Origin of the sequence: Pseudomonas putida (assembly GCF_022627325.1) — a bacterium.
GTDB lineage: Bacteria > Pseudomonadota > Gammaproteobacteria > Pseudomonadales > Pseudomonadaceae > Aquipseudomonas > Aquipseudomonas putida_X.
Genome location: NZ_JAETZZ010000012.1, coordinates 1 through 57030, shown reverse-complemented (window position 1 = coordinate 57030; position 57030 = coordinate 1). Strand labels below are relative to the sequence as shown.

At 63.4% G+C, this 57030-nt stretch carries 48 protein-coding genes and 1 pseudogene (1 of these 49 only partly in view); 14 read left to right on the top strand and 35 right to left on the bottom strand.

What is annotated here, in order from left to right:
• The 13 genes from JNA92_RS19000 to JNA92_RS18940 all read right to left on the bottom strand — a co-directional run.
• On the bottom strand, positions 1 to 1161 hold the beginning of the coding sequence (locus JNA92_RS19000) for a hybrid sensor histidine kinase/response regulator (RefSeq protein ID WP_241806189.1). It extends 1611 nt beyond the left edge of the window; 1161 of the gene's 2772 nt are visible here — the first part of the coding sequence; its start codon is at positions 1159 to 1161; its stop codon lies beyond the left edge, outside the window.
• 135 nt (positions 1162 to 1296) lie between these two features.
• The gene (purD, locus tag JNA92_RS18995) at positions 1297 to 2592 is read right to left on the bottom strand and encodes a phosphoribosylamine--glycine ligase (RefSeq protein ID WP_039602987.1); all 1296 of its coding nucleotides are present in this window, start codon (positions 2590 to 2592) and stop codon (positions 1297 to 1299) included.
• A 167-nt stretch (positions 2593 to 2759) separates the two neighbouring features.
• On the bottom strand, positions 2760 to 4367 hold the full coding sequence (purH, locus tag JNA92_RS18990) for a bifunctional phosphoribosylaminoimidazolecarboxamide formyltransferase/IMP cyclohydrolase (RefSeq protein WP_241806188.1): 1608 nt from the start codon (positions 4365 to 4367) through the stop codon (positions 2760 to 2762).
• An 81-nt stretch (positions 4368 to 4448) separates the two neighbouring features.
• A complete protein-coding gene (fis, locus tag JNA92_RS18985) occupies positions 4449 to 4769 on the bottom strand; it encodes a DNA-binding transcriptional regulator Fis (protein WP_008093076.1) in 321 nt (106 codons plus the stop codon).
• Entirely contained in the window at positions 4766 to 5779 is a 1014-nt protein-coding gene (gene dusB / locus JNA92_RS18980) for a tRNA dihydrouridine synthase DusB (protein WP_241806187.1), read from the bottom strand. The genes fis and dusB overlap by 4 nt, the downstream gene beginning before the upstream one ends.
• Positions 5780 to 5985: 206 nt before the next feature.
• Positions 5986 to 7314: a DUF3426 domain-containing protein gene (locus tag JNA92_RS18975; protein WP_241806186.1), complete on the bottom strand. Its 1329-nt coding sequence runs from the start codon at positions 7312 to 7314 to the stop codon at positions 5986 to 5988.
• Positions 7315 to 7356: 42 nt separating this feature from the next.
• On the bottom strand, positions 7357 to 8235 hold the full coding sequence (gene prmA / locus JNA92_RS18970) for a 50S ribosomal protein L11 methyltransferase (protein WP_241806185.1): 879 nt from the start codon (positions 8233 to 8235) through the stop codon (positions 7357 to 7359).
• 293 nt (positions 8236 to 8528) lie between these two features.
• Positions 8529 to 9884 carry an acetyl-CoA carboxylase biotin carboxylase subunit gene (gene accC, locus JNA92_RS18965; RefSeq protein WP_241806184.1) on the bottom strand — a complete coding sequence of 452 codons (1356 nt, stop codon included), beginning with the start codon at positions 9882 to 9884 and terminating at the stop codon, positions 8529 to 8531.
• Positions 9885 to 9901: 17 nt separating this feature from the next.
• Positions 9902 to 10363, bottom strand: a complete 462-nt coding sequence (gene accB, locus JNA92_RS18960; protein ID WP_241806183.1) for an acetyl-CoA carboxylase biotin carboxyl carrier protein — start codon at positions 10361 to 10363, stop codon at positions 9902 to 9904.
• A 101-nt stretch (positions 10364 to 10464) separates the two neighbouring features.
• Entirely contained in the window at positions 10465 to 10917 is a 453-nt protein-coding gene (gene aroQ, locus JNA92_RS18955) for a type II 3-dehydroquinate dehydratase (RefSeq protein WP_241806182.1), read from the bottom strand.
• A 179-nt stretch (positions 10918 to 11096) separates the two neighbouring features.
• Positions 11097 to 12878 carry a protein-disulfide reductase DsbD gene (locus JNA92_RS18950; RefSeq protein WP_241806181.1) on the bottom strand — a complete coding sequence of 594 codons (1782 nt, stop codon included), beginning with the start codon at positions 12876 to 12878 and terminating at the stop codon, positions 11097 to 11099.
• A 76-nt stretch (positions 12879 to 12954) separates the two neighbouring features.
• Positions 12955 to 14802 (bottom strand): methyl-accepting chemotaxis protein, encoded by a 1848-nt coding sequence (locus JNA92_RS18945; protein WP_431312474.1) that lies wholly within the window; start codon positions 14800 to 14802, stop codon positions 12955 to 12957.
• A 227-nt stretch (positions 14803 to 15029) separates the two neighbouring features.
• The gene (locus JNA92_RS18940; RefSeq protein ID WP_241806179.1) at positions 15030 to 16409 is read right to left on the bottom strand and encodes a diguanylate cyclase; all 1380 of its coding nucleotides are present in this window, start codon (positions 16407 to 16409) and stop codon (positions 15030 to 15032) included.
• Between the two features lie 245 nt (positions 16410 to 16654).
• On the opposite strand from JNA92_RS18940, the gene JNA92_RS18935 reads away from it, so the two are divergent.
• Positions 16655 to 17722, top strand: a complete 1068-nt coding sequence (locus JNA92_RS18935) for a DUF2333 family protein (RefSeq protein WP_241806178.1) — start codon at positions 16655 to 16657, stop codon at positions 17720 to 17722.
• 2 nt (positions 17723 to 17724) lie between these two features.
• A complete protein-coding gene (locus tag JNA92_RS18930) occupies positions 17725 to 18261 on the top strand; it encodes an NUDIX hydrolase (RefSeq protein ID WP_241806177.1) in 537 nt (178 codons plus the stop codon).
• Here the strand turns inward: JNA92_RS18930 and JNA92_RS18925 are convergent.
• Positions 18252 to 18863 (bottom strand): transferase, encoded by a 612-nt coding sequence (locus JNA92_RS18925; protein WP_241806176.1) that lies wholly within the window; start codon positions 18861 to 18863, stop codon positions 18252 to 18254. The two genes, JNA92_RS18930 and JNA92_RS18925, sit on opposite strands and share 10 nt — an antisense overlap.
• Before the next feature lie 243 nt (positions 18864 to 19106).
• Here JNA92_RS18925 and JNA92_RS18920 point away from each other — a divergent pair, with 243 nt between their 5' ends.
• A complete protein-coding gene (locus JNA92_RS18920) occupies positions 19107 to 19478 on the top strand; it encodes a translation initiation factor Sui1 (protein ID WP_241806175.1) in 372 nt (123 codons plus the stop codon).
• 149 nt (positions 19479 to 19627) lie between these two features.
• On the top strand, positions 19628 to 21541 hold the full coding sequence (gene speA, locus JNA92_RS18915; protein WP_241806174.1) for an arginine decarboxylase: 1914 nt from the start codon (positions 19628 to 19630) through the stop codon (positions 21539 to 21541).
• Positions 21542 to 21584: 43 nt separating this feature from the next.
• Here speA and JNA92_RS18910 read toward each other — a convergent pair whose 3' ends face one another.
• Entirely contained in the window at positions 21585 to 22922 is a 1338-nt protein-coding gene (locus JNA92_RS18910; protein WP_241806173.1) for an MATE family efflux transporter, read from the bottom strand.
• A gap of 132 nt (positions 22923 to 23054) precedes the next feature.
• Here JNA92_RS18910 and JNA92_RS18905 point away from each other — a divergent pair, with 132 nt between their 5' ends.
• Positions 23055 to 27956 (top strand): alpha-2-macroglobulin family protein, encoded by a 4902-nt coding sequence (locus tag JNA92_RS18905; RefSeq protein ID WP_241806172.1) that lies wholly within the window; start codon positions 23055 to 23057, stop codon positions 27954 to 27956.
• Positions 27957 to 28071: 115 nt separating this feature from the next.
• Here the strand turns inward: JNA92_RS18905 and JNA92_RS18900 are convergent, their stop codons facing one another.
• Positions 28072 to 28365: a hypothetical protein gene (locus JNA92_RS18900; RefSeq protein ID WP_241806171.1), complete on the bottom strand. Its 294-nt coding sequence runs from the start codon at positions 28363 to 28365 to the stop codon at positions 28072 to 28074.
• A gap of 77 nt (positions 28366 to 28442) precedes the next feature.
• Between JNA92_RS18900 and pbpC the strand changes: the two genes are divergently transcribed.
• Both pbpC and JNA92_RS18890 read left to right on the top strand, forming a co-directional pair.
• The gene (gene pbpC, locus JNA92_RS18895; RefSeq protein ID WP_241806170.1) at positions 28443 to 30797 is read left to right on the top strand and encodes a peptidoglycan glycosyltransferase PbpC; all 2355 of its coding nucleotides are present in this window, start codon (positions 28443 to 28445) and stop codon (positions 30795 to 30797) included.
• Positions 30798 to 30889: 92 nt separating this feature from the next.
• Entirely contained in the window at positions 30890 to 32548 is a 1659-nt protein-coding gene (locus JNA92_RS18890; protein WP_241806169.1) for a ShlB/FhaC/HecB family hemolysin secretion/activation protein, read from the top strand.
• A gap of 62 nt (positions 32549 to 32610) precedes the next feature.
• On the opposite strand, the gene JNA92_RS18885 is transcribed toward JNA92_RS18890, so the two are convergent.
• The 8 genes from JNA92_RS18885 to JNA92_RS18850 all read right to left on the bottom strand — a co-directional run bounded on the left by JNA92_RS18885 (position 32611) and on the right by JNA92_RS18850 (position 38659).
• On the bottom strand, positions 32611 to 33393 hold the full coding sequence (locus JNA92_RS18885; protein ID WP_431312473.1) for a response regulator: 783 nt from the start codon (positions 33391 to 33393) through the stop codon (positions 32611 to 32613).
• A gap of 113 nt (positions 33394 to 33506) precedes the next feature.
• Positions 33507 to 33977 (bottom strand): A24 family peptidase, encoded by a 471-nt coding sequence (locus tag JNA92_RS18880; RefSeq protein WP_241806167.1) that lies wholly within the window; start codon positions 33975 to 33977, stop codon positions 33507 to 33509.
• A 94-nt stretch (positions 33978 to 34071) separates the two neighbouring features.
• Entirely contained in the window at positions 34072 to 34641 is a 570-nt protein-coding gene (locus JNA92_RS18875) for a DUF4136 domain-containing protein (RefSeq protein WP_241806166.1), read from the bottom strand.
• A gap of 19 nt (positions 34642 to 34660) precedes the next feature.
• Positions 34661 to 35296: a DUF4136 domain-containing protein gene (locus JNA92_RS18870; protein WP_241806165.1), complete on the bottom strand. Its 636-nt coding sequence runs from the start codon at positions 35294 to 35296 to the stop codon at positions 34661 to 34663.
• 21 nt (positions 35297 to 35317) lie between these two features.
• On the bottom strand, positions 35318 to 36067 hold the full coding sequence (locus JNA92_RS18865; RefSeq protein ID WP_241806164.1) for a methyltransferase: 750 nt from the start codon (positions 36065 to 36067) through the stop codon (positions 35318 to 35320).
• The gene (locus JNA92_RS18860; RefSeq protein ID WP_241806163.1) at positions 36064 to 36369 is read right to left on the bottom strand and encodes a MazG-like family protein; all 306 of its coding nucleotides are present in this window, start codon (positions 36367 to 36369) and stop codon (positions 36064 to 36066) included. Before JNA92_RS18860 ends, JNA92_RS18865 begins: the two co-directional genes overlap by 4 nt.
• Before the next feature lie 83 nt (positions 36370 to 36452).
• Entirely contained in the window at positions 36453 to 37304 is an 852-nt protein-coding gene (locus tag JNA92_RS18855; protein ID WP_241806162.1) for a MaoC family dehydratase, read from the bottom strand.
• Between the two features lie 2 nt (positions 37305 to 37306).
• Entirely contained in the window at positions 37307 to 38659 is a 1353-nt protein-coding gene (locus JNA92_RS18850) for a 3-oxoacyl-ACP reductase (RefSeq protein ID WP_241806161.1), read from the bottom strand.
• A 118-nt stretch (positions 38660 to 38777) separates the two neighbouring features.
• Here JNA92_RS18850 and JNA92_RS18845 point away from each other — a divergent pair, with 118 nt between their 5' ends.
• Positions 38778 to 40055, top strand: coding sequence for an acetyl-CoA C-acetyltransferase (locus JNA92_RS18845; protein ID WP_241806160.1), 1278 nt, complete (start codon positions 38778 to 38780; stop codon positions 40053 to 40055).
• Positions 40056 to 40125: 70 nt separating this feature from the next.
• Complete coding sequence (locus JNA92_RS18840) at positions 40126 to 40905, top strand: AraC family transcriptional regulator (protein WP_241806159.1); 780 nt, start codon at positions 40126 to 40128, stop codon at positions 40903 to 40905.
• 55 nt (positions 40906 to 40960) lie between these two features.
• Here the strand turns inward: JNA92_RS18840 and JNA92_RS26145 are convergent, their stop codons facing one another.
• The 5 genes and pseudogenes from JNA92_RS26145 to JNA92_RS18820 all read right to left on the bottom strand — a co-directional run bounded on the left by JNA92_RS26145 (position 40961) and on the right by JNA92_RS18820 (position 46308).
• Entirely contained in the window at positions 40961 to 41689 is a 729-nt protein-coding gene (locus JNA92_RS26145; protein ID WP_400629869.1) for a methyl-accepting chemotaxis protein, read from the bottom strand.
• Positions 41690 to 41818: 129 nt separating this feature from the next.
• A pseudogene (locus tag JNA92_RS26140) lies at positions 41819 to 42751 on the bottom strand (cache domain-containing sensor histidine kinase); the annotation flags it as partial.
• 317 nt (positions 42752 to 43068) lie between these two features.
• On the bottom strand, positions 43069 to 43473 hold the full coding sequence (gene cueR / locus JNA92_RS18830; protein ID WP_241806157.1) for a Cu(I)-responsive transcriptional regulator: 405 nt from the start codon (positions 43471 to 43473) through the stop codon (positions 43069 to 43071).
• Positions 43470 to 45869 carry a heavy metal translocating P-type ATPase gene (locus JNA92_RS18825; RefSeq protein ID WP_241806156.1) on the bottom strand — a complete coding sequence of 800 codons (2400 nt, stop codon included), beginning with the start codon at positions 45867 to 45869 and terminating at the stop codon, positions 43470 to 43472. Before JNA92_RS18825 ends, cueR begins: the two co-directional genes overlap by 4 nt.
• Positions 45870 to 45921: 52 nt before the next feature.
• A complete protein-coding gene (locus JNA92_RS18820; protein ID WP_241806155.1) occupies positions 45922 to 46308 on the bottom strand; it encodes a hypothetical protein in 387 nt (128 codons plus the stop codon).
• A gap of 144 nt (positions 46309 to 46452) precedes the next feature.
• Here JNA92_RS18820 and JNA92_RS18815 point away from each other — a divergent pair, with 144 nt between their 5' ends.
• Entirely contained in the window at positions 46453 to 46650 is a 198-nt protein-coding gene (locus JNA92_RS18815) for a heavy-metal-associated domain-containing protein (protein WP_241806154.1), read from the top strand.
• Positions 46651 to 46758: 108 nt separating this feature from the next.
• On the top strand, positions 46759 to 47940 hold the full coding sequence (locus JNA92_RS18810; protein ID WP_241806153.1) for a multidrug effflux MFS transporter: 1182 nt from the start codon (positions 46759 to 46761) through the stop codon (positions 47938 to 47940).
• Here JNA92_RS18810 and JNA92_RS18805 read toward each other — a convergent pair.
• Entirely contained in the window at positions 47891 to 48088 is a 198-nt protein-coding gene (locus JNA92_RS18805) for a hypothetical protein (RefSeq protein ID WP_241806152.1), read from the bottom strand. The two genes, JNA92_RS18810 and JNA92_RS18805, sit on opposite strands and share 50 nt — an antisense overlap.
• Positions 48089 to 48577: 489 nt before the next feature.
• On the opposite strand from JNA92_RS18805, the gene JNA92_RS18800 reads away from it, so the two are divergent.
• Entirely contained in the window at positions 48578 to 49285 is a 708-nt protein-coding gene (locus JNA92_RS18800) for an ArsR/SmtB family transcription factor (RefSeq protein ID WP_241806151.1), read from the top strand.
• 18 nt (positions 49286 to 49303) lie between these two features.
• Here the strand turns inward: JNA92_RS18800 and JNA92_RS18795 are convergent, their stop codons facing one another.
• The 5 genes from JNA92_RS18795 to JNA92_RS18775 form a co-directional block, all read right to left on the bottom strand.
• Positions 49304 to 50251 (bottom strand): adenosine deaminase, encoded by a 948-nt coding sequence (locus JNA92_RS18795; protein ID WP_241806150.1) that lies wholly within the window; start codon positions 50249 to 50251, stop codon positions 49304 to 49306.
• 106 nt (positions 50252 to 50357) lie between these two features.
• Positions 50358 to 51044: an SDR family oxidoreductase gene (locus JNA92_RS18790; protein ID WP_241806149.1), complete on the bottom strand. Its 687-nt coding sequence runs from the start codon at positions 51042 to 51044 to the stop codon at positions 50358 to 50360.
• Between the two features lie 362 nt (positions 51045 to 51406).
• Positions 51407 to 51991, bottom strand: a complete 585-nt coding sequence (locus JNA92_RS18785; protein ID WP_241806148.1) for an IMPACT family protein — start codon at positions 51989 to 51991, stop codon at positions 51407 to 51409.
• 9 nt (positions 51992 to 52000) lie between these two features.
• Positions 52001 to 52663 carry a TetR/AcrR family transcriptional regulator gene (locus JNA92_RS18780; RefSeq protein WP_241806147.1) on the bottom strand — a complete coding sequence of 221 codons (663 nt, stop codon included), beginning with the start codon at positions 52661 to 52663 and terminating at the stop codon, positions 52001 to 52003.
• A gap of 90 nt (positions 52664 to 52753) precedes the next feature.
• Positions 52754 to 53671, bottom strand: a complete 918-nt coding sequence (locus JNA92_RS18775; protein WP_241806146.1) for a LysR family transcriptional regulator — start codon at positions 53669 to 53671, stop codon at positions 52754 to 52756.
• Positions 53672 to 53789: 118 nt separating this feature from the next.
• Between JNA92_RS18775 and JNA92_RS18770 the strand changes: the two genes are divergently transcribed.
• Both JNA92_RS18770 and JNA92_RS18765 read left to right on the top strand, forming a co-directional pair.
• A complete protein-coding gene (locus tag JNA92_RS18770; RefSeq protein ID WP_241806145.1) occupies positions 53790 to 55136 on the top strand; it encodes an aspartate aminotransferase family protein in 1347 nt (448 codons plus the stop codon).
• A gap of 73 nt (positions 55137 to 55209) precedes the next feature.
• A complete protein-coding gene (locus tag JNA92_RS18765) occupies positions 55210 to 56703 on the top strand; it encodes a CoA-acylating methylmalonate-semialdehyde dehydrogenase (protein WP_241806144.1) in 1494 nt (497 codons plus the stop codon).
• Positions 56704 to 57030: the final 327 nt, after the last annotated feature.

Sequence of the window (57030 nt, the reverse complement as noted above, 5' to 3'; positions counted from 1 at the left end):
TGCGCGGCTGGCGCTGAAGCGCTCTTCGCTCATGCGCCGCAGGCGCTCGCTGACCGCCAGGTTGAGCAGCAGGCCGCTGGCCACGGTCAAGCCGAGCAGAATGCACAGCAGCCAGGGCGTCGAAGTGCGAGTCAGGCCGAGCAGGGCCGGCAGCAACACCAGCCCGCCCAGGTTGAACACGACCATGGCCAGGCTGAACAGGCGTGCCGGTGCATAACCTTTGTACCAGTGGTAGCTGCTGACCAGCAGCATGCTCACACTGCCCAAGGCCAGCAGGGCGTAGGTCATCAGGTTGAGCGGCAGGGTATCGACGAACAGCAGGATCAGGCCGCTGACCGCGGCCACCAGCATTTCGCCCTGCAGCAAGCGATTGAGCTGCGGTGAATTGCAGCGCGAGAAGAAGTGCTGGGTGAAATACAGCCCCGCGAGGCCCGCCAACACCAGGGTCAGGTAGGCGGCCGGGGTTTGCGCACTGTGCCACAGGTGCCACCAGGGGCCGCTGAGGTTGAGCAGGATCAGGCCGCTGAGCAGCATCAGCCCGTGGTACAACGCAAGGACCAGGGTGGTGCTGGAGCGGGTGTATAGAAAGCGGATCAGGTTGTGCAGGATGAGCATGGCCAGGCCGCCGAAGAGCATGCCGAACAGCAATGGCTGGCCCTGGTTTGAAGCGGCGACTGCCGCAGGCTCCAGGGTGATGGCCGGGCGCAGTTGATGCTCGGAGACCAGGCGCAGGTAGACGTCCACCGCGGTCGGGCTGTTCGGCAGGGGCAATACGTGGTCGCTGCCACGCAGGGTCGGGCTGGCGTTGCCGGCCTGGCGGCCGTGGTGCAGCTGGCGTAGCAGCCTGTCGCCCTCCAGGGCGTAGAGGTCCAGGCGTGAAAGGTCCGGGGCGAAGACCCGCAACAGTCGCTCCTGCTCACCCGGTTCGAGGCGATAGTGTAGCCACAGGGCCTGTTGCGACGGTGCTGCATCGAGGTCGCCCAGGGTCGTGGGGCTGAACTGGTTGCGATAGCGATCCGAGCGGACGTCGCTCAATTGCAGGTTGGCTTGTTCGTCGAGCAAAACGGACCAGCCTCCGCCTTGGTCGGCCGAAGCCGGGAGCAGGCAGAGCAGGGTCAGCAAGCTGACGATCAGAGCTGTGGCAATCCGAAGCCGACGCACTACGAGATCCCTTCCTAGCTGATGTGCCGTGGAGTAACTATGCGCGGCGCGCCAAGTCGAAGGCAAGGCCCCGATGGGGCCATGTCGACGAGCCGAAAGCCGCACGCGCAACACGCTGCGGCTATCCGGTCAAGGTTATTGCTGGTGTTCACCGCGCTCGCGGGCAATGGCCCGATAGCCGATGTCGGTACGGTAGAAGCTACCGTTCCAGGTGACTTCCTTGGCGAGGCGGTAAGCCTGCTGCTGGGCATCTGCGACCGTGCTGCCCATGGCCGTGGCGCAGAGCACGCGGCCACCGTTGGTCACGACCTGGCCGTCCTTGAGCGAAGTACCGGCATGGAACACCTTGCCTTCGATCTTGGCTGCGGCCTCCAGGCCACTGATCGCGTCGCCCTTGGCGTAGTCGCCCGGGTACCCGCCGGCAGCCAGCACCACACCCAGGCTCGGGCGCGGGTCCCACTGCGCTTCGACCTTGTCCAGCGCCTTGGCGAAAGCGGCTTCGATCAACAGCACCAGGCTCGATTCCAGGCGCAGCATGACTGGCTGGGTTTCCGGGTCGCCAAAGCGGCAGTTGAACTCGATGACCTTGGGGTTGCCCGCCTTGTCGATCATCAGGCCGGCATACAGGAAGCCGGTGTACACGTTGCCTTCTTCGGCCATGCCGCGCACGGTCGGCCAGATCACCTGGTCCATCACGCGCTGGTGGACATCGGCGGTAACGACTGGGGCAGGGGAGTAGGCACCCATGCCGCCCGTGTTCGGGCCGGTGTCCTGGTCACCCACGCGCTTGTGGTCCTGGCTGGTGGCCATTGGCAGCACGTTGTGGCCGTCGACCATCACGATGAAGCTGGCTTCCTCGCCGTCGAGGAACTCTTCGATCACCACGCGCGAACCGGCTTCGCCAAAGGCGTTGCCTGCGAGCATGTCGCGCACGGCGGCTTCGGCTTCTTCCAGGGTCATGGCGACGATCACGCCTTTGCCTGCAGCCAGGCCGTCGGCCTTGATCACGATCGGCGCGCCTTTTTCCTGCAGGTAGGCCAGGGCCGGCTCGATCTCGGTGAAGTTCTGGTAGTCGGCGGTCGGGATCTTGTGGCGAGCCAGGAAGTCCTTGGTGAATGCCTTGGAGCCTTCCAGCTGGGCCGCGCCCTTGGTCGGGCCGAAGCAGTCCAGGCCGCGGCTGCGGAACAGGTCCACCACACCGATGACCAGTGGCGCCTCGGGGCCCACGATGGTCAGGTCGACGTTCTTCTCGGCGAAGTCTGCCAGTTGCTCAAGGGCGGTCACGTCGATGGCAACGTTCTCGCACTTGGCTTCAATGGCGGTACCGGCGTTGCCAGGGGCAACGAATACTTTCTCGACGCGTGGATCCTGGGCGACTTTCCAGGCCAGGGCGTGCTCACGGCCGCCGCTGCCGATGATCAAAACTTTCATTACAGGCTCCTTCGGAGAAGCTGCAAGCTGCAAGCGTCAAAAGAAAGCGGTTGGCGCTGATCCTTTCACGTGCTCACAACTCAGGGATTCAAGGGGCTGTGGCTGCAAGCAGGAGCAATTTGCCCTGCTCTTGCTTGCAGCCTGCAGCGTAAAGCTTGCCGCTGCTATCAGTGGCGGAAGTGGCGCATACCGGTGAATACCATGGCGATGCCGGCTTCGTCAGCGGCAGCGATCACCTCGGCATCGCGCATCGAACCACCTGGCTGGATCACGGCGCTGATACCCACTTTAGCGGCATTGTCGATGCCATCACGGAACGGGAAGAACGCGTCCGACGCCATGACCGCACCTTGCACTTGCAGGCCGGCATGCTCTGCCTTGATGGCAGCGATGCGCGCGGAGTTGACGCGGCTCATCTGGCCAGCGCCGACGCCGATGGTCTGGCGCTGCTTGGCGTAGACGATGGCATTGGACTTGACGAACTTGGCCACCTTCCAGGCGAACACCAGATCGTGGATTTCCTGCTCGGTCGGTGCACGCTTGGTGACGATCTTCAGGTCTTCGGCGGTGATCATGCCGTTGTCGCGGCTCTGCACCAGCAGGCCACCGTTGACGCGCTTGAAGTCCCAACCGGCGGCACGCTCGGCTGGCCACTCGCCGCACTCCAGCAGACGTACGTTCTGCTTGGCAGCCACCACGTCGCGGGCAGCCTGGGAGATTTTCGGGGCGATGATCACTTCGACGAACTGGCGCTCGACGATGGCCTTGGCGGTTTCGCCGTCCAGTTCACGGTTGAAGGCGATGATGCCGCCGAAGGCCGACTCGCTGTCGGTGGCGTAGGCCAGGTCGTAGGCCTTGCGGATACCGCCCTCGTCCTCAGGCACCACGGCAACGCCGCAGGGGTTGGCGTGCTTGACAATGACGCAGGCCGGCTTGACGAAGCTCTTCACGCACTCCAGCGCGGCGTCGGTGTCGGCCACGTTGTTGAACGACAGCGCCTTGCCCTGCAGCTGGATGGCGGTGGAAACGCTGGCTTCGCCTTTGTTGGCTTCAACGTAGAACGCCGCGCTCTGGTGCGGGTTCTCGCCGTAGCGCATTTCCTGAGCCTTGACGAACTGGCTGTTGAAGGTGCGCGGGAACTCGCTGCGCGCTTCGGTGGACAGCGTGTCCTTGGCCTGGTCGATGGTGCCCATGTAGTTGGCGATCATGCCGTCGTACGCCGCCGTGTGCTCGAAGGCCTTGAGCATCAGGTCGAAACGTTGGGCGTAGGTCAGGCCGCCGGCCTTGAGGCCTTCGAGGACGCTGGCGTAGTCGCCGGCGTTGACCACGATGGCGACGTCCTTGTGGTTCTTGGCAGCCGAACGGACCATGGTCGGGCCGCCGATGTCGATGTTCTCGATGGCGGTCGGCAGGTCGCAGCCAGGCTTGGCAATGGTGGCTTCGAACGGGTACAGGTTGACGGCGACCAGGTCAATCGGCTTGATGCCGTGCTCGTTCATGATTGCGTCGTCGACACCGCGACGGCCGAGGATGCCGCCGTGGATCTTCGGGTGCAGGGTCTTGACCCGGCCGTCCATCATTTCGGCGAAGCCCGTGTAGTCGGCCACTTCCACCGCGTTCACGCCGTTGTCCTTGAGCAGCTTGTAGGTGCCGCCGGTGGACAGGATCTCGACACCGAGCTGCTGCAGCTCACGAGCGAATTCGAGGATACCGGTCTTGTCGGAGACGCTGATCAGGGCGCGGCGGACTGGCAGGCGGGTAGTCTGGTCGGTCATTTCGGATTCCAATAACGCGGTGGAGTCAGCAAAAAAGGCGCCTCTGTTCAGGGAGCCGCCTTTTCTGATTGGGATTCTGGCTTACAACAAGTCGTACTGCTTGAGTTTCTTGCGCAGGGTGCCTCGGTTGAGCCCGAGCATCTCGCTGGCCTTGGTCTGGTTGCCCTTGACGTAATTCATCACGCTTTCGAGCAGGGGCGCCTCTACTTCGGAGAGCACCAGGTTGTACACGTCAGTGACGGTAGCGCCTTCCAGGTGTGCGAAGTAGTTGTGCAGCGCCTTCTCGACGCTGTCACGAAGGGTCTGGCCCTCTTCGCTCGGCGTGTTGAGGTGCTGTTTGAGGTTGGCGTTGTCGCTCACGGGCGTTGTTCCACTCACTAATGTCTCGGTCATCATCGTCATGCGGCCACCCCTTGTCCGTCCTCTGTCTCAAGGCTCTGTCGACGTTCGCTGAAAAAAGCTCGAACGTTGGCGCACTGCGCTTGTGTGTCTTCCAAAGCGTTGAACCGGGAGCGAAACTCCTTGCCGCCGGGTCGTGTTGCCAGGTACCAGCCGACGTGCTTACGGGCGATACGTACGCCCATCACATCGCCATAGAAGGCGTGCAGCGCGGCAAGGTGCTCCAGCAGGATACGTTCCACTTCGTCCAGCTGCGGGGCCGGCAAATGCTGGCCCGTCCCCAGGTAATGCTCGATCTCGCGAAAGATCCAGGGCCGCCCTTGGGCGGCCCTGCCAATCAGCAGACCGTCGACGCCGGTGGCGTCCAGCACCGCCCGGGCCTTTTCTGGCGAAGTGATATCGCCGTTGGCAAAAACCGGAATGGACACCGCCTGCTTGATGGCAGCGATGGTGTCGTATTCGGCTTCGCCGGTGTACAGGTCGGCGCGTGTGCGGCCATGCACCGCCAGCGCCTGGATGCCAGCCTGCTCGGCGATTCTCGCCACGTTCAGGCCGTTCTTGTTCGCCCGGTCCCAACCGGTGCGGATCTTCAGGGTCACCGGGACGTCCACCGCGCCGACCACGGCGTGGAGAATCTCGCTGACCAGCGCTTCATCTCTCAATAAAGCAGAGCCTGCAGCTTTGTTGCAGACTTTTTTTGCCGGGCAACCCATGTTGATATCGATGATCTGGGCGCCAGCTTCGACGTTGGCCCTGGCAGCCGCTGCCATCATCTGCGCATCGCCACCGGCGATCTGTACCGAGCGTGGCTCGGGATCGCCTTCGTGAATGCGGCGCAGGCTGGACTTGCGGCTGTTCCACAGGCTCATGTCGCTGCTGACCATCTCCGACACCACCATGCCCGCGCCCAGGCGCTTGCAAAGTGTACGGAAAGGCTGGTCCGTGACCCCGGCCATGGGCGCGAGGATCAGGTTGTTACGTAGTGTATATGGGCCGATGCGTACCGCCGACATAGGTGTTCCCTGTTGTGGGGCCGAATCATTGGAGTCGAAAAAGGGTTGGCATAATACCCGCTCTCGGTGACCGGATAAAGATGGATTTGGATAAATTCTGAACAGTTGCAGGCTTATGACCAGGCGCTACAAGCTGCAAGCTGCAAGCGGCAAGAGGGAGCAGACCGGTTGTCGGCTCGCTTCTCTTGCAGCTTGCAGCTCGGCGTCTATTCGGGGGAGCGGAAGCTCAAGCTGTAATTCACCGCTCTAGGGCCAGGGTCGAGGATATCCAGGGCAATGTGGATGGGCGTCTGGCTGGGCATTTCGCCACGGCCGGCCAGTTCACCCGAGAGATACTCGCTCGGCTTGAAGCGCCGGCTGGCGATCAATTGGCCATTGAGGTCGGCAAAACGCAGCTCCAGCAGAGGGAACGGCTGGGCGAAGGGGGCGCGGTTGTAGATGATCGCGTCGACGATCAGCGCGCCCTTGAAGTCCGGGTGGCTGCGCACGACCAGGTTGCTGCTCTTGATCCGGCCAATATCGACGCGGGTAGGCACCTCACAGCCAAGCATCGGGCACAGCTGCTGGAAGAGCGGGCGATACTGGTCCTGGCGCGCCATTTCATCGAAATGGAACCACACGTACTGGAAGGCCAGCAGGCCGGCGGCCAGCAGCGTGAGCACGGTCCAGAGCACGCGCTTGCCCCAGTGGGGGCGCGGCTTTTCCCAGCCCAGTTGCAAAGGGTCGTCGACCACGTCGATGAGCGGCTCCTTGCGTGACGCACGCGACGCCTTGGCGGTGAAGCCAGGTTCAAGGCGCTCGCCGGTCAGCCCCGGGGCAGGGGTGGCATCGTGCGCCGAAAGATGCAGATCCGTATCGTCATCATCACGGGCACTCAGGCCCTTTTCGTGAACGGGTTCGTCATCTGGCGGCAGCCGCTCGGGGAAGTCGTTCGGGTTGTCGCGCTCGGCGGGCCGATGCACGGCAGGTTCATCATCGAAGTCCAGGTCCAGGTTGCCGTCCAGCGTGGGCTCGGTGCGATCGCCCGGGGCAGGCTCCAGGTCCAGCGGCTCTGGCTTGAGCAGTACCGGGGCGGGCTCTTCGGGCTCCAGCGGCTCATGGTGATCGTCGGTCGCATTACCGAACAGCTCGTCGCCATGGGGCTCGGCGGCGGGCTCGTTACGCCGCGCCTGTAGTGCATCGACAGGGGCGGCGGGGCGCGGCTCGTCTGCCTTGCCACGGCGTTCGAGGCGGGCCAGTTCCTGGTCCAGGTCAAGTTCGTCGAGGGCTTGAGCTGTGGCTGCCCAGTCTTGCGGCTCGGCGGCTGGGCGCTCGCTGACCGGTGGCTCGGGCGCAGTGACTGGCCCAACCGCCGGGATTGGCGGCACTGCCGGGGCGGCGCTGGCGCGGTTCTGCTCCAGCAGTTGCTTCGCCGCGTTGAACACCTGCAGGCAATGGCCGCAGCGCACGACCCCACGCGCCACGCTCAATTGGTGGTGGGTGACGCGAAAGCTGGTCTGGCAATGCGGGCACTGGGTGACGAAACTGTCGGTCATGCGGCGATCCGGGAGCTGTGCAGAAAAGTATTTTAGGCCCGCTTAGCGGCGGCGACCACTGATGCGTACCCAGCCGTCGCGTACGACGATCGGGTCCAGCTCGAAGTCGGCAGCGTAGGCTGCGGCCACTTCCTCACCCTGTTCGGCGAGGATGCCAGACAATGCGAGCAGGCCGCCTGGGCGTACCAGGCCGGACAGCTGCGGCGCCAGCGAGACCAAAGGGCCTGCGAGGATATTGGCGACCAGCACGTCGGCCTGCATGGCCGGCATATGCTCGGGCAGGTACAGCGCCAGCTTCTCGTCGGCGACGCCGTTGCGCTGGGCGTTGTCACGCGAGGCTTCGATGGCCTGCACGTCGATGTCGGTACCGACCGCTTCGCGTGCGTCCAACAACAGTGCGGCAATCGCCAGAATGCCCGAACCGCAGCCGAAGTCCAGGACCTGGGTGCCTTCGAGCTGCTGGCCGTCGAGCCATTCCAGGCACAGGGCGGTGGTTGGGTGGGTGCCGGTGCCAAAGGCCAGGCCTGGGTCAAGCAGCAGGTTTACGGCGTCCTTTTCCGGCGCCTCGTGCCAGCTTGGCACGATCCACAAGCGGCGGCCGAAGCGCATTGGCTGGAAGTTGTCCATCCAGCTGCGTTCCCAATCCTGATCCTCGATCACTTCGGCCTGGTGTTCCGGCAGCTGCGTGCCGGTCAGCAGGCGCAGGTGAGCGAACACCTGTTCAGGGTCGGCGTCGGCCTCGAACAGTGCCAGCAGGTGGGTATGCGACCACAGCGGCGTGGTGTTGAGGTCGGGTTCGAAGATCGGCTGGTCTTCGGCGTCCATGAACGTGACCGACACGGCGCCGACTTCGAGCAGGGCGTCTTCGTAGGTTTCGGCTTGTTCCGGGCTGATGGCCAGGCGTACTTGCAGCCAAGGCATGGCGGGCACCTTTGGTAAATCGAGAGGGGCAGCCCGAGGCTGCGCGAAGGCTGGCAGTTTACGCGAGTGCGGGGTGTTTGTGGATGGCTTGAGGCGCTGCCTGCAGCCCAATGGCCGGCAAGCCGGCTTCCTTAGGCCCTTCAGTGTTTTTCAGTGTAGTGATCTGACCGGAGGTGCTGCTTTGTTCGCGATCGGCCCAGTAAATGGGGTGCTGCATGACCGTTGGCGTGAAAAAGCCCCACAAAAAACCCCGGCACAGGGCCGGGGTTCGGGGTTGCATCACGCTAACGCGATCACTCCTGGTTGGCCAGTTTGTGCTCGAGGTAGTGGATGTTCACGCCGCCTTTGCAGAAACCTTCATCACGCACCAGGTCGCGGTGCAGCGGGATGTTGGTCTTGATGCCGTCGACGACGATTTCGTCCAGGGCGTTGCGCATGCGGGCCATGGCTTCATCGCGGTCTTTGCCGTAGGTGATCAGCTTGCCGATCAGCGAGTCGTAGTTCGGCGGAACCGAGTAACCGCTGTACAGGTGCGAATCGACGCGAACGCCGTTGCCACCCGGGGCGTGGAAGTGCTTGACCTTGCCTGGGCTCGGAATGAACTTCTTCGGGTCTTCTGCGTTGATCCGGCACTCCAGCGAGTGACCGCGGATCACCACGTCTTCCTGACGGATCGACAGCTTGTTGCCAGCGGCGATGCTGAGCATCTCCTTGACGATGTCGATACCGGTGACCATCTCCGAGACCGGGTGCTCAACCTGCACACGGGTATTCATTTCAATGAAGTAGAAACGGCCGTTTTCGTACAGGAATTCGAAGGTGCCGGCGCCACGGTAGCCGATCTCGATGCAGGCATCGACGCAACGCTTGAAGACTTCCTGGCGGGCCTTCTCGTCGATGCCCGGAGCAGGTGCTTCTTCCAGTACTTTCTGGTGACGACGCTGCAGCGAGCAGTCGCGGTCGCCCAGGTGGATAGCGTTGCCCTGGCCGTCGGACAGCACCTGAACTTCCACGTGACGTGGGTTGGTCAGGAACTTCTCCAGGTAGACCATCGGGTTGCCGAAGGCGGCACCGGCTTCGGTACGGGTGAGCTTGGCCGAGGCGATCAGGTCCTCTTCCTTGTGCACCACGCGCATACCGCGGCCACCACCACCACCGGCGGCCTTGATGATCACCGGGTAGCCGACGTCACGGGCGATCGCCAGGGCGACCTCTTCGTCTTCCGGCAGCGGGCCATCGGAACCTGGTACGGTCGGTACGCCGGTCTTGATCATCGCGTCCTTGGCCGACACCTTGTCGCCCATCAGGCGAATGGTGTCGGCGCGCGGGCCGATGAAGGCAAAACCGGACTTCTCCACCTGCTCGGCGAAATCGGCGTTCTCTGCGAGGAAGCCGTAACCCGGGTGGATGGCGGTAGCGCCTGTCACTTCAGCAGCGGCGATGATCGCCGGGATGTGCAGGTACGAATCTTTGGACGAAGCAGGACCAATGCAGACCGACTCGTCTGCCAGGCCCAGGTGCATCAGTTCACGGTCGGCCGTGGAGTGCACGGCGACGGTCTTGATGCCCAGTTCTTTGCAGGCACGCAGGATCCGCAGGGCAATTTCCCCGCGGTTGGCGATCAGGACTTTTTCCAGCTTCCCAGACATCGTTGGCTCTCCGCGAATCAAACGATGGTGAACAGCGGCTGGTCGAACTCAACCGGCTGACCGTCTTCCACCAGGATGGCGTCGATAACGCCGCCGATATCGGCTTCGATGTGGTTCATCATCTTCATCGCTTCGACGATGCACAGCGTGTCGCCTTTCTTCACGCTCTGGCCCACTTCAGCGAAGTTCGGCGAGGTCGGCGAAGGTTTGCGGTAGAAGGTACCGACCATTGGCGAGCGGATCACGGTGCCTTTGAGCGCCGGGGCGGTGGCGGCAGCTTCGGCAGCCGGCGCAGCAGCAGCGACCGGAGCAGCTGCAGGTGCGGCAGCCATTGGCGCAGGTGCGTAGAACTGCTGAGCGGCTGGGGTCTTGCTGTGACGGCTGATACGGACCGACTCTTCGCCTTCCTTGATCTCCAGTTCGTCGATGCCAGACTCTTCCAGCAGCTCGATCAGTTTCTTGACTTTACGGATATCCATTAATCATCAACTCCCAAAGGTTCGGTCAGGGGGCATAAGTTAAAAACGTATCTGAAACGTTTTTCTCGAACCCCGGCCCACTCAGGCCAGGGCTTCTATCATCAGGGCTGTGCGTTGGCAGCCAGTTGTTCCAGTGCGGCCTCCAGGGCCAGGCGATACCCGCTGGCGCCCAGACCGCAGATCACCCCTACGGCTACATCGGAGAAGTAGGAGTGGTGACGGAACGGTTCGCGTTTGTGCACGTTTGACAGGTGCACTTCGATGAATGGGATGCTCACCGAAAGCAATGCGTCACGTAATGCGACGCTTGTGTGGGTGAAAGCAGCCGGATTGATCAGGATGAAGTCCACACCCTCGTTGCGTGCTGCGTGAATCCGGTCGATCAGCTCGTACTCGGCATTGCTCTGCAGGTATTGCAGGTGATGGCCTGCGGCGCGGGCGCGCTGCTCCAGGTCCTGGTTGATCTGGGCCAGGGTCACGGCGCCGTAGTGGCTCGGTTCGCGAAGCCCGAGCATGTTCAGGTTGGGGCCGTGAAGCACCAGTAGCGTTGCCATCTGCAGATTCCTTGGATTTGTAGGGCAATTCGACACAGCGCGGCGAGTGTGCCGTAAAGCGACCGCAAGTGTCCAGTTCCCGGCAATAGCCAGCACGATGTCCGAGGTTCGCGCGAAGTATGTGACCAAAAAATTAAATCTGGTCACTCCTTCGCAGAATTATGCCGGCACGCGGGAAGTTATAGACCGAGTTTGCCGCGCACGCGCGCCAGAATACCCGCGAATTCGGCGGCGTTTATCTCGCCAATGACCCGATCGGTGGTCATTTCGCTGCCGTTCGCGGCAAAGAACAACAGTGCAGGCGGGCCGAACAGCTGATAGCGGTCGAGCAGGGTGCGTTGCTCGGCGTTGCTTTCGGTGATGTCGAAACGCAGCAACTTGAAGGCGCTCAGTTGGGGTTGGACCTGCGCTGCGTTGAGGACTTCATGCTCGATGACCTTGCAACTGATGCACCAGTCGGCGTACCAGTCGAGCAACACGGGCTGCCCAGCAGCTTTCGCCTCGGCCAGTGCCGCGTCGAGTGCAGCCGGCGTGGTGACGGTTTGCCAGGCATCCACCGAGGCTGCCGGGCCACTGCCGGCACTGGCCGGCGCGGGTGCTGGCAGTGGGCGCAGCGGGTCGCCCTGGCCATGCAGGGCGCCATACCAGCAGGCCAGGCCGTACACCAGCAGGGCCAGGCCCAGCAGTTGCGCCAGGCGTTGGCGTGGCGCCTTGACCACGAACTCCAGCGCCCCGAGGAAAATGGCCACGCCCACGCTCAGGAACCCGACCAGCAACAAGGTCGCCGGCCCCGGCAATACGCGGCTGAGCAGGCCGATGGCCAGGCCCAGCAGCAGTACACCAATAGCGTTTTTCACGGTGTTCAGCCAAGGCCCGCTCTTTGGCAGCCAGGCCGCGCCCCCCGTGGCCACCACCAACAACGGCGCGCCCATGCCCAGGCCCAGGGCGAACAGTTTGAGAGCGCCACCCAGGGCGTCACCGCTGGCACTGATATACAGCAAGGCGCCGGCCAGAGGTGCCGAGACGCACGGCGAAACCAGCAGGCTGGACAGCACGCCCAGCACCGCTGCGCCCAACAGCGAGCCGCCCTTGGTGCGGTGGGCGAGGGAATCGAGGCGATTGCTCAAGGCCTGTGGCAGTTTGAGTTCGAACAGGCCGAACATGGCCAGGGCGAACAGCACGAAGAACAGCGCGAAAGGCACCAGCACCCACGCCGATTGCAGCCGCGCCTGCAGGTTCAGGCTTGCACCGAACAGGCCCATCAATGCGCCCAGCATGGCGAAACTGGCGGCCATGGCCAGCACATAGGCCAGCGACAGGGCCAGGCCGCGCAGGCCACCGACCTGGCCACGCAAGACCACGCCAGAGAGGATCGGCAGCATCGGCAACACGCAGGGAGTGAAGGTCAGGCCAACCCCGGCGAGGAAGAACAGCAGCAGTGATTTCCAGCTCCAGCCTTGTTCGCTGGCCGTCGCGGGGGCGTCGGCGGTGCTACCCCCTGCGCCGTCGATGCTCAGGCGTGCCGTCTCTGGCGGGTAGCACAGGCCCTTGTCGGCACAGCCCTGGTAGCCGACCAGCAGGGTGAAGGCGCGAGCGTCGGTGCGCGGCAGTTCGATGTCCAGTACGCCGTGGTAGACCTCGACGTCGCCGAAGAACTCATCGTGTTTGGCCTCGCCCTTGGGAATGTTCGGCGAGCCCAGGGCGATGTCTGCCGGCTCGGTGCGGAACTGGAAGCGATGGCGGTAGAGGTAATAGCCGTCGGTGGCGACGAAGCGCAGCTTGAGGGTGTGCGCATCAGCCTGGACCAGGCTGAGCTTGAAGGCTTCGTGTACTGGCAGAAAGTCTGCGCTGTTGCTCAGCGAGGCGGCGCCGAGGGTGGCGCTGGGGCGGTTGTCGAGCAGGCCCGTGGCGAAGGCAGGGCTGGCCAGCAGCAGGAAAAGCAGGAAAAACAGGCGGCGCATGGCGTCCTCGCGGGGTGGAACGTGCCGGGCATGATAACGGAGTTGGCCTTCGTTGGGGGGCGGGGCAGGCAAACGATCACAGCCTGAAGGCCCGCACCGCCCGGTTCAGTTCGCCACCAAGGGTCAGCAATTGCTCGCCCTGCTCACGGCCTTCACCGATGCGCTGCAGGTTGTCTTCACCCAGTTCATGAATCCGCTCGCTGTGCCCCCGGATCTCGCTCACCGCATCACTCTGCTGCGCCGTGACGTCAGCAATGCGCACTGCGGTATTGGCTATGGTGCGGATCGCGTTGACGATTTCGTCCAGCGCGCCATCGGCAGCCTGAGCCTGGTCAGCTGTAGCTTGGGCGTGTTCCAGTTGCGCGCGCATGCCCGTCACCGATTCCCTTGCCGCCTGCTGCAGCCGGTCGATCAAGGCCTGGATCTCGCCAGTGGCGCCAGTGGTGCGTTGCGCCAGCGAGCGTACCTCGTCTGCGACCACGGCAAAGCCGCGGCCCATCTCGCCCGCGCGGGCGGCCTCGATGGCGGCATTCAACGCCAGCAGGTTGGTCTGCTCGGCGATCGACCTGATCACCGTGAGCACACCGCCGATGGTGGCCGACTCCTCGGCCAGCTGTTCGATCATGCGTGCATTGCCCTGTACTTCATCGACCAGCGTGCGCAGCCCGCCAAGGCTCTGGCCGATAACCGTCTGGCCTTGCTCCACGGCGCGGCCGGCAGCGCGGCTGGCATCGGCCGCAGAGCTGGCATCACCGGCCACTTGCAAAATGGTGGCCTCCAGTTCGCCCAGTGCATCGCGGATCTGCCCGGTGTCACCCGCCTGGCGCTCTGCGCCGTCATGCAGGGCAGCGCTCATGCCGGCCAGTGCGTGACTGCTGCCGGCCACCTGCTCAGCGTTGTGGCGTATGGTGCCGACCAGCTCTACCAGGTACTGGCGCAGGCGATTGAGCGATTCCTGGATGTCGTGCAACTCGCGGTTGGTCTTGCCCAGGGCGATGGGGGCGGCGAAGTCGCCTTCGGCCCATCGTGACAGCGCCGGGGCCAAGCCAGTCAGGGTACGCGTCAGCCGCCGCTGCAGGGTGTCGATGAGCAGGGCGATCAGCAGGATCAGGCCGATCATCAGGCCCTGGATCAGGCGCACTTCGCTGGCGATACGGGCATGCTGGCCGCGCACTTCAGGCTCAAGGCTGGCAATGGCCTTTTGCACGGCGTCGAGCCGTTCGTTGGTGCTGGCGGCCAGCACGGTACGCCGTTCGATCTGGTCGCGGGTCCGTTGCAGTTCGCCGGGGTAGCGGTTGAGCAGGCTTTGCAGTTCGCGCTTGAGGCCCACGGCAACGTCTTCCTGCTCCCCTGCGGTCTGCGTTTCCAGGCCCATCATGGCAGCGAAATCATCGGCGTTGGATTCAGCGGCGCGGGTCACGCCCAGCAACGGCAGGTTGTCGATGACCTGAGCCTGGGCGCGGATCAATTGCAGCTCGCGTTCCACCTCGTCGGCCAGCTCGGCGCGGCCGCTGCTGACCAGTTTGTCACGGGCCAGCGACAGGCGGCCCAGGTGTACGCTGGCGTCGAACAACGGCAGCAGATAACGGCTAGCCTCGCTGCTGGCGCTGTCGCGGGCATAGTTGGCCAGCTGTTCGAGATTGGCGCCCAGTTCACGTTCGGCCTGCAACAGCAGGGCTTGAGGGTCGCCGGCCAGTTTGCCGGCCGCGAGCAGCTCGTTGGTTGTGAAGGCTTGCAGGCTATCAAGGCTGGGGCGCAATTGGCCGGCCAGCGCTTCAGGCCAGTCGGCCAGTGCCTGCGCAAGCTGTTGGTTGGCCTCCAGCGCCGCCGCATGGCGCAGGGCGTCGCCGCTGCCCAGATAGGCCTGGATGTTGCGCGCGGCCTGGTTCTGGAACTGCTGGGACAGGCCCAGGTAGCGTTCCATCAATTGATAGGGGCGCTCCAGGGCACGCTGCGACCACCACAGGGTTGCACCCAGCGCGATACACACGGTCACCAGTAACAGGGTGTTGAAATTGGTCAGCCACTTCAGGCGCATAGCCGCTAACTTCCTGCGGGGGTGGGGAGGTAGGTGCCTGAAGTTATTGCTATTTTGTGACGCGGTGATGACGATGGTGGCTCAAGGCTATCTTGTTGGCACGGGTCGGCCGCTCAGGGCTCGACCCGTACCACACAGTTGCGCCCGGCATGCTTGGCCCGATACAGCGCCTCATCTGCGGTGCTGGCCATGCTCAATGCATCGAGCTCATCGTCCAGTTGCACGATCCCAGCACTGAAGGTGCACTGCAGGTCGCAGGGTTGCGCGGGGTAGAGGATTTCGGCGAAGCGTCGGCGAATCTCGTCCAGCACCTTGTGGGCGGCATCCAATGCGGTGTTGGGCATGACGATGGCGAATTCTTCGCCGCCATAGCGGCCGATGAAGTCGGTCTTGCGCAGCCGTTGCTTGAGAAAAAGCGCCAGGCTCTTGATCACCCGGTCGCCCATGGGGTGGCCATGGCGGTCGTTGATCTTCTTGAAGTGGTCGATGTCGAGCATGGCAAAGCTCAGCGGCTGGCCCTCGCGACGGGCGCGAAAGCTACAGTCCTCCAGCAGTTGCAGGATGTGCGTGTGGTTGTACAGGCCGGTAAGGCTGTCGCGGACCATGCGCGACTTGAGGTGGCGCGCACGCGCAGCGCGGTTGCGCACGGTGGTGATCAGGTGGCGCGAGCGGATCGGCTTGGTCAAAAAGTCGTCGCCGCCCTCGCTCATGGCATCGAGCTGTTTGTCCAGGTCGTCCTCGGCGGACAGGTAGATGATCGGTACGCTGACGTAGCGGTCGTTGTGGCGGATCACCTTGGCCAGTTCCGGGCCGGAGCAGGCGGGCATGTAGAGGTCGAGAATGATCAGGTCGGGCTGAAAATCAGCCAGCTCGGCCATGGCGCGGATCGGGTCGGTCAGGCTGCGGGTGATCATCCCGGCGCTGCCCAGCACGCGTTCGGTGTGCAGCGCCTGGGTGCGTGAGTCGTCGATGATCAGCACGCGCAGTGGTTCAAGCGGCGCGGTGCTGGTCATGAGCTCAAGCTTCTCAAGCAGGCTGGAGGCCTCCAGTGTGCCGGTGAGAAACGCTTGGCCACCTGCGCGCACGGCGGCCAGACGCGTTGGCGTGTCCGCTTCGTTCAGGCTGAAGAACAACAGCGGGATCGGCTGCTCCAGCCCCGACTGCACCTGCGCCGCCAGTTGCATACCGCAGCCCGGCCCGCCGAAGTCGACATCCATCACGATGGCAGATGGCCCCAGCTCTGCCACAGAGGCCAGCAACGCGTCGACGCTGAACAGCGGTTGCACGCTCAGGCCGAAGAACTCCAGCTGCTGGGCCAGACGCTCGGCACGTTCGTGATCGCGCAGCAGCAGATACACCGGCCTGCGGGCAGGTGGCAGGGTCAACTGGTCAAGTTGGTCGCCCTTGCGCAAACCTGTGCGCGACAGGCGTTGCAGCAGTTGATCGAGCTCCTGCTTGAGGCGCTCTTGGCTCGGCTCCGCGGCTTGGGTCATGTCCTGACTACTTATAGTGGGATGTGCAGGTGCGATGATGGCTCTATGCTAGCAGTTCTTTTCACCCATGCGAGTGCGGCGGATCGACAAAGCGTTGATGACGAATATTCAGTTACTGACTGATTGGTCGCTTATGCGTACGGTGGTGTCTGCTTTATAGTGCAGCAACATGGGCTTGCCGTGGCACCCTGGCATTGGCCTGTGGTCAAAAGCCCTGAACCGTCGTGACTGATAAGGACAAAGCCATGCTGGACTGGAAAAACCGCGAGGCCAAGGCCGAGCCCCGTGAGCGTGTCGATGGCCGCGGTGCTGCCGCCCGTGGCTATTTGGGTGGCCTCTGGAGCCGAGCCCTGGGAACCCTGATCGGGTTGTACCTGCTGGTCTGCATCGGCTTGGGCTGGTACTGGAGCCAGGAACCGGAGCTGTTCCCGGTGCAGCAGACCGCCCAGGCAGCCGCCGAGCGCAATGGCCAACAGATGGTGATTGGTTACACCACCATCGAAACGCTCAAGACTGTGGCCGAAACCCTGCTCAACAAGCCGGGCGGCTACATTTCCAACGATCGCTTCCCGCCGGGGCTGTGGATGGACAACATGCCGAGCTGGGAATACGGCGTGCTGGTCCAGGTGCGTGACCTGTCCCGCGCAATGCGTAAAGACTTCGCCCGCTCGCAGTCGCAATCTACCGAGGACGCGGACCTGGCCAAAGCGGAGCCGCGCTTCAACTTCGATAACAAGAGCTGGATCCTGCCATCCAGCGAGTCGGAGTTCGAAGAGGGCATCAAATCGCTTGCCCGCTATCAGGCTCGCCTGGCTGCAGGCGACAAGGGCGCGATTTTCTACACCCGTGCCGACAACCTGAACAACTGGCTGGGCGATGTCGCCACGCGCCTGGGCTCGCTGTCGCAGCGCTTGTCGGCCAGCGTCGGCCGGGTCAAGCTCAACACCACACTGAAGACCGAGTCGGTGGTTGCCGGCCAGGCGCCGCAGGTGGACGAGGAGGTGGTGGAGACCCCATGGCTGCAGATCGACAACGTGTTCTACGAGGCCCGTGGTCAAGCCTGGGCGCTGTCGCACCTGCTGCGGGCCATCGAGGTGGACTTCGCCGACGTATTGGCGAAGAAGAATGCCACCGTCAGCGTGCGCCAGATCATCCGTGAACTGGAGGCCTCGCAAGAGGCGCTGTGGAGTCCGATGGTGCTCAATGGCAGTGGTTTCGGCATGTGGGCCAACCACTCGCTGGTCATGGCCAACTACATTTCCCGGGCCAACGCTGCGGTCATCGATCTGCGCCAGCTGCTGTCGCAGGGTTGAATATGGCCATCAGCCCCAAAGAGGCCGCCCACCGGGCGGCCTCCGACCGAGAGCTGGTTGCCTGGGTGGACGAAGCCGACCAGGTGCTTGGTGCGCTGCCAAGGGCCGAGCTGCGTGAGCGGGGCCTGATCGGCCGGTGTACCTTCATTCTGCTGTTCAACGGCGCAGGGCAACTCTGCGTACACCGGCGTACCTTGAGCAAGGCGCTATACCCAGGTTACTGGGATGTGGCAGCAGGCGGCATGGTGGCCGCGGGCGAGTCGTATGCCGTCTCGGCAGCCCGCGAGCTGGCCGAGGAACTGGGTATCGAAGGCGTGGCGCTGCAATTTCATGAGCGGTTCTATTTCGACCAGCCGGATAACCGCCTGTGGTGCGCGGTGTATTCGGCGGTGTCCGATGCGCCTTTGCGGCTGCAGCCGGAGGAGGTGAGCGAAGCGCGTTTCGTCAGCCTCGCACAGGTCGCAGAAGATCAGCATATCTACCCCTACTGCCCTGACTCCTTGGCAGCGCTGGCGCGCTACAAGGCTGCTCAGTCGTAGGCGAACTGGTCGATCAGCCCCAGGCGCGGCACCCGGGTACCGGGCTCGAGCACTGCGCCAGGGGCGATGACCGCGTTCGCACCTATCCTGCAACCATCGCCTAGCAAGGCGCCGAACTTGCGCACCCCGGTGTCGAGGGTCGCCTGTGCGTGGCGAATCCTGATGACGGCCCCCTCCAGTTCATTGCGGTAGTTGGCGATGATCGCCCCGGCTTCGATATTGACGTTGGCCCCGATCAGCGAGTCGCCGACGAAGTTGAAATGGGCCAACTTGCTCGAATCGAGCATGAAGCTGCTTTTCACCTCGCAGCTTGGCCCGACGATGCAGTTGCTGGCGATGTAGACGCCGCCTCGCAGGTAGGCACCCGCAGCCACGAAGGCCCCGGGGCCAATGATGATTGCCCCCTTCAGCACCGCCCCGGGCTCGACGACGGCGGTGTGATGAATGGCATGATCACCCTGGCGCCGATACCCTGCGTCGAGGCGCGTCATCAGGGAAAGGACCTGGCTTTCACACGCCTGGGTCACGCCCCATGGGGTGGGCACGGCTACGCCCAGCTCGTGCCAGCTGGCGATGAACGTACCGATTTGAGGTGTCGTCATGGGCCTGTCTCCTGGGTAAGACGCGCCAGTTTGCATCAACGCAGGCGCCGACAGGCGGCGAAGTCGCAAAACATTCGCATAATGGCGCATTCCAGTACTTAGCAATTGCCTGTTTTATCGTTACACTGCGCGCCCTTTTCGGGCTGCCGCAGGTCTTGCGGCAGTAGCGCCGCCCCTGCCAGAGTGGGGCTTCGCGGTCGGCACCTGCCGACCAGTTTTTGTCCTCAGCACAGAGGAACAAAAGTGGCCAAGAAAGCTTCTTCCTTTTCCGCCCTTGGCGGTCTCGTGTTCTCCACCGACGCCGGTCGGCACTGCCCCGACTGCAGCCAGCCGGTGGATGCCTGCATCTGCAAGCAGCAAACCCTCCCCGAAGGCGACGGCATCGCCCGTGTTCGCCGTGAGAGCAAAGGCCGTGGCGGCAAGACCGTGACCACCGTCACCGGTGTACCGCTGCCGCCAGACCAGCTCAAAGCGCTGGCCACCACGCTCAAGCGCCGCTGCGGTACCGGCGGTGCCCTGAAAGACGGGGTAATCGAGATCCAGGGCGACCATGTCGAGCTGTTGATCGGCGAGCTGACCAAACAGGGTTTCAAGGCGAAAAAGTCCGGGGGCTGAGGCCATCCCGCGATTTTTTGCCCAGCGCTTTCTAAACTCGTTCCCGCGACCAGGGTCTATTCCTGGGCACGGATGAATCGTCATTTCCAGCTTTTACACTGCGCCCGCCACCATGTGGGGCAGTGTCTTCGACTTTATAGGGGACTTGAATGTCCGTACGACGCACACGCAAAGACGATGGTAGCCAATGGACCGTGGCCGACAGCCGCAGTGTTTATGGCATCCGCCATTGGGGCGCTGGTTATTTCGCCATCAATGAAGCCGGGCGCGTCGAAGTGCGCCCCAACGGCCCTCAAAGCGCGCCGATCGACCTGTTCGAGCAGGTCGATGAGCTGCGCCAGAGCGGTTTGTCGCTGCCGCTGTTGGTACGCTTCCCCGATATTCTGCAGGACCGCGTGCGCCAGCTGACCGGTGCCTTCGACGCCAACATCGCGCGCCTCGAGTACCAGAGCCAGTACACCGCGCTGTATCCGATCAAGGTCAACCAGCAGGAAGCGGTGGTAGAGAACATCATCGCCACGCAAAACGTTTCCATCGGCCTGGAAGCGGGCTCCAAGCCTGAGCTGCTGGCGGTGCTTGCGCTGGCACCGAAGGGCGGCACCATCGTCTGCAACGGCTACAAGGACCGTGAGTTCATCCGCCTGGCGCTGATGGGGCAAAAGCTCGGCCACAACGTGTTCATCGTCATCGAGAAAGAGTCCGAGGTGGCGCTGGTGATCGAAGAGGCCGCCGAGCTCAAGGTCAAGCCGCAGGTTGGGCTGCGCGTTCGCTTGTCGTCGCTGGCTTCGAGCAAGTGGGCAGACACCGGTGGCGAGAAGTCCAAGTTCGGCCTTTCTGCTGCCCAGCTGATTTCGGTCGTGCAGCGCTTCCGCGATGCCGGGCTGGACCAGGGCATCCGTCTGCTGCACTTCCACATGGGCTCGCAGATCGCCAACCTGGCCGACTACCAGCACGGCTTCAAGGAGGCCATCCGCTACTACGGCGAGCTCCGTGCCCTGGGGCTGCCGGTCGACCATATCGACGTAGGTGGTGGCCTGGGTGTGGACTACGACGGTACCCACTCGCGCAACGCCAGCTCGATCAACTACGACATGGACGACTATGCCGGCGTGGTGGTGGGCATGCTCAAGGAGTTCTGTGACGCGCAGGGCCTGCCGCATCCGCATATCTTCTCCGAGAGTGGTCGCTCGCTGACTGCGCACCACGCCATGCTGGTGATCCAGGTGACCGACGTCGAGAAACACAACGACGACGTGCCGACCATCGAAAACAAGGAAAGCCTGCCCGAGACCGTGCAGTGGCTGGCCGACCTGCTCGGCCCGACCGACATCGAGATGGTCACCGAGACCTACTGGCGCGCTACGCACTACATGGGTGACGTGGCGGCGCAGTACGCCGATGGCAAGATCAGCCTGAGCGAAAAGGCCTTGGCCGAGCAGTGCTACTTTGCTGTGTGCCGCCGCCTGCACAACTCGCTGAAGGCCCGCCAGCGCTCGCACCGCCAGGTGCTGGATGAACTGAACGACAAGCTGGCCGACAAGTACATCTGCAACTTCTCGGTATTCCAGAGCCTGCCGGACACCTGGGCCATTGGCCAGGTACTGCCGATCATCCCGCTGCACCGCCTGGACGAAGAGCCGCTGCGCCGCGCCGTGCTGCAGGACCTGACCTGCGACTCCGACGGCAAGATCAACCAGTACGTCGACGAGCAGAGCATCGAGACCAGCATGCCAGTGCACTCGCTCAAGGACGGTGAGGACTACCTGCTGGGGGTGTTCCTGGTCGGCGCCTACCAGGAAATTCTGGGTGACATGCACAACCTGTTCGGTGACACCGACTCGGTGAACATCTACCAGCACGCCGACGGCAGCGTGTACCACGCCGGTATCGAGACCCACGACACCATCGAAGACATGCTGCGCTACGTGCACCTGTCGCCGGAGGAGTTGATGACCCACTACCGCGACAAAGTGGCCAGCGCCAAGATCACTGCGCGCGAGCGGACCCAGTTCCTCGATGCACTGCGCCTGGGGCTGACCCGGTCTTCGTACTTGTCGTCGTGATTGTCACGGCTGCTCCTGCTACCCCTGCAGGAGCAGCCTTGCATCAGTGAATCCATAGCCCTTTTCGTTGCAGGCGCCAGCCCGTCCAACCCAGCGTAACCGCCCGTAACGCCATGAACCCGAGAAACGCCAACCACAACCCGTGGTTGCCAAACCCACTCATGGCCCATGCCAGCGGCAATGCCATCAGCACCGAAACCAGCATCGCATTGCGCATCTCCCGCGCCCGCGTCGCACCGATGAACAGCCCGTCCAGCAAGTAGCTCCACACCGCAACCAATGGCAGTACCGCCAGGTACGGCAGGTACGGGTATGCCGCCGCGCGCACACTGTCGATGTCGGTCTGCAGGTCGATGAACACATGCCCGGCCAGCAGGAACAGCCCGGCAAACCCCAGGCTGGTGATCAATGACCATCCACAGGCCACGACCAGTGAGCGGCGCAGGGTGTCCCGATCGCGGGCACCGATGGCATGGCCGCACAGGGCCTCCACGGCATGCGCCAGCCCGTCGAGGGCGTAGGCGGTGAGCAGCAGGCCGTTGAGCAGCAGTGCGTTTGCCGCCACCGTCGCTTCGCCCAGGCGTGCGCCTTGCACAGTGATCAGCAGGAACACCAGCTGCAGGGCCAGGCTGCGTAGGAAGATATCGCGGTTGACGGAAAGCAGCGGCCGCCAGGCTTGCCAGCGCTTGAGTGCCGCCCAGGCGATATGCCCGGGGTAGGCGCGCAGGGCAGGGCGGGTCAAGGCCAGCCCCAGCAGTGCGGCCGCCCACTCGGCGATCACCGACGCCCGCGCCGACCCCAGCACACCCCACTCCAGGCCAAGCACGAACCATAGGTTGAGAACGATGTTCAGCAGGTTGGTGGTCAGCAGGATGGCCAGCGGCGCGCGGGCATTCTGTGTGCCGAGGAACCAGCCGACCAGCGCGTAGCTGGCCAGCGCCGCCGGCAGGCCGAGCAGGCGGGTATGGAAGAAGGCCTCGGTCGATTGCTGCAAGGCTTGGCTCGGTTGCATCGCGTGCAGCGCCAATTGGCTGAAGGGCAGCGCCAGCAGGCCGATGAGCACGGCAAAGCCCACCGCTAGCAGCAGGCCTTGCACCAGTACCTGGCGCAACGCAGCACCATCGGCACGCCCTGCGGCCTGGGCAGCGAAGCCGGTGGAGCCCATGCGCAGGAAGCCCATCAGGCCGACCATGAAGGTGAACAGCGTGGCGCCCACGGCCACTGCGCCAAGCTGATGGGCGTGGGGCAGGTGACCGATAACCGTGCTGTCTACCAAGGCTACCAATGGCACCGAGATGTTGGACAGGATCATCGGCGCGGCCAGGGCCCAGACGTTGCGGTGGGTGAGGCGGTGGCGCCAGTCGGTGGCAATTTGCGACATTTGTGTTCCTGAGAAAGCAGGCCGCTATGTGCCCTTCTGGATCGAGAGGCCGCATTGTACCGGCCAGCCACCTGCCGTTGCGCTATAGTTGCTGCCTTCACGCCTACGCTGCCTATTTAGAGTCCCCACTCCATGTTCAACAAAGGATTGTTGCTGGCCTGCGCGCTGGCCCTGCTCAGTGCCTGTGATTCCTCCACGCCAGACGAACCTGCCGCTACCGAAAAACCGGCGGCAAGCACCGCAGCCGAATCTGCGGCGCCCAAGCCTGAGGACACTGCCGAACTGGCCAAACGCTACGAGGGCCGTGAGCTCAGCGTGCTGGATGTCTCGGAAGTGCAGCTCGACGGCGCCAGTGCCCTCTCGGTCAGTTTTTCCGCGCCGCTGGACGCCAAGCAGGACTTCGCTGCCAAGCTGCATCTGGTCGACACCGTCAAAGGCAAGGTCGACGGTGCCTGGGAGCTTGCCGACAACCACATGGAGCTGCGCCTGCGGCACCTCGAGCCGCAGCGCAAACTGGTGCTGACCGTCGACAAGGGCCTGCTGGCCGTCAACGGCAAGCAGCTTGAAGGCGAGTCGGTGACCCGTCTGGAAACCCGCGACATGCAACCGACCATCGGCTTCGCCAGCCGTGGTTCGCTGCTGCCGACGCGGCTGGCCGAGGGCCTGCCGGTGATTGCCCTGAACGTCGACAAGGTCGATGTCGAGTTTTTCCGGGTCAAGCCGGACATGCTCTCGACCTTCCTGGTCAACTGGGGCCGCAACAGCAGCCTTTACTACTACCAGTCCAAGGAAACCCTGGCCCTGGCCGACCTGGTCTACAGCGGCCGGTTCGACCTCAACCCGGCGCGCAATACCCGCGAGACCGTGTTGCTGCCGATCGCCGGGATCAAGCCGCTGCAGGAGCCGGGCGTGTACCTGGCAGTGATGCGCGCGTCGGGGACCTACGATTATTCGCAGCCGGCGACGTTGTTCACCCTCAGCGACATCGGCGTATCGGCCCACCGCTATCGCGACCGCCTTGACGTGTTTGCCCAAGCCCTGGAGGGCGGCAAGGCGCTCAAGGAGGTAAACCTCGAGCTGCGTGACGACAAGGGCAAGCTGCTGGCCCAGGCCAAGACCGATGGCCAAGGCCATGCCCAACTGCCGCTCACGGCCAAGGCCGATACCCTGATTGCGACCCAGGGTGTGCATACCACACTGCTACGCCTGAACACTGCAGCGCTGGACCTGGCTGAATTCGACATCACCGGCCCGCAGGCAAACCCTCTGCAGTTCTTCATCTTTGGCCCGCGCGACCTGTATCGCCCGGGTGAGACGGTGCTGCTCAACGGCCTGTTGCGCGACCAGGATGGCAAGCCGGTGAAGGCCCAGCCGGTCAGCGTCGAGGTGCGCCGCCCGGATGAGCAGGTCAGCCGCAAGTTTGTCTGGGAGGCCGATGCCAGTGGCCTTTATCAATACCCGTTGCAACTGGCCACAGAAGCGCCGACCGGTCGTTGGCAACTGTTGCTCGACTTGGGAGGGGGGCGCAAGCAGGTCTATGAATTCCTCGTCGAAGACTTCCTCCCTGAACGCCTGGCGCTTGAACTGAAGGGCAGCGGCACACCGCTCTCGCCCGAGCAAACGGCGCAGGTCCAGGTCAATGGCCGTTACCTCTACGGTGCGCCGGCGGCGGGCAATCGGCTGAGCGGGCAGGCGTACGTGCGCCCCCTGCGCGAAGCGGTGCCTGCTTTGCCGGGGTACCAGTTCGGTTCGGTTACCGAAACCGAGCTGAACCAGGATCTGGAGCTGGATGAAGTGACCCTCGATCAGGCCGGCAAGGCCGTGATCGCTATCGAAAGCCGCTGGGCCGAAGCGCGCTCGCCGTTGCAGTTGACCGTCCAGGCCAGCTTGCAGGAGTCCGGTGGGCGACCGATCACCCGTCGTCTCGAACAACCGATCTGGCCCGCCGACCGCCTGCCTGGCCTGCGTGGCGTGTTCGAGGGTGAAGAAACCGACAGCGACGGCCCGGTGGAATTCGAGTTCCTGGTGGCCGACCGTGACGGCAACAAGCTCGCTGCCAGCGGCCTCAAGGTACGGCTGATTCGAGAGCGCCGGGACTACTACTGGAACTACTCGCAAAGCGACGGCTGGAGCTACAACTACAACGAAAAATTCCTCACTCAGAGCGAGGAGCAGGTGAACGTGCAAGCCGGCTCTACCGCCAAGCTGACCTTTCAGGTCGAGTGGGGCCCCTACCGCGTGGAAGTGGAAGACCCGGAGACGGGCCTGGTGTCCAGCCAACGCTTCTGGGCGGGATATCGCGCCCAGGACAATGCCGAAGGCGGCGCAGTGCGCCCTGACCAGGTCAAGCTGGCGCTGGACCAGCCGGCTTACGCTGACGGCGCGACTGCGAAGGTCACGGTAACCCCGCCAGCTGCCGGCAATGGCTACCTGATGATCGAATCCAGTGATGGCCCGCTGTGGTGGCAGGAGATCGATGTGCCCGCCGAAGGCAAGACCTTCGATGTGCAACTGGACAAACAGTGGGCTCGTCACGACCTGTACATCAGTGCCCTGGTGATCCGCCCCGGCGAGCGCAAGGCCAATGCCACGCCCAAGCGCGCCATTGGTGTGTTGCACCTGCCGCTGGGACGCGCCGAGCGCAAACTGGCGGTCAGCCTGCAGGCAGCGGAAAAAATGCGCCCCAAGCAACCCCTGAAGGTCAGGATCAAGGCCACCAATGCCGATGGCAGTATTCCCAAACAGGCGCATGTGCTGCTGTCCGCGGTGGATGTCGGCATCCTCAACATCACCGACTTCAAAACCCCTGACCCCTACGCCAGCCTGTTCGGCCGCAAGGCCTACGGCGCCGACCAGCTGGACATCTATGGCCAACTGATCGAAGCCGGTCAGGGGCGCCTGGCCAGCCTGGCCTTCGGCGGTGACGCCGCCATGGCCAAGGGTGGCAAGCGCCCCAACACGACGGTCACCATCGTTGCCCGGCAGAGTGTGCCGGTGGCCCTGAACGAGCAGGGCGAGGGCGAGGCGAGCGTGGATATTCCCGACTTCAATGGCGAACTGCGCCTGATGGCCCAGGCTTGGACCGAGGACCACTTCGGCATGGCCGAGGGCAAGACCGTGGTGGCGGCCCCGCTGATTGCCGAACTCTCGGCGCCGCGCTTCCTCGCCGGCGGCGACCGCACCAGCCTGGCGCTGGACCTGGCCAACCTTTCCGGCCTGGCCCAGCAGCTGACTGTCGATATCAGCAGCGAAGGGCAGGTGAGCCTAACAGGGGACGCTCAGCAGCGTGTTGCCCTGGCCGAGGGGCAGCGCACCACCCTGATGATCCCGGTGCAGGCGCAGGGTGGCTTGGGCCAGGGCAAGGTGCATGTGCGGGTCAATGGCCTGCAGTTGCCGGGCGAGCCGCAAAACACCTTCGAACGTGAATGGACGCTGGGCGTACGCCCGGCGTATCCGGCCATGCTCAAGCATTACCGTGTGGCCCTCAAGGACCAGCCCTGGACGCTGCCTGAAGCCGACCTGGCAGCATTCGAGCCAGCCGGGCTGGAAGCCCGCCTGGCGCTGTCGAGCCGCCCGCCACTGAACCTGGCCGAGCAGATCCGTGCCCTTGAAGCCTACCCCTACGGTTGCCTGGAGCAGACCACCAGCGGCCTGTACCCTTCGCTGTACGCCGATGCGCAGAGCCTTAAGCGCCTGGGGATCAAGGGCGAGCCGGCCGAGGTGCGCAAGCGCAAGATCGAAATGGGCATCGAACACCTGCTAGGGATGCAGCGTTACAACGGCAGCTTCGGCCTGTGGAGTTCGGACGGCGAGGAGGAGTACTGGTTGAGCGCCTATGTCACCGACTTCCTGCTCAGGGCGCGTGACCAAGGCTACGGGGTGCCGGCCGAGGCGCTGAAAAAAGCCAATGAACGCCTGTTGCGCTACCTGCAGGAGCGTAACCTGATCGAGGTCGACTACAGCGAGAACGCCGAACACACCCGGTTTGCCGTGCAGGCCTACGCTGCGCTGGTACTTTCGCGCAGCCAGCAGGCGCCGCTGGGTGCCTTGCGCAGCCTGTATGAACGGCGCGCCGATGCGCGCTCTGGCCTGCCGCTGGTGCAACTGGCGGTAGCGCTGGACAAGATGGGCGACAAGCCGCGTTCGCAGCAAGCACTGCAAGCGGGCCTGGGTATCAGCCGCAGCAAAGGCTGGATGGCCGATTACGGCAGCAGCCTGCGTGACCAGGCACTGATCCTGGCGTTGCTGCAGGAGAGTGGTCTGGGCAGCAACCAGGTCGATCAGCGGTTGTTCGCGCTGTCTGATGAGCTGGCAGCCAACCGTTGGCTATCGACGCAGGAGCGCAATGCGCTGTACCTGGCCGGACGTGGCTTGCTCGATAGGCCCGAGACCCCGTGGAAGGCGCGCCTGGACAGTGCCGGCGAGGTGCGGGAGTTCAGCAATGCTGACGCTGGCATGAAGCTCGAAGGCCCGCTGTTGGCCTCGCCGCTGAGTGTGCAGAACGAGGGTAGCGAAACGGTCTACCAGCAACTGACCCTCTCGGGCTATCCACGCCAGGCGCCAGCGGCGGGCGGCAACGGCATGCAGATCCGCCGTGAATACCTGGGGATGAACGGCCAGCCACTGGACCTGCACAATTTGCGCAGTGGCGACCTGGTGCTGGTGCATCTGGCGGTCAAGGCCACGGAGCGGGTTCCGGATGCACTGGTGGTCGACCTGTTGCCGGCGGGCCTTGAGCTGGAGAATCAGAACCTGGCGCAGAGCGCTGCCAGCCTGAACAATGCCAGCAGCGCAGTGAAGCAGTGGCGTGAGTCGATGCTCAATGCCGGCGTGGTGCACCAGGAGTACCGTGATGACCGGTACGTGGCAGCGCTCAAGCTTGACGGCTATGGCACCACTCACTTGTTGTACCTGGCACGAGCCGTGACCCCAGGCACCTACCGCATACCGCCCCCGCAAGTGGAGTCCATGTACCGCCCGAACCTCCAGGCGGTTGGCGACGGCCAAGGCGACCTGACGGTTGGGGGGCGCTGACGCGCAGCTACAAGCTGCAAGCTACAAGCTACAAGCTACAAGCAAAGCGGATCGGCGTCGTGCCTACTTTTTCTTGCAGCTTGAAGCTTGCAGCTTGCAGCTTCCGGCTCGCAGCTCAGCGAATGACCCAGCTCATCACCCACAACCCGAGCACCAGCCAGATGATCCCGAGGATGATCGAGGCGCGCATGAAGGCACGGATTGCCGAGTACAGCAGCAGCAGGCCGACGATCAGGGCAAGGATGCTGATCAGTGAGGTGTCCATGCCCAGAGTGCGCGCAAGACCATCGATGAAGTTGCCCCCGGCGTTGGCCAGCAGGTTGAACAAGCCGCTCAACGCATCGACGATGAAGCGGATCAACGAACCCAGTGCCTGGCCAAGCCACTCGAAAAAACCTTCTACATGCATAGTTGCTTCCTGATGTACGAATCGGCGAGTTTGCCGTCCCCAAGCCTTTGGCCATCACCTGGCCCGGTCGGTTCCCGATGCCTAGCTTAGCGCGGCCGCGCCACCGCGCGGCAAGGATCCTGCGCGCCAGCGTGGTGGCGTTGGTGGGGCTGGTCGGCCTGTTGTGGTTGGCTGACCGCATCTGGCCTTTGCCCATGCCGGCAGATGACCTGGCGCGGGTGGTGCTGGCCGAAGACGGTACGCCCTTGTGGCGCTTCGCCGATGCCCAGGGCGTGTGGCGCTACCCGGTCAGCCCGCAAGAGGTTTCGCCTTTGTACCTGCAGGCCCTGCTGACCTACGAGGACCGTTGGTTCTACCACCACCCAGGGGTCAACCCCCTGGCGCTGGTGCGCGCGGCTTGGCTGAACGTGCGCGGTGGGCGTGTTGTTTCAGGTGGCAGCACGCTGTCGATGCAGGTGGCGCGCCTACTCGATCCTCACGACCGCACGCTGGCAGGCAAGCTGCGGCAACTGTGGCGTACGGCGCAGCTGGAATGGCACCTGTCCAAGCAAGACATTCTGCAGATCTACCTCAACCGGGCGCCCTTCGGCGGCACGTTGCAGGGCGTGGCGGCGGCCAGTTGGGCGTACCTCGGCAAGTCGCCGATGCACCTCACACCTGCCGAAGCGGCGCTGCTAGCGGTATTGCCCCAGGCACCCAGCCGGTTGCGCCCGGACCGTCACCCCGCACGCGCCCAGCGTGCCCGGGACAAGGTGCTGCAGCGCCTGGGCGAGTATCAGGTATGGCCCGCCTGGCAGATCAAGGAAGCTGCCGAAGAAGCGTTGTTGTTGGCCCCGCGTCACGAGCCAGCCCTGGCACCACTACTGGCGCGCCGGCTGAACACTCCCGGTAGCCCGCCATTGATCCGCACCACGCTCGATGCCTCGTTGCAACGGCGCCTGGAAGACCTGCTGCTGGGCTGGCGTGCTCGCTTGCCCGAGCGTACTTCTGCAGCCGTGCTGGTGGTGGATGCGCACAGCATGGCCGTGCGCGCCTACCTGGGCTCGATCGACCTTGCCGATGAGCGCCGTTTCGGCCACGTCGACATGGTCCACGCCTTGCGCTCACCAGGCTCGACCCTCAAGCCGTTCCTCTATGGCATGGCCCTGGACGACGGCCTGATCCATTCCGAATCGCTGCTGCAGGATGTGCCGCGTCGCTATGGTGATTACCGGCCTGGCAACTTCTCGATGGGGTTCAGCGGCCCGGTCTCGGCCAGTTCGGCGCTGGCCTTGTCGCTGAACCTGCCGGCGGTGCAGTTGCTCGAAGCGTACGGGCCCAAGCGCTTTGCCGCGCAACTGCGCATGGCCGGTATGCCGCTGGCGCTGCCGCCATTGGCCGAGCCTAACCTGTCGTTGATCCTCGGTGGCGCAGGCAGCCGCCTGGAGGAACTGGTGGGTGGTTATGCGGCATTGGCCCGCGGCGGCAACAGTGCGCGGGTGCGTTTGCAACCGCAGGACCCACTGCTGGAGCGGCGCCTGCTGTCGCCGGGGGCGGCGTGGATCATCCGGCGGATTCTCAGCGGCCAGGCGCGACCGGACCGTGATCCGCACGCGCAGTGGCTGCAGCGCCCACAGTTGGCCTGGAAAACCGGTACCAGCTATGGCTTTCGCGATGCCTGGTCGATCGGCGTGGGGCCGCGTTACCTGATTGGCGTGTGGATTGGCCGGCCCGACGGCACGCCAGTACCCGGCCAGTTCGGCCTGGCCTCGGCAGCGCCGCTGATGCTGCAGATTCACGACCTGCTGACCAACCGCGATAGCCAGCGGGGCCTTGGCGTGCCGGTCGAGCACGTGCCTGCCAGCATTGGCGTGGCCGCGATCTGCTGGCCGCTGGGCCAGCCAATGAGCCGGCAAGACCCCAACTGCAGGCGCCAGCGCTTCGCCTGGACCCTGGACGGCACCACTCCGCCGACTCTGCAGGCAGCCGATCAACCGCTTGGGCTGGGTTTGCATGAGCAGGTCTGGGTCAACGCGCAGGGGCTGCGGGTGGATGGCACTTGCCCGGATGCCCACGCGCGCGATATAGCCCTTTGGCCAGCCCCGCTCGAGCCTTGGCTGGCGCGGGTCGAGCGGCGTGCGGCGCGGTTGCCGGCCGTGGACCCAAGCTGCCCGCCGCAGGTGCCTGCCACAGCACCGCCCCTATCGATCGTCGGTGTACGCCCAGGCGACAACCTGCGCCGCCCGGCCACCAGTAGCGAGCCGTTGCAACTGCAGGTTTCGGCCCTGGGTGGGGGTGGGCGACGCTGGTGGTTCCTCAACGGCCAGCCCCTTGGCCAGACCGAGGGGCAGGGCAGCATGCGGGTACGCTTCGAACAGGCTGGGCAGAATGAGCTCAGCGCACTCGATGAGAGCGGTGAAACTGCGCGGGTGGCATTTCAGGTCAGCGAGTAACCGTTCGACGTTTAGCGGGGCAGCACCTACGCTTGCTGGTGATGGGTGTGGCCGGCCGACGCCCCGGCGCCCAAGGGATTGTGGAGCGTCCTATGCGTCTTGCGGTCGTGCCCCCGTTGCTGCTGACCTGGGCCAGCCTGGCCCTCGCCGAGCCGTTGCCGGCGTTTCTCGACACCCAGGAATACGAGCGCCGTCTGCCGACCGCCAACCTGCCGGTGGATACCTATCGCCCCGTGACACCGGCGCTGCAGGTCGTGTTACCCACTGCCCCCACCCGCGTGCCGTCAGAAGCCCGATTCGTACTGCACAAGGTGCGCTTCGAAGGCGGTACGGTTTACCCGCTGAGTGAATTGCGTGAGCACTATCAAGCATTGATCGGGCACCAGATATCCGTGGGCGATCTGCAGCAATTCACTGAGCGGCTGACCCAGCGTTACCAGCATGATGGCTACCCGCTGTCGTATGCCTACCTGCCACCTCAGGACTTTGCCGAGGGCCGTGTGCAGGTGGTGCTGGTGGAAGGGTACATCAAAGAATATGAGCTGCTGGGTGATGTCGGCCCTTCTGCGCTCCACCTCAAGCAGATGACAGCACGCCTGCTGGCCGAGCGGCCACTGACCCAGGAGACGCTCGAGCGCTATGTCGGCGCGGCGCAGCGGATACCGGGTATCAATGTGGAGGCGGAGGTGGTGGTAGGGCGCGCCCCTGAAGAGGCAAACCGTCTGAGGGTACGTGCATGGCACAGCCCCGTTGATGCTGGCGTGACCCTGAGTGACGGCAGCCGCGGGGGGCCGCAGGCGCTGTTCAAACTCGCCAGCAATGGCCAGACGCGCTTTGCCGAGCAACTGGCTGCGAGCTTTCTGCTGTCGGCAGGTGGCGACCACGTTGAGTACCAGCGCCTGGATTACAGCCAGCCTCTGGACGCTCAGGGCAGCCAATTGCTGTTAGCCGTAGCGCGGTACCGCAGCGAGCCGCGTACACGCGTGCGCCTGGATCACGGTGCCGACATCGATCAGCGGCTCGAGAGCGAGCGTTATTCGGTCGGCCTCGGCCAGCCGCTGATGATTGCGCCGAACGAATGGGTGAACGTGGCCGGGCGTTTCTATTCGGTCGGGGAGCACATCGAGTATCGGTCGGGCGGCTTACCCGAGTACGACTCCTCTGTTCGCGCGCTGTCATTTGAAGGCGATTGGCGCAAGGCTGACCTGCGTCGCCTGCGCATCGTCAGTGCCGGTGTCTACCAGGGCATGGACTATCTGGGGGCGCGCAGCGATGCGGACTACGACATGGACTTTCTGCGCTTTCGAATCGCTGGGCTGCAGAGCGACCAACTGTCTGACAACTGGCAGAGCGTGGTGTCGGCCGCAGTGCACTGGAGTGACGACAGGCTGCCCGAAAGTGAGCGGGCGGCGTTTGGCGGGCAGCATTTCGGCCGCGGCTACCCAAGCGACCAGGCTGCGGGTGACAAGGGCTGGGGTGTGGCTTACGAGCTCAACTACAGCATCAGGCCTGGCCGTGCCTGGTTGCAGCGGGTGCAGCCCTATGCGGTACTCGATGCAGCGCACGCCTGGTACAACGGCGGGCCTTTCGAGGATGCGCACCTCAGTTCGTTAGCGCTGGGCGTGCGCCTGGCAGGTGGGCGGTATGGCAATGTGGCGCTGGAGGTCGCCAAGCCGCTGGCGGATGTGGCACTGGACAGCCTGAACCGTGGGCCGCGGCTGATGCTGAGTGTCAGCTATCAGTTGGATTGAGCCACCGGCTTTAGGCCCTATCGACGATTTGCCGGTAATAGGGCCTGTGAAGGCAGCTTCACTCAGTGGGTGGTGAAGCGCAGGTGCACCGGCGACGAGCTGGGTGTCAGTGCCAGCGCCAGTTGCGTGCGGTTGTGCATATGGGTCAGCCGCAACACTTGCGACACATAAAGTTTAACGGTGTTTTCGGTAATCCCGAGTTCACAGGCAATCTGGTAGTTGGTCTTGCCTTTGCTCACCAGCCGCGCCACTTCCAGCTGGCGTGGTGAGAGCTTCTCGAACGCGGCAGGCAGGTCGCTCTCACCCTCTTCCACATCGCTGGCGCGGCGGTGAACGCCCTGGCCCCGAGCTTTTTCCAGGTCCTGGTAAAGTTCATCGATGCAGCCAGCCAAGTCTTGCAAGCGTTTGTTGAGACTGCCCAAATCCTGGAAGTTGGATCTGCGCTCCAGCAAAACCTGCTCCTGGCGACGCACGCCTTCCAGCAGTTCGTCGAGGTCCACGGGTTTTTGGTAGTAATCCGTGAAGCCTTCGCGCAGCGCACGAATCACGTCCTGCTTGTCGGCGCGGCCAGTGAGCATGATCGCTTCGAACACGCGCTGGCGCCCGGCAATTTCTTTCAGCTCGCGCATCAGTTCAATGCCATCGCGCTCGGGCATGTGCAGGTCGCACAACACCAGGCCAATGGCTTCATCTGCCGCATAGCGCTCGATGGCTTCGTCTGTCGAATGCGCGGCCACGCAATGATGGCCCTGACTTTCAAGATACTCACACAGCTGTTCGACGATCAGCGGCTGGTCATCAACCACCAGAACCTTCACCTCACTGAATGACTTGGTCACGATCACCTCCCTGTTCCTAAGCGGCCCTGCTCCCGGGCCAGACGCTCTGGCAGCTTAACCATAGACGCTGCTGGCGAACCTGTACAACGCATGTACAAGTATTCGGACAACGGGATTGATCATTGGATCCACACCGCGGTGAGCAGAAAGCCAGCCAGCACATAGGGCACGAAGGCTTGTTTGTCGCCCATTTGTTCGGTGAGTGCCTGCAACCTCTTCTTCACCTTCGGGTTGAACAAGGTCCACAGGCGCCGGCGAGTCAGCAGCCAGAGCAACACGCTGACGCCTGCACCGATAAAGGTCCCGAGCACATATTCATGGCTGGTCGCCAACGCCAGGGCGCCCATGAGCTTGACGTCGTCAGCGCCGAAGCGGCCGAGCATGTAGCCTGGCAAGGTCAATAGCATGACGATGGCCAAGGCCCAGCCGGCGTCGCTGGCCTCGGCGCCAATCCAGGTGTGGCCGGTGAAGAACAGCCAGACCAAGGCACCCGCTGCTACCCCCAAGGTCAGGACGTCGGCGATCTGGCGTTCGCGAATATCCTGTTCAGTGCACAAGGCAAGCCACATCAGCAGAACAATGCTTTGCATTGGCAGGTCGATCCTTATTCGTTGAACACGTCTACCCGTTCATCAAGGGTTATCAACAGGGTAGACGCGATCTGACGAGCGGGCTATGCGATGCTCATTTGGCCCTGCCTGGCGGGTAGTTGCCCAGTACCTGGCTCACCGTCTTCTGGATGGCGCTGTTGCGCTCCTCAGGGCTGGGCGGGTAATTGTTCATGATCTGCTCTGCACTGCCGCGCCAGACCAGCTTGCCGTCACGGCCATCGAACATGTCGACCTGGATGGTCGCCACCTTGTAATCGACGCTACGGGTTTCGTTGTACATCGGCCCGCCCCAATAGCCCCCCCAATAGCCGCCCCAGCCACCGCCGTAGTTGGTGGTGATCTGCTGCTGGCGTTGCTCGACGATCAGATAAGCACGGACCTTGACGTCAGGCTGGGCACTGCCTTGGGCCGGGCGCAGGCCGCGCTGGTCGAGCTGGTCGGCGACGGCCTGGCGGATTCGCTGTTCGGTAAGGTCGCTCTTGATGCGCGGGTCATCCGGGCGGTAGTGCAGGGCCGGCTCTTGCCATGCCCAGCTGCGGTACGCGGCAAAGTCTCGGCTGGCGTCGAAATCCTGCTGGACGTTGTTGCTCGAGCAGGCGGCAAGCAACAGTACCAATGACAGTAGAACGAAGCGACGCATCATGATGGTTCTCCGTTAGGCATTAACTGGGAGGATAGCCGCTGAGCGCCTTGTGTACCGATTCGCGCAAGGCGCTTTCGCGGTCACGTGGCGAGCTTTTGTCGCTGCCGCTTTCAGCACTCGCGCTCCACACCGGCTGGCCGTTGCGAGCGTCGAACAGATCGATGCGCACCACCATCACCTCAACTTCGTAGGTGCGTACGATCGGCACGCTGCCATAGGCGCCATAACCGTTGCGGTAGCCGCCGAAACCGACACTGCCATAGGGGGACGGGCCGTAGTAGGGGTCGTAGTAGTCATAGTCGCGTACCTGGCGCAAACGCCGCTCCAGGCGCATGTCGGCACTGACCAGCAAGTCGCCGGTCGCGCCCCGGGCTGGGCGCAGCCCATGCTGGTCGAGGGCACCACTGACGGCATCGGCCAGTTGCCCCGGGTCGGCGTCGGCAGTGCCGCTTGGCAACTGGCCGTTGCGCCAGCTCCAGCTGCGGTAACGGCCATAGTCACGCGGTGGGGCAGGGTAGGCACTGGCGTCGAAGGTGGTGGCTGCCTGCGCGGGCGCCGGTGGCAAGGGGCGGCTGCTGGCAACGTACGGGTTGCTGCCCTGACAGGCGCTGAGGGCAAGCGGCAGCAAGGCCAGGTACAACAGGCGGTACGGCATGAGGTCCTCCCGGCGGGCAGGTCAGCGAGGGCGGCACATCCAGTGCAGGTAGCGACCAAGCCCGGCAAAGCTTGGGTGGCGGCGGTGGGCCAGTTCCATTTCCAGCAGGTCGAGCATCTGCGCCTTGGCCTGGAACTCCCTGGGCATGTAGTCGTGGAACACTCGCACGCCACTCTCGGTTTCGACCTGCCATAGAGGATCAAGTTGCACCTTGAGCTCACGCGGATCAAGCGGTTTCTGCGGGGTGAGGCTCTGTTTTTCACCTTCCAGGCGGTTGCTGCGCAACTTGCGGAAATGGCCCTTGAGCAGGTTGCGATAAACCAGCGCATCCCGGTTGTAGAAGGCCAGGGACAACCAACCGCCGGGCGCGGTCAGCTGGTGCAGCACGGGAAGGATGCTCTCTGGCTCGGCCAGCCATTCGAGCACGGCGTGGCACAGCACCAGATCGTAGGGCTCGGTGAGCTGACCGAGCAGGTCCTGCCATGGCGCCTGGATGAAGGTGGCGGTCTGGCCGGCATCGGCAAAGCGCGTGCGGGCACCTTCGAGCATGGGTGCGGCCGGTTCGGCCAGGGTCAGGTGGTGACCGCGTTCGGCCAGCCATAACGCCATGTGGCCGAGCCCTGCGCCGATGTCGAGCACCCGTAGCGGGCGGTCTGGGAGGGTTTCGGCCAGGTCGGCCTGCAGCACGGCCAGGCGGATAGCGCCCTTGGCGCCACCGTAGATTTTCTCGGCGAAGCGGGTGGCCAGTTCATCGAAGTGACGGTCGTTCATCGCGCGAAGCGCCTTTCGGTGTCGGCCAGCTTGGCCCGTACCACCTGCTCCATGTCCAGGCCCAGTTCGCTGCACAGCAGCAGTAGGTAGAGGACGACGTCACCTACCTCCTGGCCGGCGTGGGCGAGTTTGTCCGCAGGCAGCTGGCGCGATTCGTCCTCGCTGAGCCATTGGAAGATTTCCACCAGCTCGGCCATTTCCACACTGGCCGCCATGGCCAGGTTCTTCGGGCTGTGGAAGCCGCGCCAGTCGTTGTTGTCACGGATCTGGTGCAGGCGTTGAGTGAGTTCTTGCAGGTTCATCGCGGGTCTCCTAGTGCCGCATAGCTTCCGTGCAGCCCCAACGCAAAGCAAGAGGATTCAGGGGCCACGGTAGCCTGTGGCCTTCACAGCGCCCCCCAGCGCCCGACCATATGCAGCAGCTGGCCATGCCCATCCAGGCGCAGTTCCCCGGCAGGGCCGGCCGCGCTGGCGCTCAATACCACCTCCGAGGGCAGCCGCACGGGTTTGCGGAAATCCACCTCAAAGGCATATCCGCTGTCTGGCAGGTGCCCGCGCAGCGCTGCCAGCGCCATGGCTTTGCTCCACATGCCATGGGCGATCGCCTTGGGGAAGCCGAACAGCCGGGCACTGGTGGCGCTCAGGTGAATCGGGTTGTAGTCGCCACAGACTTTGGCGTAGCGCCGGCCGATATCGCTGTCGGCGTACCAGCGGGTCGCTTCAGGCAACGGCTGGGGTTCGCTTTCCTCTCGCTCTTCGGGCTGCCCTTCACGTTTCAAACCGCGCACCAGCATCCGGCTGGTTTCGCGCCATATCAGGCCTAAGCCATCTTCGGCTTCGGTGATCAGGTCGAATGTGCCGCCCTTGGCATGTGGCTGCAGGTTGTCGGCATAGACCGCAAAGTGCAGCCCGTCGATGCCACCCAGGGGGCGCAGCACCTCGATGCGGTTATGCAGGTGTACCAGGCCCAGCAGCGGGAAGGGGAAGTTGTCGGCGGTCAGCAACTGCAACTGCAGGGTGAACGCCATGATGTGGGGGTAGGTGCCCGGCAAGCGGGCGTCATCGGTGAAGTGGCAAAGATGCCGGTACGCTGCGAGATTGCCGTGCTGCACGCGCATGAAGCAGCGCAGGCCATCGGCTGGCAGCGCCTGGCCGCTGATCTTGCGTTTGCTGGCAGCGCGCAGATAGAGGCTTGCGCGTGAGTCGGGGCTGTTCAGGTCGTGCCAAGGGCGGTTCATGGTCACGCTCCCATCAATGCCTGGCCACAGACCCGCAGCACTTGGCCATTGACCGCGCCGGAGCCGGGCTGACTGAGCCAGGCGATGGCCTCGGCGACATCCTGAGGGCGACCGCCCTGGCCCAGCGAACTCAGGCGCCGCCCGGCTTCGCGCAGGCCCATGGGCATGGCGGCGGTCATGTGCGTCTCGATGAAACCGGGGGCCACGGCATTGATGCTGCCACCTTGCGCGCCAAGCTTCGGCGCCCAGGCCTGGGCAAAACCGATCAGCCCGGCCTTGCTTGCGGCATAGTTGGCCTGGCCGCGGTTGCCGGCGATGCCGCTGACCGAAGCCAGCAGCGTGATGCGTGCGGCCGCCCCCAGCGCGCCGCCTGCATACAGTGCCTGGGTCAGTACCTGGGGTGCCTTGAGATTGACCGCCATCACCGCGTCCCAGTAGTCAGGGGTCATGTTGGCGAGGGTCTTGTCTTTGGTGATGCCGGCGTTGTGCACGACGATGTCGATGCCGCCGGGCAAGGCCTGGAGCAGCAACTCAGCGGCGTCGCTGGCGCAGATGTCCAGGCCCAGCGCCTTGCCGCCCAGGCGGGCGGCGAGGGCATCGAGGTCTTGTTGGGCCTGCGGCACGTCCAGCAGCATCACCTCGGCACCATCACGCGCCAAGGTTTCGGCAATGGCTGCGCCGATCCCGCGCGCAGCACCGGTGATCAGTGCCCGGCGCCCGGCCAGCGGCCGCGTCCAGTCTTCGACCTCGCTGGCACAGGCTTGCAAGCGCAGCACCTGGCCGGAAATGAACGCACTCTTGGGTGACAGAAAGAAGCGCAAGGCGCCTTCGAGCTGGCTGTCGGCAGCTTCATCCAGGTACAACAGCTGCGCCGTCCCACCGTTGCGCAGCTCCTTGGCCAGCGAGCGGCTGAAGCCTTCCAGGGCACGCTGGGCGACGCTGGCCAGCGGGTCGTCGATGCCTTCCGGAGGGCGCCCGAGTATGACCACATGGGCGCAGGGCGCCAGGCTGCGCAGCAACGGCTGGAAGAATTCGCGCAACTGCTTCAGCTCATCGCTGTCGGACAGATGACTGGCATCGAATACCACCGCCTTGAGCTTGGGCCCCAGGCCCGCCACCCATGCCGGCGCCTGCAGGCTTGCGCCATTGAAGCTGTAGCATTCGCTGGTCAGGCGGGGAGCGATGGCTTCGACCTGATTTGCCAAAGGCCCTCCGCCGATCACCAACGCACCTTCCACGGGGCGTAGGCGGCCTGCCTGCCAGCGTTCCAGCGGTGCCGGGTGTGGCAGCCCGACGGCATCGATGAGGCGGCGGCCGAGGTTGGAGTTGGCAAAGTCGAGATAGCGGTCGCTCATGTGCGGGTCTCCCTGAAGGCAAGCATTGAAGTGTGGACCAACTTTGTAGGAAGGTCGTTCGAATGCGGCAAAAACACCTAGGCTGTTCGGATCGAGATGTTTCAGGAGGAATCTACGCATGCGTTCACTTCGCCGGGTCGCGATTCTGGGCGGCAACCGAATACCTTTCGCCCGCTCCAACGGCACCTACGCCACTGTCAGCAACCAGGCCATGCTCACGGCCACGCTGGAGGGGCTGACAGAGCGGTACCGCCTGCACGGTTTGCACCTGGGTGAAGTCGTGGCCGGTGCGGTGCTCAAGCATTCTCGCGACATGAGCCTGACGCGCGAATGTGTGCTGGGTTCGCGGCTCTCGCCACAGACGCCGGCCTACGATATTCAGCAGGCTTGCGGCACCGGGCTGGAGGCGGCCTTGCTGGTGGCCAACAAGATTGCCCTTGGGCAGATCGACAGCGGTATCGCCGGTGGCGTCGACACCACTTCCGATGCCCCGATCGGGGTCAATGAGGGGCTGCGGCGCATCTTGCTGCAGGCCAACCGTGGCAAGACCCTGGGCGAGCGGCTAAAGCCGTTCCTGCAACTGCGCCCGGGGCATCTGAAGCCCGAGCTGCCGCGCAATGGCGAGCCGCGTACCGGGTTGTCGATGGGCGAGCATTGCGAGCGCATGGCCCAGGCCTGGCAGATCGACCGCGCCGAGCAGGACGCGTTGGCGCTGCTTAGCCATCAGCATCTGGCAGCGGCCTATGCCGAGGGTTGGCAGGATGACCTGCTGACACCCTTTCTGGGCCTCACGCGCGACAACAACCTGCGGCCGGACTTGACCCTCGAGCAGTTGAGCAAGCTCAAGCCCGCCTTCGACCGCAGCGGCGTGGGCACACTCACAGCGGGCAACTCCACACCGCTGACCGATGGTGCGTCGCTGGTGCTGCTGGGCACGGAGGAGTGGGCGCAGGCACAGGGCCTGCCGGTGCTGGCCTATCTGGTCGATGGCGAGACGGCTGCGGTGGACTTCGTCAAAGGGCAGGAAGGGCTGCTGATGGCGCCGGCCTATGCTGTGCCGCGGCTTCTGGCGCGCAATGGCCTTAGCCTTCAGGACTTCGATTATTACGAGATCCATGAGGCATTCGCTGCCCAGGTGCTGTGCACGCTCAAGGCCTGGGAGAGTGCCGAGTACTGCCGCGAGCGGCTGGGGCTGGAGGCGCCGCTGGGCGCGATCGATCGGAGCAAGCTCAACGTCAAGGGCAGTTCATTGGCGGCAGGGCACCCGTTCGCGGCGACCGGGGGGCGGATCCTGGCCAACCTGGCCAAACTGCTGGCGACGGCGGGGAAGGGGCGCGGCTTGATTTCGATCTGCGCGGCGGGCGGGCAGGGGGTGACAGTGATCGTCGAGCGGTGACCGCCTGCAGGGCTGCAGGGTGCCTGTGGCCGGTGTTAGGCTTGTCTGGTCAGAACCACAAGAACTCACTATGCCGAGTATCGGACACCCCCGCGCCATTCCAGCCCTGGTCCATTTGCCCAGGCCGCTCTATGCCCGTGCTGAAAGCCTGGGCGCTGGCTCCTGGACCACTCGCCACAGCCACGACTGGGTGCAGTTTTCCTATGCGATCAGCGGTGTGCTGGGTGTCTACACGCGTGATGGCAGCTATTTCGCCCCACCGCAGTGGGGTGTGTGGATTCCTGCCGACGCTGAACACGAAGTGGTGACGTCCGGACGGGCGGAAATGCGCAGCCTGTACATTCGCCGCGACGCTTGCCCTTGGGCTTCGGCGCAGTGCCGGGTGTTGGAAGTGACACCGCTGGCGCGTGAGTTGATCAAGCAGTTCTGTGTTTTCCCACCGCACTATCCCGAAGGCGATAGCGTCGAAGGCCGCTTGGTCTCGGTACTGCTCGACCAGCTTCGTACTTTGCCTGAAGTGGGGTTCTCCCTGCCGCTGCCCCGGCATGCCGGCTTGCTGGCGCTGTGCAACAGCTTGATTGCCGCGCCGGATCAGGTGCAAACCTTGCAGCAGTGGGCCGGCCAATTGCAGTGCTCGGAAAAGACCCTGATGCGCCTTTTTCAGCGCGAGACGGGGTTGAGCTTTCGTAACTGGCGTCAACGCATGCGGTTATTGTCGTCACTGGCGTTGCTGGAGACGGGGGCGAGTGTGACAGACGCGGCGCTGGGCTGCGGCTATGACTCGACGTCGGCCTACATCGCCGCCTTCAAGCAATTGTTTGGCTCGACACCGGGTGAGTTGACGTTGTAGCGGGGGGCCGGCCTCTTCTTGGGGAATCTGCGAAGAGGCCGGTGCAGCCTGCCGGTCAGGTGCGGAAGCGTCGTACCAGCGAATCCAGCTCATTGGACAACCCGGCCAGGCTTTCCGAGTCCTGCCGCGCCGCCTGCGCCAGGTCGGCCACCAACTGCGCATCACCGTGGATCTGGCTGATATGGCGGTTGATGTCTTCGGCAACCTGGTGCTGTTCTTCTGCCGCGGTGGCGATTTGCGTGTTCATGTCGCGGATGATGTCCACCGACTCGCGTATCTGGCCAAAGCTGTCGCGGGCCAGGCCAATGCGGTTGACCGACTGCTGCGACACTTCCAGGCTGGCATGCATCTGCTCGGCCACTTCGGCGGTACGGCTGGCCAGGTTGCCAAGCAGCCCATCGATTTCAGCCGTCGAGTCGGCGGTGCGCTTGGCCAGCGCCCGGACCTCGTCGGCCACTACCGCAAACCCGCGGCCCTGTTCGCCGGCGCGGGCGGCTTCGATCGCGGCATTGAGCGCCAGCAGGTTGGTCTGTTCGGCAATCGAGCGAATGGTACCGAGGATCGACTGAATGGCATTGCTGTCGCGCTCCAATTGCTGGATCGACTGGGCCGACTGCTCGATCTCCTGGCTCAGCCGGTCGACACTGTTGACGGCCGCATCGATCTGCTGCTGGCCTTCGCGGGCCTGTTGCTGGCCGCTGTCGGCCGACTGCGCGGCCTGGCTGCAGGAGCGGGCAACTTCGTTGGCGGTGGCGACCATTTCGTGGAATGCGGTGGACACCATGTCCACTGCTTCGCGCTGGCGCCCGGCGGCCTCGGCCATGTCGCTGGAGACCTGAGTGGAGCTGGTGGAGGTGCTGAGGATCTTGCTCGCCGCCGAGCCGATATGCTGGATCAGGCTGCGGATGGCGCCGAGGAACTGGTTGAACCAACCGGCCAGTTGCGCGGTTTCATCACGGCCACGGACTTCCAGGTTGCGGGTCAGGTCGCCTTCGCCCTGGGCGATGTCCTCCAGGCCACTGGAAACACTGTTGATGGGGCGCACGATGAGTTTGGCGAACGTGGCGCCGACCACGGCGAACAGCGCAGCCAGCACCAGCGCGACGCCGCCGATGAGCCAGGTGAGGCGGGTGGTGGTCTGCATCACTTCGCTTTGTTGGATCAGGCCTATGAAGGTCCAACCGAGTTTTTCGTCGGGGTAGACGTTGGCCATGTAGCGCACGCCGCCGATTTCGACCTCAGCCAAGCCCTTGCCGGCTTTGGCCAGCTCGGCATAACCGTCGCCGAAGCTGGCCAGCTGTTTGAAATTGTGACTGGCATCGCGTGGGTCGACCATCACGTTACCGTTGTTTTCCATGAGGATCAGGTAGCCGCTTTCGCCTAGTTTGATCTGCTGGACGATCTCGGTCAGGCCCTTGAGCGATACGTCGATGTTGACCACGCCACCGGGGCTGCCCAGTTGGTTGGCAACGGTGCGCACGGTGCTGACCAGTACGGCATCGTCGCCGGCCCAGTAGTAAGGGGCGGTGCGCAGGGTCTTGCCAGGGTTGGCCATGGCCGCCTGGTACCAGGGGCGGGTGCGCGGGTCGTAGTTGCTCATGTTCGGATCGCCTGGCCAGAAGGCGTAGCCGCCGTCTTGCAGGCCATAGGATACGTAGGCGTAGTCCGGATGGCTTTTGGCCAGGCGCGTGAACAGTTCGTACAGTGTCTTGTCCTGATCGCTGGGTGTGATTTGCGCAGCGTCGGCGCTGATGTGTTTCTTGACGTTGTCGCCGCTACCGGTGACCTGGGGGAGGCTGGCCAGGTAGTCGACGTTTTGGGTGATGCCCTGGAAAAACAGGTTCATCGCGTTACTGACCTGGCGGATTTCCCGGCTGCTGCCGTCAAGAAAATCGTCGCGGGCTTCGCCGCGCAGGTTGATGACCACCAAGGTGGCTACGAGGACGATGGGCAGTGCGGCGATGACCGCGAATGCCCAGGTCAGTTTCTGTTTGATGTTCATCGACGCTCCCGGAATTTATTTTTTCGACACGCGAGGCAGGTAGAAACTGTATCGGCGGCATCCGGGGTTTTTTGAGTGAAAATGCCCGTATTTATTGGGCAAAGGCGCATTTGGCGACTATTCGGTCGGCTCCAGGCTAATATGGCATACCAAGCGTGGGCTCAACTGCAGCATTCGCTCCCTTTTGCGAGATCTTTGAGAATCGGGCAGTCAGGCCGGTCATTGCCTTTGCAGTGCGCTACCAGTTCGCTCAAGGTGTCACGCAGGCTGGCCAGTTCCTCGATACGCCGGTTCAGCTCATCGATGTGTTGCAGCGCCAGCGCCTTCACGTCGGCGCTGGCGCGCTGCCGGTCCTGCCACAGGGTCAGCAGCTTGCCCACCTCTTCCAGGGAAAACCCCAGGTCGCGTGAGCGCTTGATGAAGGCAAGGCTGTGCAGGTCCTCTGGCTGGTACAGGCGGTACCCGCTGTCGCTGCGGGTGGCCGGCTTGAGCAGGCCGATGGCTTCGTAATAGCGGATCATCTTGGTGCTGAGCCCGCTGCGGCGGGCGGCCTGGCCGATATTCATGGGGCCTCCTGCGAGGTGCTGGTGGGTTTCCAGGTCTTGAGCCACAAGGCGTTGCTTACCACGCTGACGCTGGACAACGCCATGGCGGCGCCGGCCACTACCGGGTTCAGATAACCCAGCGCGGCCAGCGGAATGCCGATGAGGTTGAAGATGAATGCCCAGAACAGATTCTGGCGGATTTTCGCATAGGTCTTGCGGCTGATTTCCAGGGCGGCAGGCACCAGGCGCGGGTCACCACGCATCAGCGTGATGCCGGCAGCCTGCATGGCCACGTCGGTGCCGCCCCCCATGGCAATGCCGATATCAGCGGCGGCAAGCGCTGGGGCGTCGTTGATACCGTCGCCGACCATCGCTACCACACCACCCTTTTTCAGCTCGGCTACCGTGGCGGCCTTGTCGGCCGGGAGCACTTCGGCGTGTACATCGTCGATGCCGAGGGTGTCGGCGACCACCTTGGCGCTACCGCGATTGTCGCCGGTCAACAGGTGGCTGCTGATATGGCGTTTGTGCAGGGCTGAGATAGCCTGTTCGGCACCTGGCTTGAGGCTGTCGCCGAAGGCGAACAACCCTAGCACGCGAGGCTGTGGGCCCCGTTCAATCAGCCAGGACAGGGTACGGCCTTCGGCTTCCCAGGCCTGTGCCTGTGTGGCGAGGGCGCCGGGTTGCAGGTTGCATTCGTCGAGCAGGCGCCGGTTGCCCAAGGCCAGGTCACGGCCTTGCACCTGGCCAGCGATACCGCGGCCGGTAAGGGACTGGCTGCCGGTTACCGTGGGCACCTCCAGCCCCTGCCCGGTGCAGGCATCGAGTACTGCCTTCGCCAAGGGGTGTTCGCTGCCCCGTTGCAGGGCAGCGGCCAAGCGAAGCAATTCAGCTTTCTCACCCACCAGTGCCTGGCTGTGGATAACGCGCGGGCTGCCAGAGGTGAGCGTACCGGTTTTGTCGAACACCACGCGGTTCACCGCATGGGCGCGCTCCAGCGCCTCGGCGTCCTTGATCAGGATGCCGTGGCGCGCGGCAACGCCTGTGCCCGCCATGATCGCGGCAGGTGTGGCCAGGCCAAGGGCGCAAGGGCAGGCAATCACCAGCACGGCGACGGCATTGATCAGCGCAGTCTGCAGCGGGGCGCCGGCCAGTGACCAGCCGATCAGGGTCAGCAGTGCGATCAACAGCACGGCCGGCACGAAGATCTGGCTGACCCGGTCTACCAGTTTCTGGATGGGCGCCTTGGCAGCCTGGGCATCTTCGACCAGGCGGATGATGCGGGCCAGCACGGTTTCTGTACCCAACGCCCGGGTACGCACCAGCAACCGGCCCTCGCCGTTGATCGCGCCGCCGGTAACGCTATCGCCCGGTTGCTTGGGCACTGGCAGGCTCTCGCCGCTGATCAGGGCTTCGTCGGCGTGGCTGGTGCCTTCTTCCACTTCACCATCGACCGGGAAGCGCTCCCCTGGCTTGACCAGCACCAGGTCACCGAGCTGCAATCGGGCAATTGCAACGTCTTCTTCGTGGCCATCGACCACCCTCACGGCGCGCTCTGGGCGCAGCGCCTCGAGGGCACGGATGGCGCTGGCGGTCTGGCGTTTGGCGCGGCTTTCAAGGTACTTGCCCAACAACACCAGGGCGATCACCACCGCCGACGCCTCGAAGTACAGGTGCGGGGCCATCCCGACCGGTGCCTTGGCCCATTGGTACAAGCTAAGGCCGTAACCGGCACTGGTGCCCAGCGCGACCAGCAGGTCCATATTGCCGGCGCCAGCGCGCACAGCCTTGTAGGCCGCCACATAAAAGCGTGCACCAAGGATGAACTGCACGGGGGTGGCCAGCGCGAATTGCGCCCACGCCGGCAACATCCAGTGCACACCAAAGGGTTGCAGCAGCATCGGCAACACCAGGGGCAGGGCCAACAGAAGGGCGGCGCCTACGGCCAGACGTTCGTTGCGCAGTCGGCGCTGGACGGCTTGCTGATCGTTGTCGGCCGGCAGCGGCAGGCTGGCACCGTAGCCGGCCTTTTCGACCGCGCCGAGCAACAGGTTGTCATCAAGGCCCTGCAGCACCTGAAGGTGGGCACGTTCGTTGGCAAGGTTGACACTCACCTGCTCGACGCCCGGTAGTTTGCCGAGTGCGCGCTCGACACGGCCGACGCAACTGGCGCATGTCATGCCCTCGATGCGTAGCTCCAGGGTGCGGGTCGGTACCTGGTACCCGGCGCTGCGCACGGCCTCGACCAGGGCCGGCAGGCTGCCGGCCGGGGCTTGGACCCTGGCCTGTTCGTTGGCGAGGTTGACGCTGACCTGTTCAGCGCCATTGACCTTGCGCAGCGCGCGCTCGACGCGGCCAGCACAGCTGGCGCAGGTCATGCCGGAGATCGGCAGGTCGAATGAAGTGGATGCGGGCATGGCTCTCCTCCTTGGACAGGCCACCAGCATCAACCTTGCCATGTGGGGAAGGTCAATAGTCCAGGCTGGCTCGCCTCAGTACCAGCCCATTGTGGCCCATGGCAATGCGGTACTTGTTGATCTGGCCCGCTTGCAGGGTCAGCCGAGTGCTACGCTGGTCTTCCAGGCCGGGCGCGCAGCCGGGCATCTGCCCCGGCAGCAGGCGCAAGCGCACGTCAACAGGGCCGGGCGGCAGGTTGAAGGAGGCCGACTGCTCCTGGAACACGCGCCCGGAGAGCTGGTCGTTCAGATAGACACCGATTTCGCAGCTGGTGGCCACTTCCAGGCGTTCGCGTGAAATGATCAGCACGCTGTAGTCCGAGTTGCCTTCGGCGCTTGCCGGTGGCACTGCTGCCAGCGTGCCCAATAGCCCGACAACGCCCACTGCTGTCCTGAACATGAAGAATCTCCTGCTTGCCGAATCGTAAAGGCGCAGCTTGGCCGAGGTTGGTAGGGATTTCCAGCCCGGCCGTTCGATGCAGAACTTGACCTTGCCCCGATGGCAAGCTTGAAACTGCGCCAAACCCTGAAGGAGGCAACACCCATGCAAGTGTTCAACGTACAAGGCATGACCTGTGGCCATTGCGTCAAGGCGGTCACCCGCGCGGTGCAGGACCAGGATGCGAGCGCCAAGGTCGAGGTCGATCTGGCCGGCAGGCAGGTGCGTGTGCAGAGCGCTCTGGCTGCTGAGCAGTTGCTGGCAGCGATTCGTGAAGAGGGCTACCAGGCCGACGTGGCCTGAAGTCGAATGGGCCGCTTCTGTGGCCCTGTTTTGTTGCAAATGTTTTCATGCTGATGGCGTCGCTTGCAGGTAGACTTACGCACTTGCTTAGCCTGCTATGGATTCCTGATGAACCTGCGAATGGTGCTGATCCTGGGCGCACTCAGTGCGTTCGGGCCCCTTGCGATCGACTTCTACTTGCCCGCCTTCCCGGCCATGGCGCAAGCGTTCGCCACCGACGAAAAACACGTCCAGACCACGCTGGCCGCCTACTTCCTTGGCCTGTCGCTCGGGCAACTGGTGTATGGGCCGGTGGCCGATCGCTTTGGCCGGCGCAAGCCGCTGCTGTTTGGCGTCATGCTGTTTACCCTGGCGTCGTTGGCCTGCGCCTACGCGCCAAACCTGGACACGCTGATCCTGGCGCGCTTCGTCCAGGCGCTGGGTGGCTGCGCCGGAATGGTGTTGTCACGGGCCATCGTCAGTGACAAGTGCGACCCGGTGGCCTCGGCCAAAGTGTTCTCACAACTGATGCTGGTGATGGGGTTGGCGCCAATTCTTGCACCGATGCTCGGCGGCGTACTGGTGAACCTGGCGGGTTGGCAGTCGATTTTCCTGACATTGAGCCTGTTCAGTGCTGCTTGCTTGCTGGCGGTCGGCCTGGGGTTGCCAGAGAGCTTACCTGCGCACATGCCGCGCCAGCCGTTGTCGGGCGCTTTGCGTCAATACCTCCGGTTGCTGGCTGACCGCACGTTCTTTGGCCATGCATTGACCGGAGGGATCGCCATCGCGGGTATGTTTGCCTACATCGCCGGTTCACCGTTCGTGTTCATAAAGCTCTACGGTGTGCCGGCCGAGCACTACGGCTGGTTGTTCGGTACCAATGCGGCAGGTTTCATCCTGGTGGCGCAGATCAACGCGCGTCTGCTGGCAAAGCGTGGGCCGGCCTTCCTGCTGGTGCGTGCAGTCTGGCTGTACCTGGCTGCGGGGCTGGTGTTGCTCGGTGTGGCAGCGCTGCGCCCAGCTGAACTATGGCCATTGCTGGTGCCGCTGTTCATCTGCATCGCCAGCCTGGGTTGCATCATCCCCAATGCTTCGGCGTGCGCCATGAGCGGCCAGGGCGCACGCGCCGGTAGCGCCTCGGCCTTGATGGGCTGCCTGCAATTCAGCGTCGCCGCAGGCGCGGCGGCGCTGGTCAGCCTGCTGCACGATGGCAGTGCAGTGCCCATGGCGTTGGTAATCAGCCTGTGCGGGGCGCTGGTGGTCAGTGTTGCGCTGTTGACCCGGCGCTTGCAGGCCACGCCTGCGGCTTGAGTGGGTGAGGCGCGCGCAGACGAGCTTCCAGTGTGACGACGAAGGCGCGTGCTTCTGCTTCGCTGCGAAAGCTCACCACATGCTGGTCAAGCCTGACTTCCCAGGGGCAGTTGGGGTTACGGTTAGACGCCCTGACGATAATCTCCATCGCGGCATACCTCCGAAGGATGGGGAGAGCGGCTCAAGTGTAGCGCTGCGGTTGCGGGGTGCCAGGGTATGAGTGGGCGTCCTGACTGGCGGTCAGGGCATTTTCCGGCAGGGGCGTCAGACGCTTCCAGAGGCAATGGCTGGAGGGTGTAGAACCTTCGCTTTTGTTTGCGCTATTTATGGAACGGCACTGTCGGCAGAGTCTCTGCCCGCGCGGGGCCATTGTTCCTCGTGCGTCGTTTCTTCCCTTCTATTTCGCGGCCTGATGCCTGTCACCTAAAACTGACGCGGGGCCATTGGCCTATTCCAATCGGTCAAGGGTTGCCCTACCCATCCCTCTTTGACTCCCCTGGGCTGTCTGCGCGGCTGCCGGACGGGCCGTTCATGCGGCTTATACTGACCCCGGTGCCAGGCCGGTAGCAGCTAGGGGGCAATCGGCGTTGCCAATGTTGGCCATTGGAATTCGGATCTTGCAGGGAGTTGAAGGGACATGAATACAGTCAGCAGTATCAGTCAGATTGCCGGCCTGATGGCCGACCCCAAGCGAAGCGCCATGTTGTGGGCGTTGATCGATGGCACGCCGCGACCGACCGATGAGCTGGCGATGATGGCTGGGTTGACGTCCTCCTCGGCCTGCGCCCACTTGTCATTGCTGTCGTCGGCAGGCCTGCTCAGGCTTGAGGCGCGCGGTCGCAAGCGTTACTTCCGGCTGGCGACGCCACAAGTGGGGGCGGCCGTGGAAGCCTTGGCCAGCGTGCAGCTGGGGACCGACAGGGGCGTGCAGGCCAAGCCGCTGCCAATGCCGATGTCGACGCGCCGGGCCCGTCGTTGCGGTGATCATCTGGGCGGCGAGCTGGCCGGTGAGCTCTATCATCGGTTGGTGGTAGCAGGCTGGCTGGAGGGCAGCGTGCACCAGATGATGGTCAGTGAGGAGGGCCGGGCGCAGTTGGCTGGCATCGGCGTCTATATCGATGCACTGGCGCCTCAGCAGCAGCGCGGCTGCGTGATCTGCCACTGTAATGAGTGGAGCGACCAGGGGCCTCATCTTGGCGGCAGCCTGGGGCAGGCCTTGCTCACGTTGTTCCTGCAGTCGGGATGGATACGTGAGGCGGAGAACACGCGGGCATTGCAGATCTCGGCACTGGGGATTCAACAGATCAATCGCATTGCCCGCGTTCCGGCGTTGCAAGTGGGGTAGCTGCAACGCCTTGCCCGGTCACACCAAGCGTGCGTCCAGGCTGTTCTGCGCGAGGCGGCGGGCCTGGTCTTCAGTCATGCCCAGGTGGGTGTGCAAGGCGTGGAAGTTTTCGGTGACGTAGCCGCCGAAGTAGGCCGGGTCATCCGAGTTCACGGTCACCTTCACACCGCGCTCGAGCATGTCGAGGATGTTGTGCTGGCTCATGTGATCGAACACACAGAGTTTGGTATTGGACAACGGGCACACGGTGAGTGGGATCTGCTCGTCGATGATGCGTTGCATCAGGCGTTCGTCTTCTATGGCGCGCACACCATGGTCGATGCGCTTGATTTTCAGCAGGTCGAGGGCTTCCCAGATGTATTCGGGTGGGCCTTCCTCGCCAGCGTGGGCCACGGCGACGAAGCCTTCGCTGCGGGCACGGTCGAAGACGCGCTGGAACTTGCTCGGCGGGTGGCCTTTCTCGGAGCTGTCCAGGCCGACCGCGATGAACGCGTCGCGGAACGGCAGGGCCTGGTCCAAGGTTTTCTGTGCTTCTGCTTCGCTCAGGTGGCGCAGGAAGCTGAGGATGAGGCCGCTGCTGATACCCAGTTGCTCGCGACCATCCTTGAGTGCCTGGTTGATACCATTGAGCACTACTTCGAACGGGATGCCGCGGTCGGTGTGGGTCTGCGGGTCGAAGAACGGCTCGGTGTGGATGACGTTCTGCGCCTTGCAGCGCAGCAGGTAGGCCCAGGTCAGGTCATAGAAGTCCTGCTCGCTGCGCAGCACGTCTGCACCCTGGTAATACAGGTCGAGGAATTCCTGCAAATTGTTGAAGGCGTAAGCGTTACGCAGGGCTTCGACGTCGTTCCAGGGCAGGGCGATCTTGTTGCGCTCGGCCAGGGCGAACAGCAACTCCGGCTCCAGTGAGCCTTCCAGGTGCAGGTGCAGTTCAGCCTTGGGCAGGGCGTTCAACCAATCATACATAGTGGGTGTTCTCAAATCAGGTACGGTTGCCGCCATTCTACAGGGCCACGCCGGGTATTGCGCCCGGCCTGGCCTTGCATCGTTTCAACCACCGATCAGGTCCGACTCACCAGACGAGCGATTCGCCTTTGTAGTTGATGAAGCGCAGCCCGCCGTTGCCACTTTGCGCCTTGATCTGTTCGAGCATGCCCTGGGTACTGGTGAGCACGTCGATTTCGGCGTTCTCGCCGCCCATATCGGTCTTGACCCAACCCGGGTGCATGGCCAATACGCAGAGGTCAGGCCGCTGCAGGTCGACCACGAAGCTGTTGATCATCGAGTTCAGCGCAGCCTTGCTCGCCTTGTAAAGGCAGACCTCGCCACCGTCGGGGATGGTCACGCTACCCAGGATCGAGCTCATGAACGCCAACACGCCCGAGCCTTCACGCACCTGGCCGGCAAGGCGCCGGGCAACGCGGATCGGCGCGACGGCGTTGGTCATGAACAGGTCGCCGATTTCATTGCGCTGTACGGTTTCCAAATCCTGCGGCAGCGGCCCCATGACACCGGCATTGATGAACACCAGGTCGAACACTTCGCCTTGCAGGCACTGCTTCAGGCCATCGAGCTGAGCGGTGTCGTTCATTTCCAGCTGTTCGACGCGTACCCCTGGCACGTTATCGAGAGCGCTGGGTTTTTTCGGGTCACGCACCGTGGCCGTGATGTTCCAGCCATCTTCGTGAAGGCGCTGCACCAGGCCAAGGCCAAGCCCGCGGGAGGCACCGATGATGAGGGCAGTTCTTGGAGTCGTCATAGGTACATTCCTGTCGCAGTAGGGAAAAGGATTTGAGCATACTGCAGACTGGCGTCATGCGCCGCATCACGATTGGTCAAGAAATGATCAATGGTGTTTGGCCGTGCGTGCCCGGGGGCTTCGCTTGTTGGCTAACGGGTTATCCACAGGCTGTTCCACAGTTAATGTGCGCAAGATGCCAGGCGGCCTTGGTTATAGAGGGTTCATGACTGGGGATAACTCACCCAAGCTCAGCCGACCGAGCCTTTTATCGTACTATGATCAAAAAATGCTCAATGCTCTGCAGGCCATGAAGGGCGTGGCCTGCATCGGAGTGCCCCAAGCTTATCCACAGGCAGGCCCACAGTTGTTGTGGGCAAAGGTCAGTGGGCTTCCAAGAGGATGCGCCCGCGGCTGAGGTCGGCCAGTTGCTGTTGCAGCGCGCCGGTGTGCGCCTCGCCGACCGCAATGTGCAGGTCGACCCCATTGGCGGTGAACCGCTCTTCCAGCACGAGACCGTCGACTTCGGCCAGGCGCAGTTTGACCAGGGCCAGTTCGCTGAAGCTGCAGCTGCAGCTGTACTCGCTTCGTTGCACCAGCAGCCTTTTCGGCGCCTGCTGCAAGCACTTGTTGGCACCGCCACCATAAGCCCGGGCCAGGCCGCCGGTGCCTAGCTGGATGCCCCCGTACCAGCGGATCACCAATACCACGACCTGGTCACAGTCCTGGGCTTCTATGGCAGCCAGGATTGGCCTGCCGGCCGTGCCGCCAGGTTCGCCATCATCGCTGCTGCGGTACTGCCCGCCCAGCTTCCAGGCCCAGCAGTTGTGGGTGGCAGCCAAGTCGCTATGGCGTTCGATGAAACTCATCGCCTCGGTGGCGCTGGATATCGGGCCGGCGAGGGTGATGAAGCGGCTCTTGCGGATTTCCTCGCGAAACTCGCAGAGGTCGAGCAGGGTAGAAGGCATAAGTAGATGTCAGGCACTCGGCGTGATGCCGCACCCCTTGAGGATGATGTGGATAAGGTTGTTGCTCGCATCTTCCATGTCTTGCTTGGTCAGGCGGCTGCGGCCGGTAACCTGGCAGATCTGGGTGGCGAAGTCGGCATAGTGCTGGGTGCTGCCCCAGAGCAGGAATATCAGATGAACCGGGTCTACCGGGTCCATCTTGCCTGCTGCGATCCACGCCTCGAATACCGCCGCCCGGCCACGGAACCACTCGCGGTAGTCGGCGCTGAAGTACTCGGTCAGACAACTGCCGCCGCTGATCACCTCCATGGCGAATATCCGGGAAGCTTGCGGGTTGCGCCGGGAGAACTCCATCTTGGTGCGGATGTAATGGCTCAACGCAACGCCTGGATCGTCATCGACGCTCAAGGCGTTGAAGGTGCTGTCCCAGAGCTCGATGATGTTGCTCAACACGGCAATGTAGAGGCCGAGCTTGTTGGTGAAGTAATAATGCAGATTGGCCTTGGGCAAGCCGGCTTTGAGCGCAATGGTATTCATGCTTGTGCCCTTGAAGCCATGGCGGGCGAACTCGTCTTCGGCGGCCTGGATGATGGCCTGTTCGTTCTTCTGGCGGATGCGGCCGGCGGGCTTGCCCGAGGCGGAAAGGCGATGCGCAGGGACTTCTAGGGTCATGGACGATTCCGTACAGGTCTGTGGCAACGGATGTCGGACAAGATTACCTTCCTGCGCTCAAGTAACAAGCATTAGCGTCACAAGCAGGCATCAGCGTGTCGCAGTCAGGCTCTCGAGGAAGCTTTCCAGCACAAGATTCGGCCGTCGCCCTTTACGGGTTACCCAGCTCAGGCTCAGGTCATAGAAGCGCTGTGAGGGCTTGAGGGCGCGCAGCCGGCCTTGCTGGACCCAGAACGTGGCGTAGTGGTCGGGCAGGTAGCCGATGTAGCGGCCGGTAAGGATCAGAAATGCCATGCCCTCACGGTCCGAGGCGCTGGCGGTGCAGTTCAGGGCCTGATAAAGCGCCTGGATTTCGGCGGGCAAACGGAAGGTCGGAGCGATCGCCTCCTGGCTGTTGAGGCGGGCTTCGTCGATCTGCTGATCGTCGGCATAGAACAGCGGGTGGCCGACCGCGCAATAGAGCAGCGAGCGTTCGCTGTACAGCGGCTGGTACTCAAGGCCCGATAGCGGGCTGGTTTGCGGCACCACGCCGACATGCAGGCTGCCATCGAGCACACCCTGCTCGACCTGGCTTGGGGCGATCATGCGGATCTGAATGCGTACCTCGGGGCCGCGATCCTTGAGCTCGGCCAATGCATGGGTGATGCGCATGTGCGGCAGGGTCACCAGGTTATCGGTCAGGCCGATGTTCAGTTCTCCGCGCAGGTGCTGGTGCAGGCCGTTGACTTCGGTGCGGAAGGTTTCCAGCGCGCTGAGCAGTTGCAGCGCCGAATGGTAGACCTCGCGGCCTTCCTCGGTCAGCGAAAAGCCGGCGCGGCCACGCTGGCACAGGCGCAGGCCCAAACGCTGTTCGAGGTCGTTCATCTGCTGGCTGATGGCTGAGCGGCCAATGCCAAGCACGTTTTCGGCAGCCGAGAAGCCGCCGCACTCTACTACGCTGCGGTAGATTTTCAGCAGGCGGATGTCGAAATCGCTGACTTGGGCGAGTGGGTCGGGGCGTCGGCTCATAAGTTTAGTCTTGCGCTACCTGAAGATTAGAAAAGTAGTCTTTTTCAGACTTTATCCACGTGCGAATTTAGCTGCAACAACATCCATCGTTGCCTATTCGTTTTTCGAGGAACCGCCGATGAACATGCCCGAAACCGCCCCTGCCGGTATCGCAAGTCAGCTCAAGCTGGATGCGCACTGGATGCCTTACACCGCCAACCGCAATTTCCATCGCGACCCACGTCTGATCGTGGCGGCCGAAGGTAATTATCTGGTCGATGACAAAGGGCGCAGGATCTTCGATGCCTTGTCGGGCCTTTGGACCTGCGGTGCCGGGCATACCCGCAAGGAAATCACCGAGGCGGTGGCGCGTCAGCTTGGAACGCTGGATTACTCGCCTGCTTTCCAGTTCGGTCACCCACTTTCGTTCCAGCTGGCCGAGAAGATCACCGCGCTGACCCCTGGCGACCTGAATCACGTCTTCTATACCAACTCCGGTTCCGAGTGCGCCGATACCGCGCTGAAGATGGTCCGTGCCTACTGGCGCCTGAAGGGCCAGGCCACCAAGGCCAAAATCATTGGCCGAGCCCGCGGTTACCATGGCGTGAACATCGCCGGTACCAGCCTGGGTGGCGTAAACGGCAACCGCAAGATGTTTGGCCAGCTGCTGGACGTCGACCATTTGCCGCACACTGTGCTGCCGGTCAATGCCTTCTCCAAAGGCCTGCCGGAAGAGGGCGGCATCGCCCTGGCAGATGAGATGCTCAAGCTGATCGAACTGCACGATGCTTCGAACATCGCAGCTGTGATTGTCGAGCCGCTTGCAGGTTCGGCGGGTGTTCTGCCGCCGCCTAAGGGCTACCTGAAGCGCCTGCGTGAAATCTGCACCCAGCACAATATTCTGCTGATCTTCGACGAAGTGATCACCGGCTTCGGCCGTATGGGTGCCATGACCGGGTCCGAGGCCTTTGGCGTGACCCCTGACCTGATGTGCATCGCCAAGCAGGTCACCAATGGCGCCATTCCGATGGGCGCAGTGATCGCCAGCAGCGAGATCTACCAGACCTTCATGAACCAGCCGACCCCGGAATATGCTGTGGAATTCCCCCACGGCTACACCTACTCGGCCCACCCGGTTGCCTGTGCTGCGGGTATCGCCGCGCTCGATCTGCTGCAAAGGGAAAATCTGGTGCAGTCGGCCGCCGAACTGGCACCGCACTTCGAGAAGCTGCTGCACGGCGTCAAGGGCACCAAGAACATCGTCGACATCCGCAACTACGGCTTGGCCGGCGCGATCCAGATCGCGGCCCGGGATGGCGATGCCATTGTGCGTCCGTATGAAGCCGCGATGAAGCTGTGGCAAGCCGGCTTCTATGTACGCTTCGGCGGCGATACCCTGCAGTTCGGCCCAACCTTCAATACCCAGCCGCAGGAACTGGACCGCCTGTTCGACGCGGTCGGTGAAGCGCTGAACAAGATCGATTGATCTTTCTGATTCTGACGTAAGGCGCGCGAGCTGTTAGCGCGCCAGCATCAACCTTCTTTATCTGGAGTTTTGCATGAGCATTGTTCAGCACCTGATCCACGGCGAGCTGGTTTCCAAGGGCGAGCGCACCGCCGATGTCTTCAACCCGTCCACCGGCCAGGCCGTGCGCAAGGTCGAACTGGCCAGCCGCGCGACTGTTCAGGAAGCGATCGACTCTGCCAAGGCAGCTTTCCCTGCCTGGCGCAACACCCCCCCGGCCAAGCGCGCCCAGGTGATGTTCCGTTTCAAGCAGCTGCTGGAGCAGAACGAGGCACGCATCTCGCAGATGATCAGCGAAGAGCATGGCAAGACACTGGAAGACGCTGCGGGCGAACTGAAGCGCGGTATCGAGAACGTCGAGTTCGCCTGTGCGGCACCTGAGGTGCTCAAGGGTGAATACAGCCGTAACGTCGGCCCGAACATCGACGCCTGGTCCGACTTCCAGCCGCTGGGTGTGGTCGCCGGTATTACGCCGTTCAACTTCCCGGCCATGGTTCCCCTGTGGATGTACCCGTTGGCCATCGCTTGTGGTAACGCCTTTATCCTCAAACCGTCCGAGCGTGACCCAAGCTCTACCCTGTACATTGCCCAGTTGCTGCTGGAAGCCGGCCTGCCCAAGGGCATCCTCAACGTGGTGCACGGTGACAAGGAAGCCGTGGACGCGCTGATCGAGGCGCCGGAAGTTAAAGCGCTGAGCTTTGTCGGTTCGACCCCGATCGCCGAGTACATTTATGCCGAAGGTACCAAGCGCGGCAAGCGCGTCCAGGCACTGGGCGGTGCGAAGAACCATGCAGTGCTGATGCCCGATGCCGACCTGGACAACGCGGTCAGCGCACTGATGGGCGCGGCCTACGGTTCGTGCGGCGAGCGTTGCATGGCTATTTCGGTGGCGGTGTGTGTGGGCGACCAGGTTGCCGATGCGCTGATCGCCAAGCTGGAGCCGCAGATCAAGGCGCTGAAGATCGGTGCTGGCACCTCTTGTGGCCTGGACATGGGGCCGCTGGTGACTGCGGCTGCCCGTGACAAGGTAGTGGGCTACATCGATGAGGGTGTTGCTGCTGGCGCCAGGCTGGTGGTGGATGGCCGTGGTTTGCGTGTGGCGGGTAATGAAGATGGCTACTTCGTGGGCGGCACTCTGTTCGACAAGGTGACGCCAGAAATGCGCATCTATAAAGAAGAGATCTTCGGCCCAGTGCTGTGCGTGGTGCGCGTGAACAGCCTGGAGCAGGCCATGCAACTGATCAACGATCACGAGTATGGTAACGGGACCTGCATCTTCACCCGTGATGGTGAAGCGGCACGCCTGTTCTGTGATGAGATCGAAGTGGGTATGGTTGGCGTGAACGTGCCGCTGCCGGTGCCGGTGGCCTACCACAGCTTTGGCGGCTGGAAGCGCTCGCTGTTTGGCGACCTGCATGCTTATGGGCCGGATGGCGTACGCTTCTATACCCGTCGCAAGGCGATTACCCAGCGGTGGCCGCAGCGTGCGAGCCACGAGGCGTCGCAATTTGCCTTCCCTAGCCTTTAAGGTGTGAGAAGCGCAGCGGGGAGGCCGGCAGGCCTCCCCGCTTTGTTTTGAAGCGATGGTGAAGTTTATTGGAATTAAGCCTTGACGCGCTCTCGAATCCCCTTATAATGCGCCCCACTTCCAGCGTAGTCGGAACGAGAAACTCCTTGAAATTCAATGAGTTGCTTAGTCCAGGTAGTGCTGGAGGTGCTTTGGTCATTTGATCGATAGCGGTTGAAATGGTGGTTGACAGCGCTTCTAAACGCTGTATTATTCGCCTCCCGCTACGAGAGATCGAAGCGAGCCAAGTGTTTGAAGCTAAACGAGTTTCTCGCAAAAAACTTCAAA

Coding starts and splice junctions, on each gene's coding strand:
- purD (WP_039602987.1), bottom strand. CDS start 2,592: ATGAAAGTTTTGATCATCGGCAGCGGCGGCCGTGAGCACGCCCTGGCC.
- purH (WP_241806188.1), bottom strand. CDS start 4,367: ATGACCGACCAGACTACCCGCCTGCCAGTCCGCCGCGCCCTGATCAGC.
- fis (WP_008093076.1), bottom strand. CDS start 4,769: ATGACGATGATGACCGAGACATTAGTGAGTGGAACAACGCCCGTGAGC.
- dusB (WP_241806187.1), bottom strand. CDS start 5,779: ATGTCGGCGGTACGCATCGGCCCATATACACTACGTAACAACCTGATC.
- JNA92_RS18975 (WP_241806186.1), bottom strand. CDS start 7,314: ATGACCGACAGTTTCGTCACCCAGTGCCCGCATTGCCAGACCAGCTTT.
- prmA (WP_241806185.1), bottom strand. CDS start 8,235: ATGCCTTGGCTGCAAGTACGCCTGGCCATCAGCCCGGAACAAGCCGAA.
- accC (WP_241806184.1), bottom strand. CDS start 9,884: ATGTCTGGGAAGCTGGAAAAAGTCCTGATCGCCAACCGCGGGGAAATT.
- accB (WP_241806183.1), bottom strand. CDS start 10,363: ATGGATATCCGTAAAGTCAAGAAACTGATCGAGCTGCTGGAAGAGTCT.
- aroQ (WP_241806182.1), bottom strand. CDS start 10,917: ATGGCAACGCTACTGGTGCTTCACGGCCCCAACCTGAACATGCTCGGG.
- JNA92_RS18950 (WP_241806181.1), bottom strand. CDS start 12,878: ATGCGCCGCCTGTTTTTCCTGCTTTTCCTGCTGCTGGCCAGCCCTGCC.
- JNA92_RS18945 (WP_431312474.1), bottom strand. CDS start 14,802: ATGGAACGCTACCTGGGCCTGTCCCAGCAGTTCCAGAACCAGGCCGCG.
- JNA92_RS18940 (WP_241806179.1), bottom strand. CDS start 16,409: ATGACCCAAGCCGCGGAGCCGAGCCAAGAGCGCCTCAAGCAGGAGCTC.
- JNA92_RS18935 (WP_241806178.1), top strand. CDS start 16,655: ATGCTGGACTGGAAAAACCGCGAGGCCAAGGCCGAGCCCCGTGAGCGT.
- JNA92_RS18930 (WP_241806177.1), top strand. CDS start 17,725: ATGGCCATCAGCCCCAAAGAGGCCGCCCACCGGGCGGCCTCCGACCGA.
- JNA92_RS18925 (WP_241806176.1), bottom strand. CDS start 18,863: ATGACGACACCTCAAATCGGTACGTTCATCGCCAGCTGGCACGAGCTG.
- speA (WP_241806174.1), top strand. CDS start 19,628: ATGTCCGTACGACGCACACGCAAAGACGATGGTAGCCAATGGACCGTG.
- JNA92_RS18910 (WP_241806173.1), bottom strand. CDS start 22,922: ATGTCGCAAATTGCCACCGACTGGCGCCACCGCCTCACCCACCGCAAC.
- JNA92_RS18905 (WP_241806172.1), top strand. CDS start 23,055: ATGTTCAACAAAGGATTGTTGCTGGCCTGCGCGCTGGCCCTGCTCAGT.
- JNA92_RS18900 (WP_241806171.1), bottom strand. CDS start 28,365: ATGCATGTAGAAGGTTTTTTCGAGTGGCTTGGCCAGGCACTGGGTTCG.
- pbpC (WP_241806170.1), top strand. CDS start 28,443: ATGCCTAGCTTAGCGCGGCCGCGCCACCGCGCGGCAAGGATCCTGCGC.
- JNA92_RS18890 (WP_241806169.1), top strand. CDS start 30,890: ATGCGTCTTGCGGTCGTGCCCCCGTTGCTGCTGACCTGGGCCAGCCTG.
- JNA92_RS18880 (WP_241806167.1), bottom strand. CDS start 33,977: ATGCAAAGCATTGTTCTGCTGATGTGGCTTGCCTTGTGCACTGAACAG.
- JNA92_RS18875 (WP_241806166.1), bottom strand. CDS start 34,641: ATGATGCGTCGCTTCGTTCTACTGTCATTGGTACTGTTGCTTGCCGCC.
- JNA92_RS18870 (WP_241806165.1), bottom strand. CDS start 35,296: ATGCCGTACCGCCTGTTGTACCTGGCCTTGCTGCCGCTTGCCCTCAGC.
- JNA92_RS18865 (WP_241806164.1), bottom strand. CDS start 36,067: ATGAACGACCGTCACTTCGATGAACTGGCCACCCGCTTCGCCGAGAAA.
- JNA92_RS18860 (WP_241806163.1), bottom strand. CDS start 36,369: ATGAACCTGCAAGAACTCACTCAACGCCTGCACCAGATCCGTGACAAC.
- JNA92_RS18855 (WP_241806162.1), bottom strand. CDS start 37,304: ATGAACCGCCCTTGGCACGACCTGAACAGCCCCGACTCACGCGCAAGC.
- JNA92_RS18850 (WP_241806161.1), bottom strand. CDS start 38,659: ATGAGCGACCGCTATCTCGACTTTGCCAACTCCAACCTCGGCCGCCGC.
- JNA92_RS18845 (WP_241806160.1), top strand. CDS start 38,778: ATGCGTTCACTTCGCCGGGTCGCGATTCTGGGCGGCAACCGAATACCT.
- JNA92_RS18840 (WP_241806159.1), top strand. CDS start 40,126: ATGCCGAGTATCGGACACCCCCGCGCCATTCCAGCCCTGGTCCATTTG.
- JNA92_RS26145 (WP_400629869.1), bottom strand. CDS start 41,689: ATGGTGTCCACCGCATTCCACGAAATGGTCGCCACCGCCAACGAAGTT.
- cueR (WP_241806157.1), bottom strand. CDS start 43,473: ATGAATATCGGCCAGGCCGCCCGCCGCAGCGGGCTCAGCACCAAGATG.
- JNA92_RS18825 (WP_241806156.1), bottom strand. CDS start 45,869: ATGCCCGCATCCACTTCATTCGACCTGCCGATCTCCGGCATGACCTGC.
- JNA92_RS18820 (WP_241806155.1), bottom strand. CDS start 46,308: ATGTTCAGGACAGCAGTGGGCGTTGTCGGGCTATTGGGCACGCTGGCA.
- JNA92_RS18815 (WP_241806154.1), top strand. CDS start 46,453: ATGCAAGTGTTCAACGTACAAGGCATGACCTGTGGCCATTGCGTCAAG.
- JNA92_RS18810 (WP_241806153.1), top strand. CDS start 46,759: ATGAACCTGCGAATGGTGCTGATCCTGGGCGCACTCAGTGCGTTCGGG.
- JNA92_RS18805 (WP_241806152.1), bottom strand. CDS start 48,088: ATGGAGATTATCGTCAGGGCGTCTAACCGTAACCCCAACTGCCCCTGG.
- JNA92_RS18800 (WP_241806151.1), top strand. CDS start 48,578: ATGAATACAGTCAGCAGTATCAGTCAGATTGCCGGCCTGATGGCCGAC.
- JNA92_RS18795 (WP_241806150.1), bottom strand. CDS start 50,251: ATGTATGATTGGTTGAACGCCCTGCCCAAGGCTGAACTGCACCTGCAC.
- JNA92_RS18790 (WP_241806149.1), bottom strand. CDS start 51,044: ATGACGACTCCAAGAACTGCCCTCATCATCGGTGCCTCCCGCGGGCTT.
- JNA92_RS18785 (WP_241806148.1), bottom strand. CDS start 51,991: ATGCCTTCTACCCTGCTCGACCTCTGCGAGTTTCGCGAGGAAATCCGC.
- JNA92_RS18780 (WP_241806147.1), bottom strand. CDS start 52,663: ATGACCCTAGAAGTCCCTGCGCATCGCCTTTCCGCCTCGGGCAAGCCC.
- JNA92_RS18775 (WP_241806146.1), bottom strand. CDS start 53,671: ATGAGCCGACGCCCCGACCCACTCGCCCAAGTCAGCGATTTCGACATC.
- JNA92_RS18770 (WP_241806145.1), top strand. CDS start 53,790: ATGAACATGCCCGAAACCGCCCCTGCCGGTATCGCAAGTCAGCTCAAG.
- JNA92_RS18765 (WP_241806144.1), top strand. CDS start 55,210: ATGAGCATTGTTCAGCACCTGATCCACGGCGAGCTGGTTTCCAAGGGC.